Annotated in this window: 50 protein-coding genes (2 of these 50 cut by a window edge); 32 read left to right on the top strand and 18 right to left on the bottom strand. The window is 73.1% G+C overall.

The genetic code is table 11. The annotated features are described in order from the left end of the window. The 4 genes from QFZ71_RS04660 to QFZ71_RS04645 form a co-directional block, all read left to right on the top strand. Nucleotides 1-593: the 3' portion of an NtaA/DmoA family FMN-dependent monooxygenase gene (locus tag QFZ71_RS04660; RefSeq protein WP_307671339.1), read on the top strand. 688 nt of this gene lie to the left of the window's left edge; the window shows 593 of its 1,281 coding nt (coding positions 689-1,281); its start codon lies beyond the left edge, outside the window; it ends in the stop codon at nt 591-593. A 4-nt stretch (nt 594-597) separates the two neighbouring features. Beyond that, nucleotides 598-1,419 (top strand): DUF1684 domain-containing protein, encoded by an 822-nt coding sequence (locus QFZ71_RS04655; RefSeq protein ID WP_307666976.1) that lies wholly within the window; start codon nt 598-600, stop codon nt 1,417-1,419. 230 nt (nt 1,420-1,649) lie between these two features. Further along, complete coding sequence (locus QFZ71_RS04650) at nt 1,650-2,549, top strand: S1 family peptidase (protein ID WP_307666975.1); 900 nt, start codon at nt 1,650-1,652, stop codon at nt 2,547-2,549. Nucleotides 2,550-2,746: 197 nt separating this feature from the next. Further along, nucleotides 2,747-3,226, top strand: a complete 480-nt coding sequence (locus QFZ71_RS04645) for a hypothetical protein (RefSeq protein WP_307666974.1) — start codon at nt 2,747-2,749, stop codon at nt 3,224-3,226. Between the two features lie 50 nt (nt 3,227-3,276). Here the strand turns inward: QFZ71_RS04645 and QFZ71_RS04640 are convergent, their stop codons facing one another. After that, nucleotides 3,277-4,173 carry a DUF4231 domain-containing protein gene (locus QFZ71_RS04640; protein WP_307671338.1) on the bottom strand — a complete coding sequence of 299 codons (897 nt, stop codon included), beginning with the start codon at nt 4,171-4,173 and terminating at the stop codon, nt 3,277-3,279. A 239-nt stretch (nt 4,174-4,412) separates the two neighbouring features. On the opposite strand from QFZ71_RS04640, the gene QFZ71_RS04635 reads away from it, so the two are divergent. The 5 genes from QFZ71_RS04635 (at nt 4,413) to fxsT (ending at nt 13,446) form a co-directional block, all read left to right on the top strand. Next, a complete protein-coding gene (locus QFZ71_RS04635) occupies nt 4,413-5,201 on the top strand; it encodes a hypothetical protein (RefSeq protein WP_307666973.1) in 789 nt (262 codons plus the stop codon). Between the two features lie 367 nt (nt 5,202-5,568). Further along, a complete protein-coding gene (locus QFZ71_RS04630) occupies nt 5,569-5,733 on the top strand; it encodes an FXSXX-COOH protein (RefSeq protein WP_307666972.1) in 165 nt (54 codons plus the stop codon). A gap of 30 nt (nt 5,734-5,763) precedes the next feature. After that, entirely contained in the window at nt 5,764-8,100 is a 2,337-nt protein-coding gene (fxsB, locus tag QFZ71_RS04625; protein WP_307666971.1) for a radical SAM/SPASM protein FxsB, inactivated metallohydrolase extension form, read from the top strand. Between the two features lie 73 nt (nt 8,101-8,173). After that, nucleotides 8,174-9,514 carry an FxsC protein gene (gene fsxC / locus QFZ71_RS04620; RefSeq protein ID WP_307666970.1) on the top strand — a complete coding sequence of 447 codons (1,341 nt, stop codon included), beginning with the start codon at nt 8,174-8,176 and terminating at the stop codon, nt 9,512-9,514. Further along, the gene (gene fxsT / locus QFZ71_RS04615; RefSeq protein ID WP_307666969.1) at nt 9,511-13,446 is read left to right on the top strand and encodes an FxSxx-COOH system tetratricopeptide repeat protein; all 3,936 of its coding nucleotides are present in this window, start codon (nt 9,511-9,513) and stop codon (nt 13,444-13,446) included. Before fsxC ends, fxsT begins: the two co-directional genes overlap by 4 nt. Nucleotides 13,447-13,491: 45 nt before the next feature. Here the strand turns inward: fxsT and QFZ71_RS04610 are convergent, their stop codons facing one another. Next, nucleotides 13,492-14,379, bottom strand: a complete 888-nt coding sequence (locus QFZ71_RS04610) for an alpha/beta fold hydrolase (RefSeq protein ID WP_307666968.1) — start codon at nt 14,377-14,379, stop codon at nt 13,492-13,494. Nucleotides 14,380-14,821: 442 nt separating this feature from the next. On the opposite strand from QFZ71_RS04610, the gene QFZ71_RS04605 reads away from it, so the two are divergent. Continuing rightward, nucleotides 14,822-15,907, top strand: coding sequence for a S1 family peptidase (locus tag QFZ71_RS04605; RefSeq protein WP_307666967.1), 1,086 nt, complete (start codon nt 14,822-14,824; stop codon nt 15,905-15,907). Nucleotides 15,908-16,093: 186 nt separating this feature from the next. Here the strand turns inward: QFZ71_RS04605 and QFZ71_RS04600 are convergent, their stop codons facing one another. After that, nucleotides 16,094-17,173 carry a DUF3533 domain-containing protein gene (locus QFZ71_RS04600; RefSeq protein WP_307666966.1) on the bottom strand — a complete coding sequence of 360 codons (1,080 nt, stop codon included), beginning with the start codon at nt 17,171-17,173 and terminating at the stop codon, nt 16,094-16,096. Nucleotides 17,174-17,462: 289 nt separating this feature from the next. Here QFZ71_RS04600 and QFZ71_RS04595 point away from each other — a divergent pair, with 289 nt between their 5' ends. Beyond that, nucleotides 17,463-18,356 carry a triacylglycerol lipase gene (locus tag QFZ71_RS04595; RefSeq protein ID WP_307666965.1) on the top strand — a complete coding sequence of 298 codons (894 nt, stop codon included), beginning with the start codon at nt 17,463-17,465 and terminating at the stop codon, nt 18,354-18,356. Between the two features lie 131 nt (nt 18,357-18,487). On the opposite strand, the gene QFZ71_RS04590 is transcribed toward QFZ71_RS04595, so the two are convergent. Beyond that, entirely contained in the window at nt 18,488-19,486 is a 999-nt protein-coding gene (locus QFZ71_RS04590) for a lytic polysaccharide monooxygenase (protein ID WP_307666964.1), read from the bottom strand. Nucleotides 19,487-19,668: 182 nt separating this feature from the next. Beyond that, nucleotides 19,669-20,322, bottom strand: a complete 654-nt coding sequence (locus tag QFZ71_RS04585; RefSeq protein ID WP_307671337.1) for a response regulator — start codon at nt 20,320-20,322, stop codon at nt 19,669-19,671. Between the two features lie 148 nt (nt 20,323-20,470). Here QFZ71_RS04585 and QFZ71_RS04580 point away from each other — a divergent pair, with 148 nt between their 5' ends. From QFZ71_RS04580 to QFZ71_RS04565, 4 genes are read left to right on the top strand one after another with little or no spacing between them, the layout of a single operon-like run. Beyond that, nucleotides 20,471-21,454, top strand: coding sequence for a tripartite tricarboxylate transporter substrate binding protein (locus QFZ71_RS04580; RefSeq protein WP_307666963.1), 984 nt, complete (start codon nt 20,471-20,473; stop codon nt 21,452-21,454). Next, nucleotides 21,451-22,008 carry a tripartite tricarboxylate transporter TctB family protein gene (locus QFZ71_RS04575; protein WP_373465079.1) on the top strand — a complete coding sequence of 186 codons (558 nt, stop codon included), beginning with the start codon at nt 21,451-21,453 and terminating at the stop codon, nt 22,006-22,008. Before QFZ71_RS04580 ends, QFZ71_RS04575 begins: the two co-directional genes overlap by 4 nt. Nucleotides 22,009-22,011: 3 nt before the next feature. Then, nucleotides 22,012-23,541, top strand: a complete 1,530-nt coding sequence (locus tag QFZ71_RS04570; protein WP_307666962.1) for a tripartite tricarboxylate transporter permease — start codon at nt 22,012-22,014, stop codon at nt 23,539-23,541. 12 nt (nt 23,542-23,553) lie between these two features. Then, entirely contained in the window at nt 23,554-25,047 is a 1,494-nt protein-coding gene (locus QFZ71_RS04565; protein WP_307666961.1) for a trifunctional class I SAM-dependent methyltransferase/NUDIX hydrolase/VOC family protein, read from the top strand. A gap of 39 nt (nt 25,048-25,086) precedes the next feature. Here QFZ71_RS04565 and QFZ71_RS04560 read toward each other — a convergent pair whose 3' ends face one another. Together QFZ71_RS04560 and QFZ71_RS04555 are read right to left on the bottom strand one after the other, a co-directional pair. Further along, entirely contained in the window at nt 25,087-25,599 is a 513-nt protein-coding gene (locus QFZ71_RS04560; protein WP_307666960.1) for a DUF402 domain-containing protein, read from the bottom strand. Continuing rightward, entirely contained in the window at nt 25,580-26,500 is a 921-nt protein-coding gene (locus QFZ71_RS04555; protein WP_307666959.1) for a GNAT family N-acetyltransferase, read from the bottom strand. Before QFZ71_RS04555 ends, QFZ71_RS04560 begins: the two co-directional genes overlap by 20 nt. A 71-nt stretch (nt 26,501-26,571) precedes the next feature. Here QFZ71_RS04555 and QFZ71_RS04550 point away from each other — a divergent pair, with 71 nt between their 5' ends. From QFZ71_RS04550 to QFZ71_RS04540, 3 genes are all read left to right on the top strand, one after another. Next, nucleotides 26,572-26,946, top strand: coding sequence for a GntR family transcriptional regulator (locus QFZ71_RS04550; RefSeq protein ID WP_307666958.1), 375 nt, complete (start codon nt 26,572-26,574; stop codon nt 26,944-26,946). Between the two features lie 164 nt (nt 26,947-27,110). Beyond that, on the top strand, nt 27,111-27,914 hold the full coding sequence (locus QFZ71_RS04545; protein ID WP_307666957.1) for an SGNH/GDSL hydrolase family protein: 804 nt from the start codon (nt 27,111-27,113) through the stop codon (nt 27,912-27,914). Nucleotides 27,915-28,190: 276 nt separating this feature from the next. Continuing rightward, the gene (locus QFZ71_RS04540) at nt 28,191-28,454 is read left to right on the top strand and encodes a hypothetical protein (RefSeq protein ID WP_307666956.1); all 264 of its coding nucleotides are present in this window, start codon (nt 28,191-28,193) and stop codon (nt 28,452-28,454) included. A 40-nt stretch (nt 28,455-28,494) separates the two neighbouring features. Here the strand turns inward: QFZ71_RS04540 and QFZ71_RS04535 are convergent, their stop codons facing one another. The 4 genes from QFZ71_RS04535 to hmgA all read right to left on the bottom strand — a co-directional run bounded on the left by QFZ71_RS04535 (nt 28,495) and on the right by hmgA (nt 33,434). Continuing rightward, on the bottom strand, nt 28,495-29,691 hold the full coding sequence (locus QFZ71_RS04535; RefSeq protein WP_307666955.1) for a CaiB/BaiF CoA-transferase family protein: 1,197 nt from the start codon (nt 29,689-29,691) through the stop codon (nt 28,495-28,497). 115 nt (nt 29,692-29,806) lie between these two features. Beyond that, the gene (locus QFZ71_RS04530) at nt 29,807-31,099 is read right to left on the bottom strand and encodes a type ISP restriction/modification enzyme (protein ID WP_307666954.1); all 1,293 of its coding nucleotides are present in this window, start codon (nt 31,097-31,099) and stop codon (nt 29,807-29,809) included. A 69-nt stretch (nt 31,100-31,168) separates the two neighbouring features. After that, complete coding sequence (locus tag QFZ71_RS04525) at nt 31,169-32,080, bottom strand: GntR family transcriptional regulator (protein ID WP_373465078.1); 912 nt, start codon at nt 32,078-32,080, stop codon at nt 31,169-31,171. Between the two features lie 34 nt (nt 32,081-32,114). Next, on the bottom strand, nt 32,115-33,434 hold the full coding sequence (gene hmgA / locus QFZ71_RS04520; protein ID WP_307666953.1) for a homogentisate 1,2-dioxygenase: 1,320 nt from the start codon (nt 33,432-33,434) through the stop codon (nt 32,115-32,117). Nucleotides 33,435-33,679: 245 nt separating this feature from the next. Between hmgA and QFZ71_RS04515 the strand changes: the two genes are divergently transcribed. From QFZ71_RS04515 to QFZ71_RS04490, 6 genes are all read left to right on the top strand, one after another. Beyond that, nucleotides 33,680-34,300 carry a TetR/AcrR family transcriptional regulator gene (locus tag QFZ71_RS04515; protein ID WP_307666952.1) on the top strand — a complete coding sequence of 207 codons (621 nt, stop codon included), beginning with the start codon at nt 33,680-33,682 and terminating at the stop codon, nt 34,298-34,300. A gap of 295 nt (nt 34,301-34,595) precedes the next feature. Then, nucleotides 34,596-36,800 carry a molybdopterin oxidoreductase family protein gene (locus QFZ71_RS04510; protein ID WP_307666951.1) on the top strand — a complete coding sequence of 735 codons (2,205 nt, stop codon included), beginning with the start codon at nt 34,596-34,598 and terminating at the stop codon, nt 36,798-36,800. A 139-nt stretch (nt 36,801-36,939) separates the two neighbouring features. Then, nucleotides 36,940-38,376 carry a CitMHS family transporter gene (locus QFZ71_RS04505; RefSeq protein ID WP_307666950.1) on the top strand — a complete coding sequence of 479 codons (1,437 nt, stop codon included), beginning with the start codon at nt 36,940-36,942 and terminating at the stop codon, nt 38,374-38,376. Next, on the top strand, nt 38,376-39,851 hold the full coding sequence (locus tag QFZ71_RS04500) for an MFS transporter (protein ID WP_307666949.1): 1,476 nt from the start codon (nt 38,376-38,378) through the stop codon (nt 39,849-39,851). The genes QFZ71_RS04505 and QFZ71_RS04500 overlap by 1 nt, the downstream gene beginning before the upstream one ends. An 83-nt stretch (nt 39,852-39,934) precedes the next feature. Then, entirely contained in the window at nt 39,935-41,329 is a 1,395-nt protein-coding gene (locus QFZ71_RS04495; protein WP_307666948.1) for an aldehyde dehydrogenase family protein, read from the top strand. Nucleotides 41,330-41,449: 120 nt separating this feature from the next. Continuing rightward, on the top strand, nt 41,450-42,532 hold the full coding sequence (locus QFZ71_RS04490; protein WP_307666947.1) for a zinc-binding dehydrogenase: 1,083 nt from the start codon (nt 41,450-41,452) through the stop codon (nt 42,530-42,532). Between the two features lie 74 nt (nt 42,533-42,606). On the opposite strand, the gene QFZ71_RS04485 is transcribed toward QFZ71_RS04490, so the two are convergent. Then, nucleotides 42,607-43,566: a DMT family transporter gene (locus tag QFZ71_RS04485; RefSeq protein WP_307666946.1), complete on the bottom strand. Its 960-nt coding sequence runs from the start codon at nt 43,564-43,566 to the stop codon at nt 42,607-42,609. Between the two features lie 67 nt (nt 43,567-43,633). Continuing rightward, the gene (locus tag QFZ71_RS04480; protein WP_307666945.1) at nt 43,634-44,374 is read right to left on the bottom strand and encodes a TetR/AcrR family transcriptional regulator; all 741 of its coding nucleotides are present in this window, start codon (nt 44,372-44,374) and stop codon (nt 43,634-43,636) included. 90 nt (nt 44,375-44,464) lie between these two features. On the opposite strand from QFZ71_RS04480, the gene QFZ71_RS04475 reads away from it, so the two are divergent. The 3 genes from QFZ71_RS04475 (at nt 44,465) to QFZ71_RS04465 (ending at nt 46,734) form a co-directional block, all read left to right on the top strand. Next, nucleotides 44,465-45,616: an acyl-CoA dehydrogenase family protein gene (locus QFZ71_RS04475; protein WP_307666944.1), complete on the top strand. Its 1,152-nt coding sequence runs from the start codon at nt 44,465-44,467 to the stop codon at nt 45,614-45,616. 109 nt (nt 45,617-45,725) lie between these two features. Then, nucleotides 45,726-46,016 carry a YiaA/YiaB family inner membrane protein gene (locus tag QFZ71_RS04470; protein WP_307666943.1) on the top strand — a complete coding sequence of 97 codons (291 nt, stop codon included), beginning with the start codon at nt 45,726-45,728 and terminating at the stop codon, nt 46,014-46,016. 85 nt (nt 46,017-46,101) lie between these two features. Further along, a complete protein-coding gene (locus QFZ71_RS04465) occupies nt 46,102-46,734 on the top strand; it encodes a TetR/AcrR family transcriptional regulator (protein WP_307666942.1) in 633 nt (210 codons plus the stop codon). Here QFZ71_RS04465 and QFZ71_RS04460 read toward each other — a convergent pair. Then, nucleotides 46,725-47,186 carry a MaoC family dehydratase gene (locus QFZ71_RS04460; protein WP_307666941.1) on the bottom strand — a complete coding sequence of 154 codons (462 nt, stop codon included), beginning with the start codon at nt 47,184-47,186 and terminating at the stop codon, nt 46,725-46,727. The two genes, QFZ71_RS04465 and QFZ71_RS04460, sit on opposite strands and share 10 nt — an antisense overlap. Nucleotides 47,187-47,300: 114 nt before the next feature. Here QFZ71_RS04460 and soxR point away from each other — a divergent pair, with 114 nt between their 5' ends. Then, nucleotides 47,301-47,777 carry a redox-sensitive transcriptional activator SoxR gene (gene soxR / locus QFZ71_RS04455; protein WP_307666940.1) on the top strand — a complete coding sequence of 159 codons (477 nt, stop codon included), beginning with the start codon at nt 47,301-47,303 and terminating at the stop codon, nt 47,775-47,777. A 54-nt stretch (nt 47,778-47,831) separates the two neighbouring features. On the opposite strand, the gene QFZ71_RS04450 is transcribed toward soxR, so the two are convergent. Beyond that, a complete protein-coding gene (locus tag QFZ71_RS04450) occupies nt 47,832-48,446 on the bottom strand; it encodes a hypothetical protein (RefSeq protein ID WP_307666939.1) in 615 nt (204 codons plus the stop codon). Between the two features lie 302 nt (nt 48,447-48,748). Here QFZ71_RS04450 and QFZ71_RS04445 point away from each other — a divergent pair, with 302 nt between their 5' ends. Next, on the top strand, nt 48,749-49,231 hold the full coding sequence (locus QFZ71_RS04445; RefSeq protein ID WP_307666938.1) for a GNAT family N-acetyltransferase: 483 nt from the start codon (nt 48,749-48,751) through the stop codon (nt 49,229-49,231). A 189-nt stretch (nt 49,232-49,420) separates the two neighbouring features. Here QFZ71_RS04445 and QFZ71_RS04440 read toward each other — a convergent pair whose 3' ends face one another. Next, complete coding sequence (locus QFZ71_RS04440) at nt 49,421-50,701, bottom strand: DUF1343 domain-containing protein (RefSeq protein WP_307666937.1); 1,281 nt, start codon at nt 50,699-50,701, stop codon at nt 49,421-49,423. 324 nt (nt 50,702-51,025) lie between these two features. Between QFZ71_RS04440 and QFZ71_RS04435 the strand changes: the two genes are divergently transcribed. The 3 genes from QFZ71_RS04435 (at nt 51,026) to QFZ71_RS04425 (ending at nt 54,472) form a co-directional block, all read left to right on the top strand. Then, nucleotides 51,026-51,796, top strand: coding sequence for an SDR family oxidoreductase (locus QFZ71_RS04435; protein ID WP_307666936.1), 771 nt, complete (start codon nt 51,026-51,028; stop codon nt 51,794-51,796). Between the two features lie 359 nt (nt 51,797-52,155). Beyond that, the gene (locus QFZ71_RS04430; RefSeq protein WP_030114195.1) at nt 52,156-52,749 is read left to right on the top strand and encodes a TetR/AcrR family transcriptional regulator; all 594 of its coding nucleotides are present in this window, start codon (nt 52,156-52,158) and stop codon (nt 52,747-52,749) included. 385 nt (nt 52,750-53,134) lie between these two features. Next, nucleotides 53,135-54,472, top strand: a complete 1,338-nt coding sequence (locus QFZ71_RS04425; RefSeq protein ID WP_307666935.1) for a M28 family metallopeptidase — start codon at nt 53,135-53,137, stop codon at nt 54,470-54,472. A gap of 106 nt (nt 54,473-54,578) precedes the next feature. Here QFZ71_RS04425 and QFZ71_RS04420 read toward each other — a convergent pair whose 3' ends face one another. Both QFZ71_RS04420 and QFZ71_RS04415 read right to left on the bottom strand, forming a co-directional pair. Then, a complete protein-coding gene (locus QFZ71_RS04420; RefSeq protein ID WP_307666934.1) occupies nt 54,579-55,793 on the bottom strand; it encodes an acyl-CoA dehydrogenase family protein in 1,215 nt (404 codons plus the stop codon). Nucleotides 55,794-55,797: 4 nt separating this feature from the next. Beyond that, nucleotides 55,798-56,488: the 3' portion of a phosphotransferase family protein gene (locus QFZ71_RS04415; RefSeq protein WP_307666933.1), read on the bottom strand. Its footprint extends 332 nt past the window's final position; only the last 691 of its 1,023 coding nucleotides appear in the window; its start codon lies beyond the right edge, outside the window; its stop codon occupies nt 55,798-55,800.

The following is a 56,488-nucleotide window of genomic DNA, read 5'->3' as shown; positions in this document are numbered from 1 at the left end:
CCGACGTCAAGTCCAGACTCGCCGCCTACGGCAGGCAGCCCGACGACCTCAGGATCATGCCCGGCGTCACGGTGGTGACCGGCGACACCGACGCCGAGGCGCAGGAGCTGGCGTACGAGATCCGCCGCCGGCAGGTCTCCCCGCAGAACGCGATCCTCGCCGCCGAACAGGTCTGGGGCACCGACCTCTCCGCGTACGACCCCGAGGGCCCGCTCCCCGACTTCGACCCGGTCCCCGACTCCGGGATCACCCAGGGGCGGGTCCGGCACGGCGACCCCCTGGAGACCGCCGCCCGCTGGCGCGCGCTCGCCGAGGCCAAGGGGCTCTCGCTGCGGGGGACCGTCATCAAGACGACCGCCCGGCAGTCGTTCGTCGGCTCGCCCGCCACCGTCGCCGCCGAGCTGACCGCGTTCGTCGACGGACGGGCCGCCGACGGCTTCATCCTCGTCCCCCATCTCACCCCCGGCGGCCTGGACGACTTCGTCGACCGGGTCGTCCCGATCCTCCAGGAGAGCGGGGCGTTCCGCTCCGCGTACACCGGCTCCACGCTGCGGTCGCACCTCGGCCTTCCGGAGCCGGTGTGGAAAGGTTGACCGCATGAGCACGGACGCACAGCAGCAGGAGCAGGGCGGCGGGCCGACCGCCGCGCAGGACTGGCAGCGGTGGCACGAAGGGCGCATCGTCGCCGTCGCAGCCCCGTACGGCCCGCTCTCCCTGACCGGGACCCACTGGCTCGCCGACTACCCGGAAGGGCGAATTCCGGCCGTACCGGGGCGGTGGCGCGAGGACGGCGACGAGGTGGTCCTCACGGCCACCGCCGAGGACGCCCTCACCGTCGACGGCAAGCCCCTGACCGGCGAGATCCGCCTCGGCGCGGACCGCGGGCCGGTCGACGACTCGCGGGTGGCGGCCGGGGGGCGGCGGCTGGTGCTGCTCCGCCGGGAAGGACTGTGGGCGGTGCGGGACTTCGACCCGGCGTCACCCGCGCGGCGCGCCTTCTCGACCATCGAGGCCACCCCGTACGACCCCCGCTGGGTGCTGCCGGGGACCTTCCGCCCCTACGGCGACGACCGGACCGTACGGGTGGCCAACGCGGACGGGGTCGAGCGCGGTCTCGGCCTCGGCGGCGAGATCGCCTTCGCGGTGGACGGCGAGGAGCACACGCTCCGGGTCGCGGTCGAGCCCGACGGGTCGCTGTGGGCCGTCTTCGCCGACGCGACCAGCGGGAACAGTAGCTACCGCTTCCGCTTCCTGCGGCCCGGCGCGCCCTCCGCCGACGGCCGGGTGACGGTCGATCTCAACCGCGCGCTGCTGCCGCCGTGCGCCTTCGCCGATCACTTCATCTGCCCCTTCCCGCCCCCGGGCAACACGCTCACCGTCGCGGTCCCGGCGGGGGAGCGGAACCGCGTCGACGCCTGACCCGGAAGAGGCCCCTCCGGCCCCGCGGGCCCCTCGGCCCGCGGCGCCGGAGGCGTGAGTGACCGGCGTGGCCGAAAGGCATTCTTGCGTCTCCCGTCCGGCCGCCTCGATACTCCGGTCAGCGATTGTCAGGGGCACGGCAACTCCGGAATCCGGACAGGCCCCCGACTGCGCCTCACGGGCCCACCACCCCACAGGAGGGCCCCCGATTCCCCTCGGAGGAACCCGACGTGAGGATCAAGCGCACCAACAACCGCTCCGCTGCGGCGAGACGCGTCCGCACCACGGCCGTCCTCGCGGGGCTCGCCGCCGTCGCGGCGATGGCCATCCCCACCGCGAACGCCGACACGCCCCGTACGTTCAGCGCCGGCCAGCTGACCGCGGCGAGCGACGCCGTGCTCGGCGCCGACATCGCGGGCACCGCCTGGAACATCGACCCGCAGACCGAGCGCCTCGTCGTGACCGTCGACAGCACCGTCTCGCAGGCCGAGATCAACCGGATCAAGAAGGCGGCGGGCGCCAACGCCGGCGCGCTGCGCGTCGAGCGCACCCCCGGCACGTTCACCAAGCTCATCTCCGGCGGCGACGCCATCTACTCCGGCACCGGACGCTGTTCCCTCGGCTTCAACGTCCGCAGCGGCACCACCTACTACTTCCTCACCGCCGGTCACTGCACCGACGGCGCGACCACCTGGTACGCCAACTCGGCCCGCACCACGGTGCTCGGGACGACCTCCGGATCGAGCTTCCCGAACAACGACTACGGCATCGTGCGCTACACCAACACCACCATCCCCAAGGACGGCACGGTGGGCGGCCAGGACATCACCAGCGCCGCCAACGCCACCGTCGGCATGTCCGTGACCCGCCGAGGCTCCACCACCGGCACCCACAGCGGCTCGGTCACCGGACTCAACGCCACCGTCAACTACGGGGGCGGCGACGTCGTCTACGGCATGATCCGCACCAACGTGTGCGCCGAGCCCGGCGACTCCGGCGGCCCGCTCTACTCCGGCACCCGCGCGATCGGTCTCACCTCCGGCGGCAGCGGCAACTGCTCCTCCGGCGGAACGACCTTCTTCCAGCCGGTCACCGAGGCGCTGAGCGCCTACGGCGTCAGCGTGTACTGACCGGCCCCGCCCCCGCCACGTACGGAGCTGTCCGTACATACGTGCCCCCGTCCGGAATTCCGGACGGGGGCTCCCGCTCGCCGGGGGGCTCTTGAGAGGATGGCGCCACGACGGGTCGTCGCGACGGGGCGACGGAGGGTGCCGGGGCGGGCGAGCTCCGGACCGCCCTCCGCTGGGCATCAGGGGGTAGCAGGTCCGTGTACCGCATCGGAGTGACCGGTCACCGCTCCATCCCCGCCGAGGCCGAGACCCATGTGCTCGCGGGACTGCGCGCCGCGCTCCGCGGCCGCGGAGGGGCGATGCAGGCGCTCTCCAGCCTGGCGGTCGGCGCCGACCAGCTCTTCGCCGACCTCGCCCTCGCCTGCGGCGCCGAACTGACCGCCGTCATCCCCAGCGGCGACTACGAGGCGTGCTTCGAGAACGCCGTCGACCTCGCCCGCTACCGGACGCTCAAGGCGCGCGCGGTCCGGGAGGTGCGGCTCGACTTCCCGCACTCCACCGACGAGGCGTACTACGCCGCCGGCACCTACATCGCCGACCACTGCGACCGGCTGCTCGCGGTCTGGGACGGGCTCCCGGCCCGCGGCCTCGGCGGTACCGGCGACATCGTGACGTACGCCCGCACCCTCGGCCGCCCGGTCACCGTGATCTGGCGCGACGGCGTCCTGCGCGGGTGACCCGGCCGGGCCCGCGCCCGGACCGGTGGCGTACGGCGCGGCTTCCCGGCTCACACGCGGTGCCGCACCAGCCAGTCGGTGTGCTCGGGCGACACGATCCGCTCGGTCTCGAACACCGCCGCCGGCCAGTGCCGCTCGGTGAGGGTGGTCTCCATGGCGGCCTGCATCGACTCCAGGTCCTGCTCCACCAGCGAGTGCGCCGAGATCAGCGGGTGGTGCCGGCGCATCTCGTTCCAGGCGAGACAGGCCGCCGCCGCCGCGGACAGCACCCCCGTCAGGCCGAACGACCGGCCCACCCCGAACGCCTGGAGCGCGCTCAGCGCCAGCGCCGGCAGCGTCAGCGCGACGATGGCGCCCGACCACAGGAGCGCCCCGCGCCGGGAAGCCTGCTGACGCCTGCGGTACCAGCGCCGCTGCTCGATGAGCCGGTCCCGTACGTAGGTCTCCTTGCGGACCGTGTACGCCTTGTTCCGTAACGCGCGCATCGACTCCGTGATGAGCCCGCCGGAATCCGGCAGCTCCTCGCGCGGATCGGCCCACCCGACCTTCCGCAACTCCTGGAGACCGTCCTCCAGGCGGTTGGCGAACAGCGCCTCCGGATGCTCGCTCGCGCTGTCGAACGGCGCGCCGTGCACCGCGTACCGCCAGCAGTTGGACTTGATGAACTCGGCCGCCGAACGGTTCAGCTGCCAGTGCGACTTCGCCTTGCGGTGGGAGGCGAGGAACGTCGTGAAGAGCACGCCCAGATACGCCAGCACCGCCGCGCCGTGCAGGACGCGGGCCGCCGGGCCGTCCCCGGCCGACCACGGCAGCGCCGCGGGCACCGTGCCGGCCACCAGCAGCGCCAGCTGCGCCCGCGTGGTGTTCACGGCCTCACGCTGCCGGGCCACCGCGACCGCGTCCGTGTGGTGGTACAGCGCGGGCAGATCGTCGTTCCTGAAGACCATGGATCTCAGCGGCTCGGGCAGCGCCGTCACGGTCGCCTCCGTCTGCAGTTGTCGTCTGACCCGGCCGGACGTCCCCCCTGCCCGTCCGGGGCCACGAGAGTAGGGGCGGGGGTCGGGTGCGGCAAGAGCGCCCGGGGCCCGCTGCCGGTCACCGCGACGAGGTTCGGCCACGTGCGCGCGGGCGGCCTTCCTCACTCGGCGGCGCTGTGGCAAGGTTGCCCAACCGGGCTGTACAGCAGGTGAGTCGGCGTCTCCTTCAGCAGGCGCGGTCACCTCCGGACGGGGGAGGGGCCATCGAGACGGACCGGCGTGGCGCGGCGGAGGACGACATCCCGCTCCAGGACGCCCAGCGCAGGGTGCGGCGCAGCCCGCTGCTCTTCACCGCTCCGCTGGTGCTGCTCGCGGTCCTGGTCCTGATCCTGCTGTGGGAGGCCGTGCGGGCCAATGTCGCCCCCGGCGTCCGGGCCGACTGGCCGTGGCGGCTGGAACTGCTGGACATGGAGGCGCTGGGGAGCCTGCTGGCCGTGGCGACGGGCGTCGTCCTGGCCAGGGCCCAGTACGCCCGTACCGTGCGGCCCTATCTCGGCTACCGGGGCTCCTGGCGCACGGGGCTGCTCGCCGAGGGGAAGCCGGCGTGGCGGGTGGGGATACTGAACGGCGGCCAGCACATCGCCGTGGTCGACAGCTGGGAGTGCCGCGTGGTGCTGCGCGGCGGGTCCGGCGAGGCGACGGCGCCCTGGACCGCCGTCGCGGACGTCGTGTCCGCCCTGACGGCGGCCGGACTCTCGGTCGGCAAGGACTACCAGCTCATCGCCTTCGGGGCGGGGTTTCCGCTGGTCGGCACCGGGAACTACGAGACCGTGCCGGTGGGCGTCTTCTCGCGGCGGTGCGTCGAGAAGGTCGAGTCGCTCCACATCCGGGTACGGGTCACGGATGTCGTGGGCGACAGCCACGAACGCGTCCTGGACTGCATGCGCGGCGCCCGCGCGGAGTACAACGTCCCCGGCGCGGAACCGGTGAACGAGTGAACCGCCGACGCCGGCGAGGCCCTCCGACGGCTTCGGCCGGGGCGGTGCCGGGCGCGTCACGGTTCGCGCGTCGGGCGCCCGTGCGGACGGCTGCGGAGCCGCCCGCAAGCCCCCCACCTGCGCGAGCCGGCGGGGGACCGGCCGGCTCCCCGGCCCGGCGGTCCCGCCGTCCGCTCCGGGCTCGCCCGAGCGGCCGAACGGAGGGCGTGTCCCGGCATGCGAAACACGGGGACGGCGGTCGCTCCGCCGGCAGGTGGAGGGAGCTCGGCGGTAGTAAAGTGCGCATGCCGGACCGTGTGATGACACGGAATCCGACAGCGTTTGAATGTCCGGAAACAGACCCCCTCAGGATCCCCCTAGGACGGCCGTGAAGACCTACGGAACCACCCCTGCCTTCGCCCCGGCGAAGACCCGCGCGACCCTCGCGGCGACCGACGTCCACAGCGCCGAGACGGCCAGGAAGATCAACCGCGCGATCGGCGCGACTACGGCCCGGTCCACCCGGATCTCCACCTTCAGTTCTGCTCTCTGATCCAGCGTCAGGACTGGCTAGAATGGCGGAATGACAGGACCCCTGGTCCCCTTCCGCGAATTCGTTCTCAAGGTGCACAGCAGGTGTGATCTCGCCTGCGACCACTGTTATGTCTACGAACACGCAGATCAGAGCTGGCTGACCCGACCGAAAGTCATCTCCGACGAGGCGATTTCGTGGACCGCCCGGCGTCTGGCCGAGCATGCGACGACCCATGCGCTCCCCTCCGTCACAGTGATCCTGCACGGTGGGGAACCGCTCCTGGCGGGGCCCGCGCGACTGCGACGGGTCTGCGAGGAGCTCGGCTCGGCCCTGAACGGCATCGCTGAGCTGGACCTCAGGATCCACACCAACGGCGTCCAGCTCAGCCCCCGCTACCTCGACCTCTTCGACGAGTTCCACGTCCGGGTCGGGATCTCCCTCGACGGGGACCGCGCCGCCAACGACCGCCACCGCCGGTACGCCGACGGACGCAGCAGCCACCCGCCGGTCCTGCGCGCGATCGCCCTGCTGCGCGAGGAGCGCTACCGCCACCTCGACCTCGGCCTGCTGTGCACGGTCGACGTCCGCAACGACCCGGTGGCCGTGCACGACGCCCTCGCCGAACTCGAACCCCCGCTCGTCGACTTCCTGCTGCCGCACGCCACCTGGGACGCCCCGCCGCCCCGCCCGGACGGCTCGCCCACCGCGTACGCGGACTGGCTGCTGAGGGTCTTCGACCGCTGGAGCGAACAGGGCCGCCCCATGCCCGTGCGGATGTTCTCCTCGGTGCTCTCCACCCTGAGCGGCGGCCCCAGCCTCACCGAGTCCCTGGGACTGGCCCCCACCGACCTCGTCGTCATCGAGACCGACGGGACGCTGGAGCAGGTCGACTCGCTCAAGAGCGCCTACGAGGGCGCCGCCGCCACCGGGTTCGACGTCTTCCGCAACACCCTGGACGAGGTCGCCGCCCACCCGGGCGTCCGGGCGCGCCAGCTCGGCCTGGCCGGAGTCGGCGACACCTGCCGCCGCTGCCCGCTCGTACGCTCGTGCGGCGGTGGGCTCTACACCCACCGGTACCGCTCCGACGACGGCACCGGCGGGGGCTTCGACAACCCCTCGGTCTACTGCGCCGACCTGACCGCCCTGATCCGCGGCATCGAGGACCGGACGGCCACCGCCACCGAGTCGCCCGCCGTCCGGTCGTCCGGCGAACTGCTCGCCGCCCACCAGGACCTGACCCGCACCCTGCTCGCCGTTCTCCACGACACCCTCGACGGGCGGGGCGGGGCGGTCTGGGACGAGGCGTGGCGGCTCGCGGCCGAGGTCGAGGCGGACGGCGCCGGAGCCGACGCGCTCGACGCGGTCCTCGCCCACCCCTACACCCGCACCTGGCTGATCGGGGCGCTGGAGGACGTCGGCGCCGGACGCGGTCTGCCGGAGGCCGCCGCCGCACGGCTCGCCGCGACCGTGGCCGCCGCCGCCGTCCGCGCCGGCCTCGACCTGCCGGTGCCCGTGGCGTACCGCGACGGAAGCCTTCACCTGCCGACCCTCGGCACCGTGCTCCTCGGCGGCCTCCCGGAGCGGGGCGCGGCGGTCGTGCACCCCGCGGACGGCGGATTCCTCGTCCGGGGGGAACGGGCCGCACCCGGCACGGAGGCGCGGCGCATCGCCCGCGACGAGCCCGAGAGCCCGCACTGGCTGCCCGCCCGCGTCCTGCGCCGGGCACCGGCCCCCGCCCTCCTGCTGGATGATCTCGACCCCCTCCGCGACTGCTTCGACGCCCCCGCGACCGGCCGCCTCACCGCTGAGGAGGCCGAGGCGCGAGCCCACCGGATCGGCGAAGCCTGGGCGCTGCTCGCCGACGCCGTACCCGACCAGGCGGCCGAGGCGGCCCGTACGCTCACCACGCTCACCCCGCTGTCCGCGGGCGAGGCCGGGCCGGGGCGGCACGGGCCCGGCGCGCTCGGCATCGGGCCCACGGAGGACCCGGAAAAGCTGGCACTCGGCCTGCTGAGCGGCGCGCGCCGGGCGAAACTGCGGGCGCTCGGTGAAGTGACGGATCTTTACGCCCTGGACGGTACCTGGGAACATCGGACGCCCTGGGGGAGCGAACACGTGACGTTCTCCCGACTGCTGGCCGAGACATTCGAACGGGCGGGGCTCGGACTGTACGAGCCGCGCTACCTCACGGGTGTTCCGGAAGCGCTCGACATGATCGAGAACGCGGCGGAGGTGACGGTCGACGGCAAACAGCTGATCGCCGCTGTCCGCAAGGAGATCAGCGGAACACGGAGCACCGCCGCGAAGAACCGCGACGCAGAACCCCCGCCCTCCGGCCGTTCGCCGGACATTCCGGTGACTGACCGGAAAGTGATGTGCGAATGACCGAACGGCGAGGGGATGAAAACGGTCCGCTCCGGAATGATGAGTTCGCTTGCACTCCCTTCCTCCTTCCGGGATGCGGGTGCTCACACAGGACGGGGGTCGTGTGCACGCATCGACGCAACAGCGAGCGGTGGGCCATCGGCCGTATTTCTTTCTGAGTTACGCCCACACGCCGGGTTACGGTTCCGGCACGGACCCCGATATGTGGGTCGAACGGCTTTTCCAGGACCTCTGCGGTCATGTGATGGCCATGACCGACTTACCCGCCGGAGCGCGCGCCGGGTTCATGGACCGGGAGATACGTTCCGGCGAGGGCTGGTCCGAACGGCTCGGTGACGTCCTCGCCACCTGCCGGGTCTTCGTCCCCCTGTTCTCGCCGCGCTACTTCGCCAGCGAGATGTGCGGCAAGGAGTGGTACGCCTTCGAGCAGCGGGCCATCCACCACCGGGCCCGCTCCAACGAACCGGCCGAGGCCATCGTCCCGGCACTCTGGGTGCCGGTGCCCCCGAGCCAGCTCCCCGGCCCCGCCGAACGGCTGCAGTTCAACCACCGCGACTTCGGGGAACGCTACGTCAGCGACGGCCTCTACGGTCTGATCAAGCTCCGGCTCTTCGCCGAGGAGTACGAGCGGGCCGTCTACGAACTGGCCAAGCGCATCGTGAGCGTCGCCGACACGGTCCGCATCGACACCGGCCGGCCCGTCGACTACCGCCTGGCCCCCAGCGCCTTCGGTTCCCCCGGCAGCGAGGTCGGCGCCCCCCGGCCGATGCGGATCACCATCGCCGCGCCCACCCGCCACGATCTGCCCGAAGGCCGCAGCGGCGACCACTACGGAGACCAACCCCAGGAGTGGAACCCCTACTACCCGGCCTCCGCCCGCCCGCTGGCCTACGTCACCGGGGAACTCGTCCGCTCGCTCAACTACCAGGCCGTGATCACCTCGTTCGACGAGGACCGGCACGACGCCAAGACCCCTCCCAGCACACCGGAGATCCTCATCGTCGACCGCTGGGCCCTGCGGGACGAGGACCACTGCCGCAGGCTCGCCGCCTTCGACGCCGAGAACCGCCCCTGGGTGACCCTGATCGTGCCGTGGAGCCGCGACGACCACCAGAGCAGGGCGGCCGAGGCGGAACTGGCCCAGCGGCTGGAAGCCACCATGCCGGTCAAGATGGGCCAGGGCCGGGCCCTGTGCCGCGCCGCGGCGAAAGGAGTGCCCACGATGGAGGCGTACGGCCAACTCCTGCCCCAGGTGGTCGAGGTGGCCGCCCAGCAGTACCTCAGGTACGCGAAGGCCTACCCGCCCGGCTCCGGCGGCGGCTCCGGCGAGCGGACCCGGCTCACCGGTCCCATGGGCGCCACGAGCTACATACCCGACCCGCACGACCCTGCGACGGAAGCGGAGGACCTATGAGTGCCGGTCGTGACGGGCGCATCGTCACCTTCTACTCGTACAAGGGCGGTACCGGGCGCACCATGGCCCTCGCCAACACCGCCTGGATCCTCGCGGCCAACGGCAAACGGGTGCTGGCCGTCGACTGGGACCTGGAGGCCCCCGGTCTGCACCGGTTCTTCCACCCCTTCCTCGACCCGGCCACGCTCGGCGCGACCACCGGCGTGATCGACCTGATCACCGAGTACGCCTGGGCCGCGACCAGCCCCGCCCAGCGCCCCGAGGACTGGCACCGCGACTACGCCCGCATCCAGCCGCACGCCGTGTCGCTGACCCCGGAGTCGCTGGGCTGGGAGTTCCCGCAGGGCGGCACGCTCGACTTCGTCTCCGCCGGGCGGCAGAACCGCGAGTACAGCGCCACCGTCTCCACCTTCGACTGGGACAACTTCTACGACCGGTTCGGCGGCGGCCACTTCTTCGACGCGCTGCGCGACGACATGAAGGCCAACTACGACTACGTCCTCATCGACAGCCGGACCGGCCTCAGCGACATCGCCGACATCTGCACCGTCCACCTCCCGGACGTTCTCGTCGACTGCTTCACCCTCAGCGACCAGTCCATCGACGGCGCGGCCTCCGTCGCCCGGCAGATCGCCGAGCGCAACACCGGCCGCCCCATCTCCATCTACCCGGTGCCGATGCGCATCGACGAGGGCGAGAAGGAGAAGGCGGACGCCGGACGGGCGCTGGCCCGGCTCAAGTTCGACCGGCTGCCCCGCAACCTGACCGGCGACGAACTCACCGCCTACTGGGGCGCGGTGGAGATTCCGTACCGCCCGTACTACGCCTACGAGGAGACGCTCGCCACCTTCGGCGACGAGGCCGGGCTCACCAACTCGCTGCTCTCCGCCTTCGAACGGCTCACCGCGGTCGTCACCGACCGGGAGATCACCTCGATGCCCCCCATCGGCGAAGAGGTCCGGCTGCGCATCCGCGACGCCTTCACCCGGCGCAGGCCCGCGCTCCCCGCCGACCTCCACCTCTGCTACGTGGCGGAGAACCGGATGTGGGCCGACTGGCTCGAATCCATCCTCACCCGCGCCGGCTTCCGGGTCGTCCCGCGCGACGTCTCCGCCGAGCGCCCGCCCCGGGAGCAGACGGACACCGCCCCGGAGAACGCCGCCCGCACGCTGGTGCTGCTCTCCAGCGCCTATCTGAAGTCCCAGCGCGCCGTCGAGCTGTGGGAGCGGACCGCCGCCGAGGCCGTGGGCAGCGGCCACCGCCGACTCGTCCCGCTGCGGGTCGGGGACGTACGCCTGAGCTCCCCGTACATCGACCGCAACCCGGTCGACCTCTTCCGGCTGGACGAGGTGCACGCCACCACCGCCGTGATGCGGGCCCTGGACCGGCCGGTGCAGATCACCGACGGCGTCCCGCCCGGACCGCGCTTCCCCGGCACGGTGCCGAGGATCTGGAACGCGCCGCCCCGCAACCCCGGCTTCACCGGCCGCTCGCTCGTCCTGGAGCGGATGCGCGACCAGCTCGGCGGCGGCCTCGCCGTCGTCCTGCCGCAGCCGCAGACCCTGTACGGACTCGGCGGCGTCGGCAAGACCCAGGTGGCCCTGGAGTACGTGCACCGCTTCATGGCCGACTACGACCTGGTGTGGTGGATATCGTCCGAGCAGCCCGACGACGTGGTGGCCTCGCTCGCCGAACTCGCCGTCCGGCTCGGCGCCCAGGGCGGCGACGACATGGCGGCCGCCTCCCAGGAGGCCGTCGACCTGCTGCGGCGGGGGGTGCCGTCGGACCGCTGGCTGCTGGTCTTCGACAACGCGGACGACCCCGAGCAACTGCGCCGCTACTTCCCGCAGGGAGGCTCCGGCCACATCCTGGTGACCTCCCGCAACCAGAGCTGGTCCCAGCACGGCGACGCGCTGCCCGTGGACGTCTTCCTCCGCGAGGAGTCGATCGAGCACCTCCAGCGCCGGGCTCCGGGGCTCAGCGACGAGGACGCCGACCAGGTGGCCACCGCGGTGGGCGACCTGCCGCTCGCCGTGGAGCAGGCGGCCGCCTGGATCGCGGAGACCGCCACCCCCATCGACGCCTACCTCGACCAGCTCGCCCGGCAGGCGCCCCAGGTCCTCGCGCTCAACCAGCCGGCCGGCTACCCCGAACCGGTCGCGGCGACCTGGAACATCTCCATCACCCGGCTCAAGGAGCGTTCGCCCGCCGCCGTCCGGCTGCTCCAGCTCTGCGCCTTCTTCGCACCCGAGCCGATCTCCGCCAACCTCCTCTACAGCAAGGAGATGATCGACGCGCTCAAGCCGTACGACTCCTCGCTCCAGGAGAAGCTGGTGCTGGGCCGGGTCATCCGGGAGATCGGCCGGTTCGCCCTCGCCAAGGTCGACCAGGTCTCCAACTCCGTCCAGGTGCACCGCCTCGTCCAGGCCGTGATCAAGGCGCAGCTCAGCGAGGAGGAGCAGCGCGAGGCACGGCACGTCGTCCACCGCATCCTGGCCGGCGCCCGGCCCGACGACGACGAGCCCATAGACAACCCGGAGACCTGGCCGCGCTTCGCGACGATCTGGCCGCACCTCGGCCCGTCCGACGCCCGCAACTGCAAGGAGCCGGAGACCCGCAGGCTCCTGATCGACCGGGTCCGCTACCTCTGGAAGCGCGGCGACGTCAGGACCGCGTGGGCGCTGGGCGAGGAGCTGCGCGAGATCTGGCGCGAGCAGCTCGGCGAGCGCGACCTGCAGTACCTGTACCTCTGCTTCCACCTCTCCAACATCCTGCGCACCCGCGGGCGTTACGTGGAGGCGAGGGAACTGGACGAGTTCACGCTGGAGCGGCAGCGGGAGGTGCTGGGACCCGAGCACCCGCACACGTACATGACCACCAGCAGCCTCGCCATCGACCTCGGTCTGCTCGGGGAGTACGAGCGGGCCATCGAGATGGCGACCGAGGCCCACGAGGGGTTCGGGCAGATCTTCCACGACTCCCATCCGCGGACCCTGGCCGCCGCCAACAACCTGGCGCTGAACCTCCGCAGCGTCGGCCAGTACGCCCGTGCCCGCGAGATCGACCAGGACGTCTACGACCTGCGCACCCAGGTGCTCGGACCGGCCCACCCCTACAGCCTCTCCTCCGCCATGAACCTGGCGCGCGACCTGCGGGAGGTCGGCCGGTACGAGGACTCGGTGACGCTGCTCAGCACGACGTACAACAGCTTCAAGGAGACGATGGGCCGCACCTTCCCCGCCACCCTGAGCGCGGCGAAGAGCCTCGCGGTGTCGCTGCGCAGGGCGGGCCGGCTGGAGGACGCCCGGCGGCTCACGGTAGCGACCCGTGCCCGGTACCGGGCGAAGTACACCACCGCCAACCCCGAGTCGCTGGCCTGCGACCTCAATCTGGCGGCGGACCTGTTCGCGGCGGGCGAGAGCGTGGAGGCGCGCGACACCGCGCAGGAGGTCGTCGACCAGTACATGAAGGTGCCGGGGGAGAAGCACCCGTACACCCTGGCGGCGCAGAACAACCTCGGCGTCTACCTGTCGGGCGCCGGGGACCCGGAGGCGGCGGAGCGGGTGCTGAAGCTGGTCGTCGCCACCATGCGGGAGACGTTCGGCCACGAGCACCCCAACACCCTCTTCTGCGTGATGAACCTGGCCAGCGCGACCGCCGACCTGGGCGAGCTGGACATCGTGCTGGAGACCGAGCAGCGGCTGGCCGTGCAGGTGCGCGACGCGCTCGGGGCCCATCACCCCGAGACGCTGGCGGTGACCTCGAACATGGCGGTCACGCTCGACGCCATGGGCCGGCAGGACGAGGCGGCGCAGCTGCGGTCGGAGCTCGTCGTCGAGCTGGTGCGTCAGCTCGGCGAGGACCATCCGCTGGTCCGGATCGCCCGGACCCAGGACCGGTTCCGGCGTGAGCTGGAGCCGATGGCGGTGTGATGCCGCGCGCCGGGAGGCGGGTCCTCCCGGCGCGGTCGTCCCGGTTCAGCCGCCGTCCAGGTGCTCCCGCTCGTCCAGCAGCCAGTCCAGGACGCGGGGGAGTACGGACAGCGCGTCGAAGTGCGCAGCCGCCGGTTCCAGTACGGCGGTGGCGCCCGGGATCTGCCCGGCCAGCCAGCGGGAGTGGCCCACGGGCGTGAAGACGTCCTTCTCGCCGTGCCAGAGCATCACCCGGCCGCTGATCCGGGCCGGATCGAACCCCCACGGGCTGCAGAAGGCGATGGCGTCGTCGATCCAGCCGTGCGCCGAGGTGCGCAGTCCCTCGCTGTAGTTGCGCAGCAGCATGGACCGGATGCCCGCATCGTTGACCACCACCCGGTCGGAGTCGGTCAGTTCGCGGCGCAGGTCGTCCAGGAGTCGTACCGGGTTCTGCCGGATCTGGTCGGAGCGGAGGGTGAAGGATTCCGCGAACCCGTCCGGGTCGGCGGCCGCCGTGGAGTACGCGTCCACGTTGGAGGCGGCCATGCCGTGGAACCAGTCGAGGCCGGCCGCGTCGCGGGGCGCGAGCCCGACCAACGCCGCGGTACGGGTGACCCGCTCGGACAGCAGCGCCGCGCAGGCCAGCGCGTGCGGGGCCCCGCCGGAGCGGCCCACGACGGCGAAGCGCGCGAGGCCCAGGGAGTCGGCGATGGCCCGGACGTCCTCGGCGACGTCGCGGACCCGGCGGCCGGCGTGGCGGTCGCTGCCGCCGTACCCCGGCCGGTCGTAGGTGATCAGCTGCGTGTGGCGCTGGTACAGGACCATGGAGCGGGGAGCGGGACCGAGCCTGCTGCCCGGAGTGCCGTGGAGCAGGAAGACCGGTCTTCCCCGTGGGTCCCCCCGGCGCTCCACCATCAGATGCCGCCCGTCCGCCGCGAGCACCCGACTGCGCACCCGTGCCTCCTCCGCTCGGTCACCCGGCCGGCCCGGACACGGTGTGCCCGGCGTGTGTCGCCGCTTCGATGATGACCCATCAGAGGCGTTACGGGGACTGTTCGACCGCCGGGAACTGTGAAGGTCCCGAGGGGCTCCCGGCGGACGATTCCTTCGACATCCGGACGGTTCGCCCCGTCATCCGGACCGGGGAGGCGAATACCGGACAGGACCGGTCCGTGCGCGGGTGCCGTTCTCGGTCGTACCGGGTGTTCGCAAACGGAACCGACGTGGCGTGACCCCCGGTAAGTGAACGCCTCGCGTGCGAAGCGTCGGTGTCGTGTGCACGTCCAGAAGTCGGCCTTGTGCGCGATTCGGTGCCTCGGAATAGTGAGCGGCCCATCCCCTCCGTGCACGGACACCCCACTTGTCCCGTGCACGGCCCCACAGGAGGAGGCCGAAGTTGAAGCACCGACGCATATCCAGGAAGCGCACGATGGCCGCCGGGTCGGCCGTCGCGGCCCTGGTCGCAGCGGGACTCACGTTCCAGACTGCGAACGCCAGTGACGACGTACCGCGGTTCGAGGCCAAGACGCTCAGCGCGGACGCGGCCGGGAAGCTGGCCGCCACCCTCGACCGGGACCTGGGCGCGGACGCGGCCGGGACGTACTACGACACGAAGGCGAAGGCCCTCGTCGTCAACGTCGTGGACGAGGCCGCCGCCGAGCGGGTCCGCCAGGCCGGCGGCAAGGCCAGAATCGTGGAGAACTCCCTCGCGGAGCTGAAGTCGGCCCGGCAGGCCCTCACCGACAGGGCGACGATCCCCGGCACCTCCTGGGCGGTCGACCCGGTGACCAACAAGCTGCGCGTCACCGCCGACAGCACGGTCGACGGCGCCGCCTGGAAGAAGCTCTCGGCGGTCGTCGACGGTCTGGGCGGCAAGGCCGAACTCATGAAGACCACGGGTGAGTTCAAGCCGCTGATCGCGGGGGGCGACGCGATCTGGGGCTCCGGCTCCCGCTGCTCGCTCGGCTTCAACGTGGTGAAGGACGGCCAGCCGTACTTCCTCACCGCCGGCCACTGCACCGAGTCGGTCACCAGCTGGTCGGACACCCAGGGCGGCTCGGAGATCGGGGCGAACGAGGGCTCCAGCTTCCCGGAGAACGACTACGGCCTGGTCAAGTACACCTCGGACACCGCGCACCCGAGCGAGGTGAACCTGTACAACGGCTCCACCCGGGCGATCAGCAGGGCGGGCGACGCCACGGTCGGCCAGGCGGTCACCCGCAGCGGCTCCACCACCCAGCTGCACGACGGTGAGGTCACCGGGCTGGACGCCACGGTCAACTACGGCAACGGCGACGTCGTCAACGGTCTCATCGAGACCACGGTCTGCGCCGAACCGGGCGACAGCGGCGGCGCCCTCTTCGCGGGCGACACCGCACTCGGTCTGACCTCGGGCGGCAGCGGCGACTGCTCCTCGGGCGGCACGACCTTCTTCCAGCCGGTACCGGAGGCGCTGGCCGCCTACGGTGCCGAGATCGGCTGAGACTCCACGCACCGCGGAAGGGCCCCCGGTTCGCCGGGGGCCCTTCCCGCTTCCGCCGGACGTCGGGCTCCGGTGCCGGACGCGCGGTGCTCAGGCGTCCGGTTCTCGGGCGGCCCGGGGGGCAGGTCGCCGGAGCCGGTTCCGGACGGGGCCGCCGGGGGGCGGCCCCCGTCGGGTCTCCGGTGCTCAGGCGGCGGTCGATCCGCCGGTGCTCGGCGCCGGGCCGGTGCCGGCGCCTCCGGCGCCCCGCGCCGGGGTCTCCGCCGGGCCCCGTGGCGTCCGCTTCCGCATCGACATCAGCAGCGTCACCGCCGTGCCGACGACCGCCCACGCGGAGAGCACCAGCAGCGGGCCGGTGACCGCGTTGCCCCGGAAGTACGCGATCGAGCGGGCCACCCAGGTGCCCGCGCCCGGAGGCAGGGCCGGGCCGATCGTCCGCCAGAAGTCCGGGAGCATCGGGAGCGGGAACGCGCCGCCCGCGCTCGGGTTGCCCGCGATGACGATGATCAGGACGGCCAGGCCGATGCCGACGATCCCGGTGAGCGCCTGCAGGGCGAGCGTGATCATGCCGACCGAGAAGACGACCAGGGCGCCCAGGCCGGACAGCCCCCAGAAGCTGCCGGGCAGCGCGCCGAGGATCGGTCCGACGACGATCGCGCCACCGATGCCGCCCACGATCGAGTAGAGCGCCATGGTCCCGGTCCGGATCAGAGCGCGCTGCCGGTTGGCGGGCTTGGCGCCGGCGCTGATCGCCAGGATCGAGGCGCAGAGGTAGCCGCCCACGCACCAGCCGACCACCAGGTAGAAGGACGAGAGCCCGTTGAAGTCCTCGGACGAGGCCCCGGCCACGTCCACGGTCTTCACGGTCCGCTGCTGGGAGTCCTCGACCCGGGTGACGATCCTCTCCAGTGCGCCGGACAGCGCGGTGCCGCCGCCGGAGGCGACCAGCAGGGTGTCGGTCCGGCCCTGCGGGGAGACGATCAGGGCCCCGTCGATGTCGCGGTTCATGATCTGTTCGCGTGCCTCGCCCTCGCTGCTCACCTCGCGGGGGTCCAGCGGCCCGCCGGGAAGCCCGTCCAGCTCGGTGACGAGCTGCCGGGACATCTGCTGCGGGGCCACCACCCCGAAGGCGACGTCCGTCGGCTCGGGCTTGTGCAGCGCTCCGATGTAGGACGCGATGAACAGCAGTTGCAGGGCGAGCACGCCGATGACGAGCAGGGCGGCCCGTGGTGTGACGGCGTTCTTCACCTCGTCGACGAAAGTCATGTCCCCACCGTCCCGGCGGGACGGCTGCCGCGCAGGCGGGGCGGGGCCGAACGGGCGTAGGGCGGGCCGGCCGTCGTGGGCCCGGCCGGGTGCCGCCGGACACGCCCAGGCCCCCGGCCCCGGTCGCGGGGCGGCCTCGCCGGTCTCCCGCCCGGCATTTTTTTACCGACGCGTAACTTCCCTCTGGACCTTACTCGTGCGTAATTTGGCATGAGCACATAAAGCTTGTGGTCCGGGCCACAGGGCGCACCGCCATCGCACCTCCCTTGAGCCGCAAGGAGATCCCACGATGCTGCCCTGGTTCCGTGCTGCGCGCGTTCCCCGTACGCGCAGCCTGCTCGCCGCCCTGCTTCTCGCCCTCACCGTGCTCGTCGCCCCGGCGGCCACGGCGACCGCGGCGGCACCCGCCGCCGAGACGGCCACCTCGCGCGGCTGGAACGACTACTCCTGCAAGCCCTCGGCCGCCCACCCCCGACCCGTCGTCCTGGTCCACGGAACGTTCGGGAACTCCATCGACAACTGGCTGGTCCTCGCCCCCTACCTGGTCAACCGGGGCTACTGCGTCTTCTCCCTCGACTACGGCCAGCTGCCGGGGGTGCCGTTCTTCCACGGACTCGGCCCGATCGACAAGTCCGCCGAACAGCTCGACGCGTTCGTCGACCAGGTGCTCGACGCCACCGGCGCCCCGAAGGCCGACATCGTCGGCCACTCCCAGGGCGGCATGATGCCGAACTACTACCTGAAGTTCCTCGGCGGCGCCGACAAGGTCAACGCGCTCGTCGGCATCGCCCCGGACAACCACGGCACGACGCTGCTCGGCCTCACCAAGCTGCTCCCGCACTTCCCCGGCGTCGAGAAGTTCATCACCGACCAGACCCCCGGCCTCGCCGACCAGGTCGCCGGATCGCCCTTCATCACCAAGCTCACGGCGGGCGGCGACACGGTGCCCGGCGTCCGCTACACCGTCATAGCGACCAGGTACGACCAGGTCGTGACCCCGTACCGCACGCAGTACCTGGACGGGCCGAACGTACGCAACGTCCTGCTCCAGGACCTGTGCCCGGTCGACCTCTCCGAGCACGTGGCGATCGGCACCGTCGACCGCATCGCCTTCCACGAGGTGGCCAACGCCCTCGACCCGGCCCGCGCCACCCCCACCACCTGCGCCTCGGTCATCGGCTGACCGGCGGCGCGCCGAAAGGCCGGGGCCCGACGTCCGACGGAGCGGACGGCGGGCCCCGGCCCGTCAGGTCCTGCCGCGCCCGACGTCCCGGAAGGACGCGGCAGGGGTCCGGGGGAGGGGCGCTGCGCGGCTCAGCGGCCGCGCCGGCCCGTCGTGGTGGCCCGGCGGCGCTGCGAGGCGAACAGCGCGGCCGCCCCGGCGGAGAGCGCCGCCGCGCCGCCGATGGCCAGGTAGGTGCTGCTGCCGGAACCGCCCGTCTCGGCCAGCACCTCTTCCCCGGCCGCCGCGTTCACCGCCGGGGCGTTGCCCCCCGTCGCGGCCCGGTCCTCGCCCGCCGGTGCGGCGGTCGTGGCCTTCGCCCCGGTGTCCGCGTCGTCGTCACCGTGGCCGTCGTGCTCGACCGACGACTTCGCGGCGCCCTCGGCGATCGCGTCCTCGGACGGCGCGGTGGGGGGCTTCGGAGTCCGGGCGCCGACGCCGGCCCCCTTCTCCGACCCGCCGCCGAACATCACGTCGGAGCAGGCGTAGAACGCCTCGGGGGAGTCCGAGCGCTGCCAGATCGTGTAGACGAGGTGGCGTCCGGAGCGCTGGGGGACCGTGCCGTCGAAGACGTACGACCCGTCCTTCAGCGCCGGGTCGGTGGCGGAGGCGAAGGGCTTCGCCTCCAGGTCCGACCAGGCGAGCGGCTGGGAGGCGTCGTAACCGGGCCTGGTCAGGTAGAGCTCGAACGAGCCCTCGTGCGGGGCCGTCGCGCGGAACGCGAAGGTGTGCTTCCCCGCCGACATCGCGGAGGCCGGCCAGTCGGCGCGCGGCAGGTCGAGGCCCCTGAACTTGTCGTTGGCCGCGCTGCACAGCTTGCCGTCCGGGATCAGATCCCGGTGCTTGCCCGCCGCGTCGGCGATGTTCACCCCGTTCCAGTCGTACAGCGCCTGGGTGCCGCCCGCGGCGACGGCGGCCTTGCACGCCGCCGACCGCGGGTTCTCCGGACCCTCCGCGTAACAGGCGGACACCCGGCTCACCGGGTCGGTGAGCGAACCGTGCGCGGCGGCGGGGGCGGCGGCCAGTCCGGCCAGGGCGAGCGGTGCGACACCGAGGGCGAGGATCCGGGCGGCCTTGCGACGAGCGGTCATGGGTGGATCTCCTTCTGAACGGCACGACTACGCCGCTGCCATGGAGGGCGGCGATCAGCAAGCTAGCCGCTCGGAAGGGTGAAAACGCCTGCTGGGAGGGGGTGGAGGCGATCCTTAGGGTGCCGTTAAGGACCGGTTAGGCGGGGGCTGAGACTTCCCGGCCCGCCGGCCCGCGACGCCTCTCAGCCCGTCCAGCGGTAGCGGCGTTCCGGGCGTCCCGTGCCTCCGTAGCGCAGGGTCACCTCGGCGCGGCCCGTGCCGGCGAACCACTCCAGGTAGCGGCGTGCGCTCACCCGCGACAGCGAACCCGCCTCGGCGCACTCGGAGGCCGACAGGCCGCCGGGGTGGTCGCGCAAGGTGCGCTCCACCAGGTCGGCCGTGGGCGCGGCCAGGCCCTTCGGCAGCTCGCGCGAGCCGGGCGGACGGGTGCCGAAGATCTGGTCGACGTCCTCCTGGCGGGCCTCTCCCAGCTCGTCCAGGCGGGCCCGCAGCGAGGCGACATGGCGCAACTGGTCCTGGAGGGCGGACCGGTGGAACGGCTTGATCAGATAGTGCAGGGCCCCCGCGCGCAGCGCCGCCCGGATCACCCCCGCGTCGCGGGCGGCCGTGATGAACAGGGCGTCCGTGCTGGGGCGCGAGGCGTCCCGCTCCTCGGCCGAGCGCAGCGCGCGCAGCACGTCGATCCCGTCCATGTCGGGCAGGTAGATGTCCAGCAGCACCAGATCGGGGCGCAGCCGCTCGGCCGCCCGCAGGGCCTCGGCCCCGTTGTGCGCCGCCCCGACGACGTCGAAGCCGTCCAGGGCGGACACGTAGCGGCTGTGCAGTTTGGCGACCATGAAGTCGTCGTCCACCACCAGCACTCTCGTCACGCCGCCACGCTAGGGCGCGACCTCAATGACCACAACGTCCGTTGATACCGGAAGAGAGACAGGTTCTTAACGCGCGGGCAACATGTGGGCCACTTCACAGCGAAAGGCGGATCCTGTGCGACTGCGCACTCTGCTCGCCCTGTTCGGGGCGGCGTTGCTGGTGGTGGTCGGACCACCCCTGCTCTCCACCGGTGACGGCTCCGACACCGGCACCCGCATTCCCGGACTGCGCTTCATGGTCCCCAACACCCCCGGCGGTGGCTACGACATCACCGCCCGCACCCTGGCCATGAACGCCGAGGACGCCGGACTCACCCATGGCATCGAGGTGTTCAACCTGCCGGGTGCCGGCGGAACGGTCGGGCTGACCCGGCTCGTCGGCGAGCGGGGCAACGGCAAGCTCGCCCTCTCCATGGGCCTCGGTGTGGTCGGAGCCGTCCACACCAACAAGGCTCCGAGCACGCTGGCCGACACCACCCCGATCGCCCGGCTCACCGAGGAGCCGGACATCGTCGTCGTCGCCGAGGACTCTCCGTACCGCACCGTCGCCGACCTGCTCGCCGCCTGGAAGAAGGACCCGGCCGGCGTCCCGGTCGGCGGCGGCTCCTCACCCGGCGGCCCCGACCACCTCGCCCCGATGCTCATGGCGCAGGCCGCCGGGATCGCCCCGAGGACGGTCAACTACGTCCCGTTCGACGGCGGCGGCGAACTCCTCGCCTCGATCCTCGGCAACAAGGTCGGCTTCGGGGTCTCCGGCCTCGGGGAGTACCGCGACCAGATCGAGGCGGGCGAGCTGCGGCTCCTCGCGGTGACCGGCCCGAAGCGGGTGCCGGGCCTCGACGCCCCCACCCTGCGCGAGGCCGGACTCGACACCGAGTTCACCAACTGGCGCGGCATCGTCGCCCCGCCCGGCCTCTCGGACACCGAACGGGACAAGCTCACCGGCCTGGTCCGCGAACTGCACGGCACGAAGGAGTGGAAGGAGTCGATGAAGAAGAACGGCTGGGACGACGCCCTCCTCGTCGGCGAACCCTTCGGCGACTTCCTCGACGAGCAGGACCGGCGCGTCGCCACCGTCCTCAAGGAGCTGGGGCTGTGACCACCGAACCCACCGGACCGGCCCGCCCCGACGGGACCGGCACGGCACCCCGTGCGGCCTCCCGATCCTGGCTGCGCGACCACTCCGAACTCGGCGTCTGCGTCCTGCTGTTCGCGCTCGGCTTGCTCGTGCTCACCGACGCCCTCACCATGAGCGTCGACATCGCCCAGCGCGGCCCCGTCGGCCCCCGGACGGTCCCCTTCGTCATCGGCGGCCTGTTCCTCCTCATCGCCGTCCTGCTCGCCGTCGACGTCCTGCGCGGCGGACGCGGCGAGGCGGAGGGCGGCGAGGACGTCGACCTCGACGCGCCCGCCGACCGGCGCACGGTCCTTCTCCTCACCGGGGTCTTCCTCGCCGCCGCCGCCCTGATCGGCCCCCTGGGCTTCCCGATCTCCGGGGCGCTGCTCTTCTGGGGCTCCGCCTACGTGCTCGGCAGCCGGCACCACGGCCGGGACCCGCTCATCGCGGCCGGCCTCTCCCTCTTCACCTACTTCGTCTTCGACAACCTGCTCGGTGTCCCCCTTCCGGGCGGCCCGCTGATGGGGGTGCTCTGACCGATGGATTCCCTCACCTCCCTCATCGACGGCTTCGGCACCGCGCTCACCCCGATGAACCTGCTGTGGGCCGCCCTCGGCGTCCTGCTCGGCACCGCGATCGGCGTGCTCCCCGGAATCGGCCCGGCGATGGCCGTGGCGCTGCTGCTCCCGGTGACGTACGGACTGGACCCGACCGGCGCGTTCATCATGTTCGCCGGGATCTACTACGGCGCGATGTTCGGCGGCTCCACCACCTCGATCCTCCTCAACACCCCCGGCGAGAGCGCCGCCGTGGTCGCCGCGATCGAGGGCAACCCGATGGCCAAGGGCGGACGCGGGGCGCAGGCGCTCGCCGCCGCAGCGATCGGGCACTTCGCGGGCGGCATGATCGGCACGATCCTGCTGGTCGTCCTCGCCCCGACCGTGGCCTCCCTGGCCATCGGCATCGGTGCCCCCGACTACTTCGCCATCATGGTGCTGGCCTTCATCGCCGTCACCTCCGTCCTCGGCGCCTCCCGCCTCCGGGGCATCGCCTCGCTGCTCATCGGCCTCACCATCGGCCTCGTCGGACTCGACCAGATGACCGGTCAGCAGCGCCTGACCTTCGGCTCGCTCCATCTCGCCGACGGCGTCGACGTGGTCATCGTCGCGGTCGGACTGTTCGCGATCGGCGAGGCCCTCTGGGTCGCCGCCCATCTGCGCCGCTCACCCGGCAGCCCGATCCCTGTCGGCCGCCCCTGGCTCGGCCGGGTCGACCTGAAGCGCACCTGGAAGCCCTGGCTGCGCGGCCCCGTCATCGGCTTTCCGTTCGGGGCGATCCCCGCGGGCGGCGCGGAGATCCCCACCTTCCTCAGCTACGTCACCGAGAAGCGGCTCTCCAAGCACCGCGACCAGTTCGGCAAGGGGGCCATCGAGGGCGTCGCCGGACCGGAGGCCGCCGCCTCCGCCTCGGCCGCCGGGACCCTCGTCTCGATGCTCACCCTCGGACTGCCCACCACCGCCGTCGCCGCCGTGATGCTGGCCGCCTTCCAGCAGTACGGAATCCAGCCGGGCCCCCTGCTGTTCGAACGCGAACCGGAGCTGGTCTGGGGCCTCATCGCCTCGCTCTTCGTCGGTATGGTGCTGCTGCTCGCCCTCAACCTGCCGCTCGCCCCTCTCTGGGCGAAGCTCCTGCGCATCCCGCGCCCCTATCTGTACGCGGGCATCCTCTTCTTCGCCGCCGTCGGCGCGTACGCGGTCGGCGGGGAGTCCCTCGATCTGGTGATCCTCCTGGTCATCGGTCTGATCGGGTTCGGGATGCGGCGCTACGGGCTGCCGGTGCTGCCCGCCGTCATCGGGGTGATCCTCGGCCCGGCCGCCGAGCAGCAGCTGCGGCGCGCGCTCCAGATCAGCGACGGCAGCGTGTCCGGCCTGGTCAACACCCCGTTCTCCGTCACGGTGTACGCGATCGTGGTGCTGATCGCGGCCTGGCCGCTGATCGGGCGGCTGGTCCGGCGGCTGCGCGGCGACCGGCACGGGACGGAGGGCACCCGCCCTGTCAGTGGCGGCTGAGAACATCGGACCATGACCACGATCGACTGGGACGAGGCCGCCCGCACCTTCGACCGGGAGCCCGACCACGGGCTCCTGGACCCGGTGGTGCGCGACGCCTGGGCCGGGCGGCTGGAGAGCTGGCTGCCCGCCACCCGGAGCGACGTGCTGGACCTCGGGTGCGGTACGGGGAGCCTCTCCCTGCTCGCCGCGGGCCAGGGCCACCGCGTCACGGCCGTCGACCGCTCGCCCCGCATGGCCGAGCTGGCCCGCGCCAAGCTCGCCGGGACCGGGGCGGAGGTCCTCGTCGGGGACGCCGCCCGGCCCCCGGTCGGTGAGCGGTCGTTCGACGTCGTGCTCGCCCGGCACGTCGTCTGGCTGCTGCCCGACCCCGCGGCAGTCCTCACGCACTGGTTCGGCCTGCTCAAGCCGGGCGGGCGGCTCATCCTGATCGAAGGGGTGTGGGGCGGCGACGGCCTCTGTGCCACCGAACTGACCGCCCTGCTCTCCGCCCACACCGAGCGGATCCACCACGAGGACCTGGCCCCCGACGCCCGGCTGTGGGGCAGGGAGGTCGCCGACGAGCGCTATGCGCTGATCGCCCGCGCGATGCCCCCGCACCGGCACACCGAGGTCGTCGACGTCCATCTGATCCTCCGCCGGGGCCCGGACGTCCTGCTCGCCCGCCGCGCGAACACGGGCTACGCGGACGGGCTGCTCCATCTGCCCTCCGGCCACGCGGAGGACGGCGAGGACGTCCGCGAGGCGATGATCCGGGAGGCCGCGGAGGAGCTCGGCCTCCGCCTGGATCCCGAGGAGCTGCGGGTGGCCCTGGTGATGCAGCACCGGGGCCCGGGCGGCGGGGCGCGCATGGGCTGGTTCTTCGTCGCGGAGCACGACCCGGCCCGCCCGCCGCGCAACGCGGAGCCGGAGAAGTGCTCCGAGCTGGACTGGTTCCCGCTGGCCGCGCTGCCGGACGACATGGTCGCGTACTGCCGCGCGGGCCTGGACGGCTACCGGTCGGGCGAGCGCTTCCTGCTCCACCGGCACCGGGACGGGGAGCCGATCGCGTACGTTCCCGGCAGTGCCGGACGGGCCGTTCCGCTGCCCGCCGCCGACGACGCCGCCGGCCGGGTGCACCACATCGAGCTGTGGGTGCCCGATCTGGCGGAGGCGGAGCGCGGCTGGGGCTGGCTGCTGGTCCGGCTCGGCCATGTCCCGTACCAGCACTGGGCCCACGGCCGCAGCTGGCGGCGCGGCGACGCGTACGTCGTGCTGGAGCAGTCGCCGGACCTGGCGCCGGGCGGCCACGACCGCCGCCGCCCCGGCCTCAACCACCTGGCGTTCCACGTCGGCGACCGGGCCGCCCTCGACGCCCTGACGGCCGAGGCCCCGGCGTACGGCTGGCGGCTGCTGTTCCCCGACCGCCACCCGTATGCGGGCGGCGCGGGGCACTGTGCCGTCTATCTGGAGGACCCGGCGGGGTACGAGGTCGAGCTGGTCGCGGACTCCCCGCGGGGGCCCTGAGCCGGGAGGCCGCCGGGGGAGTCGTGCGGCCGGGGGCCGTCAGACCAGCAGCGTGGCCAGTCCCTCCGTGCGGGCCAGGCGTTCCAGCTCGTCCAGGGCCGCGACCGCCGCCCCGGCCGCCGCCGGATCACGCCCGGCCAGGCCGCTCTCCTCGAACTCGTCCTCGTCCAGCCGCAGGACCGACGCCCCGTCGGCCGAGACCCACAGATCCAGGTCCAGGTCCTCGACCGTCAGCACCCCGCCCGCCAGCACGGCGGGCCGGGTGATGTCGCAGTACCAGCCCTTGAGCACACCGTGCCCGTCCCGGACCTCCTTCACGGCGAACCACCGGTCCCGCCAGTAGTGCTCGGTGAGGACGTCGCCCGGCTCGAAGCGGACGAACCCGAAGTCCCGCACCCCGGACGCCGCCCACGGCGCGCGGACCGTGACGCGGACCCCGTCGTCCCGGACCGCCTCGGCCGGATACCTGATCTTGACGCGGCCCGCCTTGGTCAGGACGACGACCAGCTCCTGGCCGCCGGCGGCCAGGAGATCAGGAGAGGGTCCGGACATGGCGGACCTCCGTCGCGCAGACCTGGTAGCCGAACCACCGGTTGATGGCCAGCATCGGCTCGTTGCCGCTGTCGTTGGAGGTGTAGGCGTCCGTGTAACCGGCGGCCCGCGCCCGGTGCAGCGAATCGTTCTTCGCCAGCTTCGCCAGGCCCCGCCCCCGGAACTCCCGCAGGGTGCCGGTCATTCCGCTCAGATAGGTCCGCGCGCCGTCGGTGGTGGCCGCGCTGAACGCCGCCACCTTCCCGTCGACCAGCGCCACCGAGGTGAGCTCCTGGTCGAAGGCCGGGTGCCGCCAGGTGTTCGTCAGCCAGTCCTCGTAGTCCTCCAGCTCGGAGGTGATGTCGCCCGGCTCGTCCGCCGTCACCTCGGCGTCCGCCTCGAACAGCGGCCGGGGGTCGTCGGCGAAGGCGGATCCGGGCCGCAGCTCGACGCCGGCCGGGACCGCGTCGCGCGGCGGCAGGGCCCCGTCCGCGAGGCCGAGACGCTGGAAGTGGGCGGAACGGCGGGGCTCGTAGCCCCGGTTGCGGGCGAACGCCAGGCTCTCCGGATCGTCCAGGGCCCACACGTACAGGACCGTGGCCCCGGCCTCGGCCAGGTGCTCCTCCGCCGTGCGCAGCAGCAGCGAGCCGGCCCCGCGCCCGGTGCGGCCGGGAAGCGTGTGCGGGGTGAAGTACCCCTGCCCCGGCTCCGGGCTCTCGTGGGCGATGCCGGCCTGGGCGGTGGCGATGATCTCGCCGTCCTCCTCGGCGACCAGCAGCCGGTAGTGCCGGTCGGGATGGGCGTGGGCCCGGTCGTGGAGGATCTGGTCGGGGGTGGCCACCATCCAGGGGACCGAGGCCCGGCGGACCCGGGTCCACTCGTCGGCGTCGGAAGGCCGGAAGTCGCGCACGATCACAGTCATGGGGTGGACCGTATGCGCGGCGGCGGCCCGGACGCCTCCTCTTTTTCCGGCGGTGGGGGAGAATCGGGGCCGTGACCTACACGATCGTCCTCGACCCGGACTCGGGCATCGCCCCGTACGAGCAACTCCGCGCGCAGTTGGCCGAACTGGCCCTGTCCGGCGCGCTGCCGGTCGGCCACCGGCTTCCGACCGTACGCGGCTTCGCCGAGGAGCTGGGCCTCGCCGCCAACACTGTTGCGAAGACCTACCGCGCCCTGGAGGCGGACGGGGTGATCGAGACCCGCGGGCGCAACGGCACCTTCATCGCGGCCGCCGGTGGAGCGGCCGAACAGCGGGCGGCGGCCGCGGCGCAGTTGTACGCGGAGACCGCCGAACGGCTGGGCCTCACCCGGCAGCAGGCCCTGTCCCTGGCCGAGGACGCGGTCCGGGCGGCGTACGGGGACTGACCCCTCCCGCGGTGCCGTCGGGAGCCGGGGAGCTCCGGGCGAACGGCCGGGGGCGGACGGAAGCATGCCGCGCATATTTTTGGCATGAACACTTCCGGAGTGACGGGTGCGCTGCTACTACGGAGTAGGCAGAAACCCCCTGCCCAAGGAGTCCAAGGAGTTTCATGAAAATGTCCAGACTCGTGGCGTTCTCGTCTTCCCTCCTGCTCGGCGCCGCCCTCGCCCTCACCGGTGCCGGGGTCGCGAACGCCGATTCCTCCGCCGCGGCCGTCGACTACGTGGCCCTCGGTGACTCGTACTCCTCCGGCGTCGGAGCCGGCAGCTACGACGGCTCCAGCTGCAAGCGCAGCAGCCGCGCGTACCCGGCCCTCTGGGCTGCCGCCAACTCCCCCTCCTCGTTCGACTTCGCCGCCTGCTCCGGCGCCCGGACCGGAGATGTCACGGGTGGCCAGCTCGGCAAGCTGGCCGCCTCGACCGACCTCGTCTCCATCTCCATCGGAGGCAACGACGCCGGGTTCGCCGACGTGATGACGACCTGCGTCCTGCAGTCCGAGGCCACCTGCCTCAACCGGATCGCCACCGCCCGCTCCTACGTCGACACCACCCTGCCGGGCCGGCTCGACTCCGTGTACACGGCCATCCGCTCCAAGGCCCCCTCCGCGCGCGTCGTGGTCCTCGGCTACCCCCGCTTCTACCAGTTGGGCGGCGGCTGCATCGCCGGTCTGAGCGAGAAGGAGCGCTCCGCCATCAACGCGGCCTCCGACCACCTCAACACGGCCACCGCCAAGCGGGCCGCGGACCACGGCTTCACCTTCGGCGACGTGCGGACGACGTTCACCGGGCACGAGATCTGCTCCAGCAACTCCTGGCTGCACAGCGTGAACTGGCTGAACATCGGCGAGTCCTACCACCCCACCGCCGCCGGACAGTCGGGCGGCTATCTTCCGGTGTTCAAGTCCGCGCTCTGACAAGCGCGTTCCTCCCGCATTCGTGACCGGACGGGAGGCCTCGCCGGGCGAGGTCTCCCGCTCCACGGGGCCGGGGGGAGGACGCGAAAGCCGCCGACCTGCTGAGCAAACCAGGCGAACTGTCCCAAGTCGCCCTGGAATCGCGCGCATTCGGTAACGGCCCGTCAACCTCCGTATATGTGTGCGCACTCCCGTGGCCGGGATACACGGGTGTCCCCGGAGGGCGATAGGGTTAACCTGCCCGGACCGGGTGCCCTCGTACGGGTGGGGAGTGACATGGAACAGATAACGGTGCGGAGCAGGCCGCGTGTGCCTGCCATCACATGCGGGAGCGGTGCGACCAGTACGCGCCTCGACCGCCATCTCGCGGTGCTCGGCGGCCCCGTCGTCCCGCAGCGCGAAGCGGCCGAAGCGACGCTGCTGATGCGTGAGCTGACCTCGCGCGACGCCGCGCGCAGCCGTCGGAGCAGGAGTGCGCGCGTGTCGCTCTTCGCGCCGCTGCGGCGACTGCGGCGCTCCCTCTTCGGCAGCCGCCGCTGACCCACCGCACGGCATCGCCCGGCCCTCCGCTCGGGAAGGCTCAGGCGATCACCCCGTCCCGGCGCAGCACCGATGTCTGCTCGTCCGTCATCCCCAGGGCTCGCAGCAGTGCATCGGTGTGTTCACCCAGCGCCGGTACGGCGCCCATCCGCGCCTCCTCGCTCCCCGGCAGCGTGATCGGCGGCAACAGAGCCCGCAGCGGCCCCACCGGCGAACCCACCTCCCGCCACCGGTCCCGTGCCGCCAGCTGCGGATGCGCCGCCACGTCGGCGACCGTGTTCAGCCGGGCGCAGGCGATGCCCGCCGCCTCCAGCCCGGCCAGTGCCTCATCGCCCGTCAGGGCCGCCACCGCCCGGCCCACCGCCTCGTCGGTCCGTTCCCGGTTCGCGGTCCGCGCCGCGTTCGTCGCGAAGTCCGGATCATCGGCCAACTCGGGCCGCCCGAGCACCTGTCCGGCCAGCCGCCGCCACTCCCGGTCGTTCTGCACGGAGAGCAGTACCTGTTCGCCGTCCGCCGTCGCGTAGGCGTCGTACGGGGCGATCACCGAATGCGCGAGACCGGTGCGCGCCGGGGGAGCGGCGCCGTGCATGCCCTGGTGCAGCGGGTGGCCCATCCACTCGGCGAGCGCGTCCAGCATGGAGACCTCCACCGGGCCGCCGCGCCCGGTGGTCGCCCGGCGCAGGAGTGCGGCGAGCACCCCGGAGAACGCGTACATGGCCGCCGCGATGTCCGCCGCCGGAACGCCCGCCTTCACGGGCCGCTCCGGCGTTCCCGTGACCGAGACCAGACCGGCCTCGCACTGCACCAGCATGTCGTAGGCCCGCTTGTGCGCGTACGGCCCGGCCGCCCCGTACCCGGAGATGTCCACCGCCACCAGGCGCGGGTGGGCGGCGCAGAGCGAGGCGGCGTCGAGCCCGAGCCGCGCCGCCGCCCCCTGTGCCAGATTCTGTACGAACACATCGGCCCCGGCGATGAGTTCACGGACGATCGTGAGGCCGCGCGGGTCCTTCAGATCGACGGCCAGGGACTCCTTGCCGCGGTTGCACCAGACGAAGTGCGAGGCGAGCCCGCGCGCCGCCGTGTCGTAGCCGCGCGCGAAGTCGCCGCCGTCCGGGCGCTCCACCTTGAGGACCCTGGCGCCGAGATCGGCGAGCTGCCGGGTGGCGAAGGGGGCGGCGACCGCCTGCTCGACGGCCACCACGGTGATGCCGTCGAGCGGAAGAGGAGATGTGTTCATCCCCCGTGCATACCCTCCGACCGGCCCGTGCGTCATCCCTCCCCGGCCCGTGCGCCATTTCTCCCCGGCCCGGTGGGCGGAACGGGCCCGCCCGGACCGCGGACGGGCCGGGGCGCTACAGCAGCGCGAACTGCCCCTCCGGGCCCTCCTCCTGGTGCCCGAGCACCGACGCGGGACGCCGGGCCGAGGCCGGGACCGGCAGGACCCCCGCCGCCCGCAGTTCGGCGGGCCCGATCAGCGGCCCGGCGTCCAGCCGGGCAGCCAGCTCCTTCCGGGGCCCCGCCGCGCCGTCCACCAGGGCGAGCACGGTGATCAGTTCGAGCAGCTCCGACGTCCACGCGCGGGGCCAGTCGCGCGCGCCGACCGCGTCGAGACCGTCCGGAACCTCCCCGTCCGTGCGCAGCCCCGCCGCCGCGGCGGCCCGGAGCCCGAACCACCGCTCCAGCACCCGCACGCCGCCCACCGTGAACTCCCAGGCCGCCGCGGGCACCGGCGCGATCCGGCCGCCGCCGACGATCAGCGCCTCGTCCCCGGCGTCGTAGGACAGCTCCGCGGGGCGCGCCGGGAGCGCCGCCCGCACATAGGGTCTGCGCCCGCCCGGCAACCTCGGCCGCTCGCCGCCCCGCGCCCCGCGCGTCTGGAGCCGCGTCAGCTCGCGGCCGAGCGCCACCCCGGCCGACCACACCTCGGCCTCGGCCGGCAGCGGGACGCGGGGCCCGGCGGGGGAGGGCCGGGCGGCGGCCAGGACCCAGGCCAGCACCGCTTCCGGGGCGAACGCCTCCGGCTCCGCCCCGCCGCCGAGCCGCCCACGCAGCAGCTCCCCGAGCCCCGGCGCGAGGTTGGGCTCCGTGCCGCCGGGCCTGCGGAACAGCGGCCTGATCCGCCCTGGCCGCCCGGCGGGGGAGTACCCGTCGGGCAGCAGCGCGGTCACCGACAGGGCGGGCCCGGAGTCCTCGGGGGCCGTGCCGTGCTCGACCGCGAAGAGCTGCTGCCCGTCGGCGACCCGCCACAGCTCCGGACGGGCCGCGTCGATCAGCCGGTGGTCGGGGAGCAGCCACTGCTCGTCGTAGGGGCCGTGCAGGATGCGTACGGGGTCGGGGCAGGGGCCCGGCGACCGGGCGAAGCGGGCCGTTCCGGTGGACTGGCCGGGCAGGGCGGCGACCGAGGTGCGCGGCGTACGGGAACGAGTGGACGCGAACAGCCGCTCCTGCTCGGCGGGTTCAGCGGAAGCCAGCCGCTCCCAGCGGGCCCGGAGCGCCGCCGGATCGGGGCCGCTCACCCAGGCGCGGCCGGTCCTCAACGGCCTCGACGACCACGGCATCAGCTCGTCGAGCGGCGCGAACGTGTCGAGCGGCGAGGAGTCCGTGCCCCCTCCGGACGCTGCTGCCGCCGTCCTGCGCGCTGCCACCGAGCCGTCCTCCCCTGTCCGCCGTGACCTCCCGCATCGTAACGGCGGGCGGCGCCCCCGCGGGCGGGGTCAGTGGGCCTCCACCGTCACCGAGAAGGCGAACCGGTCGCCCCGGTAGCGGATCCGGGCGACGTCCACCACACGCCCCTCCTCGTCGTACGTCACGCCCGTGTAGTGCAGGATCGGGCTGAGCAGCGGGACCCGGAGCAGGTCGGCGGTGACGGGGTCGGCGAGACGGGCCTCCACCGTGTCGGTGATCCGGGAGATCTTCACCCCGACGACGTCGCGCAGGACCTTGGTCATCGGCCACCGTTCGAGGTCGGCCACATCGATCCGGGCGGCGATGTCGGGGAGCACCGCGTTCTCCGCCCAGTTGGTGGGTTCCTCGCTCCGGCCGTCGCGGCGCAGCCGCCGGTAGCAGGTCACCTCGGCGCAGCCGGGGAAGAACTCCGCGAGATCACCCGGTACCGGGGTGGGGCCGTGGCCGAGAACCGTCGTCGCCTCCCCGGACTGCTGGGCCACGATCGCGTCCACCGAACCCAGCAGCCGGACCGGGGAGACCCGCCGGGCACGCGGCTCGATGAACGTGCCGCGCCGCCGGTGCCGGCTGATCAGCCCCTCCGTCTCCAGCTCCTTGAGGGCCTGCCGCATGGTGAGCACGCTGACCCCGTAGTGCGCGGCGAGCTGCTCCTCGGTGGGCAGCCGGGCGGGGGAGCCCTGCGGGCGGCCGAGTATGGAGGCGCGCAGCGACTGGGAGACCTGGTACCAGAGGGGCAGCTTCCGGTTCAGGACGAGGGAGTCGGGGGCGAACGCGGGCGGGCCGGAGGCGGGCGGGCCCGGCACGGGGGCCGTCGCGGGCGCCGGGCCGGGGCCGGCGTCCGGGCCCGCCGCCCGGGCCACCGCGCCGGGGCCGGGAGCCGTGGCGGCGGCTCCCTCGGCCTCCCGGCCGCCCGCCCCGGCCTGTCCGTGGCTCTCTGTCACGTCGTCCCCGTCCCGTCCTTGGGCCTTCGGCCGTCTACGGCCGGAAGTTGCGGCTCAGACCCTGCCACACGTCGTCGTAGCCACGCTGCAGATGGCCGGCGGCGGCCGCCTGCGCGGTCGCCGTCACCGGCCAGCGGGTCTCGAACATGAAGGCGAGGCCGTCGTCGATCTTCTGCGGTGTCAGCTCCGCCGCGCTCGCCCGGTCGAACGTCTCCCGGTCCGGGCCGTGCGCCGACATCATGTTGTGCAGCGAGCCGCCGCCGGGGACGAACCCGTCCGCCTTCGCGTCGTACGCCCCGTCGATCAGGCCCATGTACTCGCTCATCACGTTGCGGTGGAAGTACGGCGGCCGGAAGGTGTCCTCGCCGACCAGCCAGCGCGGCGCGAAGACGACGAAGTCCACCCCGGCCAGCCCCGGTGTGTCGGACGGCGAGGTCAGCACGGTGAAGATCGACGGGTCGGGGTGGTCGTAGCTGATCGTGCCGATCACGTTGAACCGGCGCAGGTCGTAGACGTACGGGGTGTGGTTGCCGTGCCAGGCCACCACGTCGAGCGGCGAGTGGTCGTACGTCGCCGTCCAGAGGTTGCCGCAGAACTTGTTGACCACCTCCACCGGGCCCTCACGGTCCTCGTACGCGGCGACAGGGGCGAGGAAGTCGCGGGCGTTGGCGAGGCCGTTGGCGCCGATCGGGCCGAGGCCGGGCAGCGCGAACGGGCGGCCGTAGTTCTCGCAGACGTAACCCCGCGCGGTCTCCTCCAGCAGCTCCACCCGGAAGCGGACCCCGCGCGGGATCAGCGCGACATGGCCCGGCTCGGCGCGCAGGAGGCCCAGCTCGGTACGGAGCAGCAGTCCGCCGCGCTCCGGGACGATCAGCAGCTCGCCGTCCGAGTCGCTGAACACCCGGTCCGTCATCGAGGAGTCGGCGTGGTAGAGGTGGATCGCCATCCCGGCGCGCTGGGTGACGTCGCCGTTGCCTCCCAGCGTCCACAGGCCGCTCAGGAAGTCCGTGCCGGGCGCGGGGTCGGGCAGCGGGTTCCAGCGGAGCCGGTTCGGGTCCGGCACGGTCTCGGTGAACGGAGCGGAGCGCAGCCCCCCGTTGTCGGTGCGGGTGAACGCCGGGTGGGCGGCCGAGGGGCGGATGCGGTAGAGCCAGGAACGGCGGTTGTCCGCGCGCGGCTCGGTGAAGGCGGAGCCGCTCAGCTGCTCCGCGTACAGTCCGAGCGGGGCGCGCTGAGGGGAGTTGCGGCCGTGCGGCAGAGCCCCGGGAACCGCCTCCGAGCTGTGCTCGTTGCCGAAGCCCGAGGAGTACGCCAGCCCCTCGGCCGTCTTCCTCGCCTGGTCGATCGCGCTCATCCCGCACTCCCGGTGTGCCCAAGAAGCCCTCGGACCCGTCGGACGACAAATCCTATGCACCACCGTAGGAATGAGAACGGGGCGCGTCAACGGCATACATCGCGCCATTCGTGGTGCGTGCCGCGCCATGCGTGGTGCGCGCCGCTCCGTTCGGGGCGGGTCTCGCGCGTACGTACGCACACGGGCGGGCCCCTTGGCCGGGTGGCCGGGCGCTGCCGTCCGCCCGGCGGGGCGGACACGGCATCATGGGGCCCGTGCCCCACGTCAACCCGAACCTCCGCCGCGCTCCGGTGCAGCAGCGCAGCGCCGACCGGCTGGCCCGGATACTCGACTCCTGCGCCACACTGCTCGACGAGACCGGATACGAGCTGCTCACCACCCGTGCCGTCGCCGAACGCGCCGAGGTGCCCATCGGCTCCGTCTACCGGTTCTTCTCCAACAAACGCGCCCTCGTCGAGGCCCTCGCCCTGCGCAACCTGGACGTCTACGCCGAACGCGTCACCGCCCGGCTCGCGGAGCTCCCCGGCGTCGACTGGCGGGCCGCCATCGACGCGGTGCTCGACGAGTACCTGGCGATGAAGCGCGGCGTCCCCGGCTTCGCGCTCGTCGATTTCGGACCGCCGTTTCCGGCCGAGGGGGCGGCGGACGACGCCAACCGGCGGCTCGCGGACCGGCTCGCCGTCCTGCTCGCCGCCCACCTCGGGCGACGGGCCGACGAGGGGCTGTCGCGGGCGGTCCTGGTGAGCGTCGAGGCCGCCGACGCGCTGCTCCAACTCGCCTTCCGCACGCACCCGTCGGGGGACGCGGACATCGTCGCCGAGACCCGCACCCTGGTCCGGTCCTACCTCGCCCACACGCTCGACTGAGGCCCTCGCGCCGACGATCGGGCGGGGAACCCGCTCCACGCTCGGCCGAGACCCTCGCCCGCACGCTCGGCCGGGGCCCTGGCCGGCACGCCCGTCCGGCGCCTCGTCCGCCCCTCTCGGACGGGGGGACGCAGAGACGTCCGGGCGGGCCGGGCCCCTTCACCCGGCCCGGCGGCGGCAGACACCTCCCCACCGTTCGTACCGGTCGGTATGCTCGGCCGGGCCGGAAAACGGGCGCCCCCGCCCGCCCGGCCCATGTCCGCGTGCCGTCGCCGCAGCCGCCCGGGGAGGGCCCATGTCCCACGACTCCCGCACCGCACCCCGTATCTGCCCCCTCTGCGAGGCCACCTGCGGTCTCACCCTCACCATCGAGGGGACCACCGTCACCGGCGCGCGCGGTGACCGCGACGACGTCTTCAGCCGGGGCTTCATCTGCCCCAAGGGGGCCGCCTTCGGGGCGCTCGACGCCGACCCCGACCGGCTGCGCACCCCCCTCGTACGCGGCGGCGACGGGGAGCTGCACGAGGCGTCCTGGGGTGAGGCGTTCGACCTGATCGCCGCCCGGATACCGGCCCTGACGGCGGCGCACGGGCCGAACGCGGTCGGCGTGGTCCTCGGCAACCCGAACGTGCACACCATGGCGGGCTCCCTCTATCCGCCCCTGCTGCTCGGGGCCCTGCGCACCCGCAATCTCTTCACCGCGAGCACCCTGGACCAGATGCCCAAGCACGTCTCCAGCGGCCTGCTCTTCGGGGACGCCCACGCCATCCCCGTACCGGACCTCGACCGCACCGACCATCTGCTCCTGATCGGCGCCAACCCGCTGGAGTCCAACGGCAGCCTCTGCACCGCCCCGGACTTCCCCGGCCGGCTCAAGGCCCTGCGCCGGCGCGGCGGCACCCTCACCGTCATCGACCCGCGCCGCACCCGCACCGCCCGCCTCGCCGACCGTCACGTGGCGATCCGGCCCGGCGCGGACGCCCTGCTGCTGGCCGCGGTCGCGCACACCCTGCTCGACGAGAAGCTCGCGGCCCCCGGAGCGCTCGCCGCCCACCTGGACGGTATGGACGAACTCACCGCCGCCCTGGCCGACTTCACCCCCGATGCCGTCGCCGCCGCCTGCGACGTGGACGCGGACACCATCACCGCCATCGCCCGCGAGCTCGCCGCCGCCCCCACCGCCGCCGTCTACGGGCGCATCGGCAGCTGCACCGTCGAGCACGGCACCCTCGCCAGCTGGCTGGTGGACGTCCTCAACATCCTCACCGGCAACCTCGACCGGCCCGGCGGCGCGCTGTTCCCGCTCTCCGCGACCGCCCGCGCCCCGCGCACCGCCGGACCCGGAACCCGTAACGCCGTACCCGGCAAGGGGTTCGCGCTCGGCCGCTGGTCGAGCCGGGTCTCCGGGCGTCCCGAGGCCAAGGGTGAACTGCCCATCGCCGCCCTCGCCGAGGAGATCGACACGCCGGGCGACGGCCGCATCCGCGCCCTGCTGGTCCTCGCCGCCAACCCCGTCCTCTCCGCACCCGACGGCGACCGCCTCGACGCGGCCCTCGCCGGGGGACTCGACTTCATGGTGAGCGTCGACCCGTACCTCAACGAGACCTCCCGCCACGCCGACGTGGTCCTGCCCCCGCCGCCGCCCTCGCAGAGCGCCCACTTCGACTTCGCGTTCAACGGCTTCGCCGTCCGCAACCAGGTCCGCTACACCCGCGCCGCCGTCCCCCTGGAGGACGGGCGGATGGACGAGAGCGAGATCCACGCCCGGCTGATCCTCGCGGTGAGCGGCCTGCACGGCGCGCCGCCCTCCGCCGTCGACGACCTGGCCGTCGACACGGCGATCGCCAAGGCCGGGGCCCCGAAGGAGCTGGCCGCCGCCCTCACCGGCATGAGCGGCCCCGAACGGCGACTGGACCTGATGCTGCGCCTCGGCCCGTACGGGCTGACGCTGGAGCGGCTCCTCGCCCACCCGCACGGCATCGACCTCGGCCCGCTGGAACCCCGCCTCCCCGACGTCCTGCGCACCCGCTCCGGCCGCGTCGAGCTGCTCCCGGAGCCGATCGCCGCCGATCTCCCCCGCCTGCGCCGGGCGTCGGGGGGCCGGCCCGCCCCGCTCGTCCTCGTCGGCCGCCGGCACCTGCGCTCCAACAACAGCTGGATGCACAACGTCCCCTCGCTCACCGGCGGCTCCAACGTCTGCACCCTCCAGATCCACCCCGACGACGCCGCCCGCATCGGGCTCGTGGACGGGGCCCTCGCCCGGATCGAGTCCTCCGGCGGCGGCGTCGAGGCCCCCGTCGAGATCACCGACACCGTGCGCGGCGGGGTGGTGAGCCTGCCGCACGGCTGGGGCCACGGCCGTCCCGGCACCCGGATGACGGTCGCCGCCGCCCGCCCCGGCGTGAACGTGAACCAGCTGCTCGACGGCACCCTCCTGGACCCGCTGTCCGGCACCGCCGTCCTCAACGCCATCCCGGTCTCCGTCACCCCGGTTCCCTAGCACCACCGTGTTGACCTGGGGTTTTGCTCGTATTGCTCACAGGTCAACGTCTTGTTAACGCTGGGAGGCGGCCCCTAACGTCGTCCGGACCGACCGCCGAGACCGGTGGGAGTTCAAGGATGAACGTTAGGTATCCCCCATGCTGACAATCCTCGGCTTCGCCATGATCGCGACCTTCCTGGTCCTGATCATGACGAAGAAGATGTCGCCGATCGCGGCGCTGGTACTGATCCCCGCACTGTTCTGCGTCGCCGTCGGACAGGGCGCGCACCTCGGTGACTACGTCATCGAGGGCGTCGGCAACCTCGCCCCCACCGCCGCCATGCTGATGTTCGCCATCGTCTACTTCGGCGTGATGATCGACGTCGGCCTGTTCGACCCGGTCGTCCGGGGCATCCTGCGGTTCTGCAAGGCCGATCCGATGCGGATCGTCGTCGGTACGGCCGTCCTGGCCGCGATCGTCTCGCTGGACGGCGACGGCTCCACCACCTTCATGATCACCGTCTCGGCGATGTACCCGCTCTACAAGCGGCTGAAGATGAGCCTGGTCGTGATGACCGGGGTGGCGGCCACCGCCAACGGCGTCATGAACACCCTCCCCTGGGGCGGCCCCACCGCCCGCGCCGCCACCGCGCTCAAGCTGGACGCCTCCGAGATCTTCGTGCCGATGATCCCGGCGCTGGCCATGGGGCTGCTCGCCGTGTTCGCGCTGGCGTACGTACTCGGCCGCCGGGAGCGGAAGCGGCTGGGGATGCTCACCCTCGACGAGGCACTGGTACGGGACACCGAGCCGGAGACCGTGACGGTCGGTGCCGGAGGGGCGGGCGGCGGTACGGACCGCCTCCGCGAGGGCGCGGCCGGTCCCGCTCCGGGCTCCGCCTCCACGGGCGGCGACGGCGCGGCGGGCGCGAGCGACGCGGAGGACGACGAGGAGTTCCAGGGCCTCGACCCCGACCGCCCCACGCTCCGCCCGAAGCTCTACTGGTTCAACGCCGGGCTGACCGCCGCCCTCCTGACGGCGATGATCATGGAACTGATGCCGATCCCGGTGCTCTTCCTCCTCGGAGCCGCGCTCGCGCTCACGGTCAACTTCCCCCACATGCCCGACCAGCGCGCCCGGATCGCCGCCCACGCCGACAACGTCCTCAACGTCTCCGGCATGGTCTTCGCCGCCGCCGTCTTCACCGGGGTCCTCACCGGCACCGGCATGGTCGAGCACATGGCCGACTGGGTCGTCGGCGCGATCCCCGACGCGATGGGCCCGCACATGGCCATCGTCACCGGCCTGCTGAGCCTGCCGCTCACGTACTTCATGTCCAACGACGGCTTCTACTTCGGCGTCCTCCCGGTCCTCGCCGAGGCGGGCGCGGCCCACGGGGTCTCGCCGCTGGAGATCGCCCGCGCCTCCCTGGCCGGCCAGGCCCTGCACATGTCATCGCCGCTCGTGCCCGCCGTGTACGTCCTCGTCGGCATGGCGAAGGTCGAGTTCGGCGACCACACCCGCTTCACCGTCAAGTGGGCCGTGCTCACCTCGCTGGTGGTGCTCGCCGCAGGCGTCCTCTTCGGCATCATGTGATGGCGTCGGCACCGCGAACCGGGCCCGGCAGGGGCTGGCTGCTGCGCCTCGTCATCGCCTTCGCCTTCGCGCAGGGGGCGGTCTCGATGGCGCGGCCCGCCGTCTCCTACCGGGCCCTCGCGCTGGGAGCGGACGAGACGGCGGTCGGCGTCATCGCCGGGGCCTACGCCCTCCTCCCGCTGTTCACCGCGGTGCCGCTCGGCCGCCGCACCGACCACGGCCGGTGCGCGCCCCTGCTGCCGCTCGGCATCCTGCTGATCTCCGGCGGCTGCGCGCTCAGCGGCCTCGCCTCCTCGCTGCCCGCGATGGCCGCCTGGAGCGGGGTGATGGGCCTCGGCCACCTGTGCTTCGTGATCGGCGCGCAGTCGATCGTGGCCCGGCAGTCCGCTCCCGCCGAACAGGACCGCGACTTCGGGCACTTCACCATCGGCGCCTCGCTCGGCCAGCTCGTCGGGCCGGTCGCCGCGGGCGCGCTCATCTCCGGGCAGGGCGGCGCCCTCGGCCGTACGAGCGCACGGGCGCTCCTCGTCTCCGCCGGGGTCTGCGCGCTCGCCCTCACCTCCCTCCGGAGCGTCGAGCACCGCCGGGAGGGCGGTGCCCGGCCGCAGGCCGCCGGAAAGGTCCCGGTCCGGACCATCCTGGGCGCACGCGGCGTCCCCGCGGGCATCCTCATCAGCATGGCGGTGCTCTCGGCCACCGACATCCTCACGGCCTATCTGCCCGTCGTCGGCGAGCACCGCTCGATCGCGCCCGCCACCGTGGGGCTGCTGCTGAGCCTGCGAGCCGCCGCCACGATCGCCTGCCGGCTGGTGATGACGCCGCTGCTGCGGCTGTTGGGCCGCCGGGCCCTGCTGACCACCAGCTGCTTGCTCGCCGGGGTGCTGTGCGCGGGCGTCGCGCTGCCCGTCTCGGTACCCGTCCTCGCCGTCATGCTGGCCGTGCTCGGCTTCTGCCTCGGCGTCGGCCAGCCGCTGTCCATGACCACGGTCGTGCGGGCCGCCCCGGACGGGGCGCGCTCCACCGCGCTGGCCCTCCGGCTGACCGGCAACCGGCTCGGCCAGGTCGCCGCCCCCGCCGCGGCGGGCCTGATCGCGGGAGCGGTGGGGACGGCGGCCCCGTTCGTCCTGCTGGGGGCGGGGCTGCTCGGCGCGGCGGGACTCGGCCTGCGCGGCGACGGGCGCACCGAGCCGCCGCCGGGGGACGCGCCCGCCCGCCCGGAAGCGGGAACCGTGCCCGGACCGCCGGCGGCCCGGACCGTACCCGCGGAGGCGAGAACCGTGCCCGTACCGCCGGAGACCGGGACCGTGCCGCCCGATGCGGGGGGCGGGGCGGTCCTGCCGTTCCGGCCAGGACCCCCGGAGGGGGGGCCGACCCCGGAGCGCGGATGGCCGAGCCGGGAAGCGGGTAGAGGCTCCGAGACGTACGCGCCCGGCGTGACCGGCGTCTCGAAGGGCTCCCTGGCGCCGGAAAACTAACGGCGCTAGTTTGGGCGCGTGCGACGTGCGCCCGCGCCGCACGGCTTCGGCGCTCCGCACAGCACGTCCGGGAGGAAACAGCCATGAAGGCCCACGACCAGATGTACATCGACGGCGCGTGGCGGCCCGCCGCCGGGCAGGACACGATCGCGGTCGTGAACCCGGCCGACGAACGGGTCATCGCCCATGTGCCGGCGGGCACGGCCGAGGACGTGGACGCGGCGGTACGGGCCGCCCGCGCCGCCTTTCCCGCGTGGGCCTCGACCCCGCCCGCCGAGCGCGCCGCCCGGCTCTCCGCGCTGGCCGACGCGCTGGCCGCCCGCAAGGACACGCTGGCCGAGACGATCACGGCCGAGCTGGGCTCGCCGCTGCCGCTGTCGCAGGCGGTCCACGCGGGCGTCCCCGTGCTGGTCGCCGCCTCGTACGCCGAACTGGCCGCCCGGCACGCCTTCGAGGAGCGGATCGGCAACTCCACCGTGCTCCTGGAACCGGTCGGCGTGGTCGGTGCGATCACCCCCTGGAACTACCCGCTCCACCAGATCGTCGCCAAGGTCGCTCCCGCGCTCGCCGCCGGCTGCACCGTGGTCCTCAAGCCCGCCGAGGACACCCCGCTCACGGCCCAGCTCTTCGCCGAGGCCACCGAGGCCGCCGGTCTCCCGCCCGGCGTCTTCAATCTGGTCACCGGCCTCGGACCGGTCGCCGGCCAGGCGCTCGCCGAGCACGAGGGCGTCGACATGGTCTCGTTCACCGGCTCCACCGCCGTCGGCAAGCAGATCGGCGCCACCGCCGGGGCCGCCGTCAAGCGCGTCGCCCTCGAACTGGGCGGCAAGTCCGCCAACGTGATCCTGCCCGGCGCGGACCTCGCCAAGGCGGTCAACGTCGGCATCGCCAACGTGATGACCAACTCCGGCCAGACGTGCAGCGCCTGGACCCGGATGCTGGTGGACGCCGAGCGGTACGACGAGGCCGTGGAACTGGCGGCGAACGCCGTCACGAAGTACGTGGCCGGGGAGCGGGTCGGCCCGCTCGTCAACGCCGCGCAGCAGGCGCGGGTGCGCGGCTACATCGCCCGCGGCGTCGAGGAGGGCGCCCGGCTGATCGCGGGCGGCCCGGACGCGCCCCTGGCGACCGGCTTCTACGTCACCCCGACCGTCTTCGCCGACGTCACCCCGGACATGACGATCGCCCGGGAGGAGATCTTCGGCCCGGTGGTCTCGATCCTGCGGTACGAGGACGTGGACGACGCCCTGCGGATCGCCAACGACACCGTGTACGGGCTGGCCGGGGCCGTGTGGGCCGCGACCGGCGAGGAGGCGGTGGCCTTCGCCCGCCGGATGGACACCGGACAGGTCGACATCAACGGCGGGCGGTTCAACCCGCTCGCGCCGTTCGGCGGTTACAAGCAGTCGGGAGTGGGCCGCGAACTGGGGCCGCACGGTCTGGCGGAGTACCTCCAGACCAAGTCGCTCCAGTTCTGAGCCTGTCCGCCTCCGCTCCCTTCGGTCCGCCTCCGTACCCTTCGGTCCGCCTCCGTACCCTTCGGTCCGTCCCGCACCTCCGCCCGATCCAGCCGTTCGAAGAGCCCTGGGAGTCTGTTCGTGGTCCGCGCCGCCGTACTGCCCGCCGTCGGAGCTCCGTTGGAGATCACCGACATCGTCCTGCCGGAGCCCGGCCCCGGCCAGGTGCGCGTCGCGCTCGCCGCCGCCGGTGTCTGCCACTCCGACCTGTCCCTGTCCAACGGCACCATGCGCGTCCCGGTGCCCGCCGTCCTCGGCCACGAGGGGGCCGGTTCGGTCCTGGCCGTCGGCGAGGGCGTCACCCATGTCGCGCCCGGCGACGGCGTGGTCCTCAACTGGGCCCCCTCCTGCGGGGCCTGCTTCCACTGCGGGATCGGGGAGGTGTGGCTCTGCGCCGACGCCCTCAAGGGCGCCGCCAACCTCCACGCCCGTACGGCGGACGGCACCGTCCTCCACCCCGGACTGAACGTCGCGGCCTTCGCGGAGGAGACCGTCGTCGCCGCGAACTGCGTGCTCCCCGCCCCCGACGGCATCCCGCTCACCGACGCCGCCCTCCTCGGCTGCGCGGTCCTCACCGGCTACGGGGCCGTCCACCACAGCGCCCGGCTCCGGCAGGGTGAGAGCGTCGTCGTCTTCGGGGTCGGCGGCGTCGGCCTCGCCGTGCTCCAGGCCGCCCGGATCGCCGGCGCGTCCCGGATCATCGCGGTCGACGTCTCGCCGGCCAAGGAGGAACTGGCCCGGCAGGCCGGGGCGACCGACTACCTGGTCGCCTCCGCCACCACTCCGCGCGAGGTCCGGAAGCTCACCGGGGGCCAGGGCACGGACGTCGCCGTCGAGTGCGTCGGCCGCCCCGCGACCATCCGGGCCGCCTGGGAGTCCACCCGGCGCGGCGGCCGCACGACCGTCGTCGGCATCGGCGGCAAGGACCAGGAGGTCACCTTCAACGCCCTGGAGATCTTCCACTGGGGCCGGTCCCTCACGGGCTGCGTCTACGGCAACAGCGATCCCGCGCGCGATCTGCCCGCTCTCGCCGACCACATCCGGGCGGGTCGCTTCGACCTGTCGATGATGGTCACCGAGCACATCGCGCTGGACGGCATCCCCGCCGCCTTCGACACCATGATCGCGGGCAAGGGCGGCCGGGCGCTGGTCGTCTTCCCGTAGGGATCGGCCGACCGGCGCCCCGGCGACCTGAGCCGGAGGTCCGCCGCCCACCGCGGGCGGACCTCCGGCTCAGGTCACCGGGACGCGTCCGGGCGCGCGGCCGCCGGGGCAGGGGTCTCCTGCGCGGCCACGGTCCGCCCACGGCTCCGGGAGACCGCCACCCCGGCCAGGCAGAGCGCGCCGCCCAGGACGCCGAGCAGGGTCGGCACCTCGTCCAGCAGCACCCACGCCATCAGGACGACGATCGCCGGGACCGCGTACGTGGTCGCGCCCATCCGGCCCGCGGTGGTCCGGGCCAGGGCGTAGCCCCAGGTGGTGAAGGCCAGGGCGGTCGGGAAGACGCCCAGATAGACCATGTTCAGGGTGGCGGACAGGGGCGCCTCGGCGGCCTCGGAGACCAGCACCCCGGTGAACGGCAGGCAGGCCACGGCTCCGATCAGGCAGCCGAACGTGTTGATCTGGAGCGAGGAGCCGTGCTCCAGGGCCGGCTTCTGGCTCACCACGCCCGCCGCGTAGGCGACCGCGGCCAGGACGCAGAGCGCCACGCCCAGCACGGACGAGGAGCCGTGCCCGGACATCCCGAACCCGACCACCACCGCGCCCGCGAACGAGATGCCCATACCGGCCAGCAGCCGGCGCGGCAGCCCCTCGCCGAGCATCCGGGCCCCCAGCAGCGCCATCAGGATCGGCCCGATGTTCACCAGCATCGCGGCCGTCCCCGCGTCGACCTCCTGCTCGCCCCAGTTCAGGGCCACCATGTACAGCCCGAACCACAGCACCCCCGAGGTGATGATCCCCGGCCAGGCGCCCCGCCGGGGCAGCCCCTCCCGGCGCACGAGCAGGATCGCCCCGAGCACCAGCGCGCCCGTCGCCAGCCGCCCGAGGGCCAGCGCGCCGGGGGAGTACGCCTCGCCCGCGCTGCGGATGGAGACGAAGGCGGAGGCCCACAGCACGACGGTGGTGCAGGCGGCGGCCACGGCGCGGCGGCGCCCGGAGGGCGGCGAGACGGGAAGGGGTGTCGGGGTCGTCGTCATGCCCACGACCGTAGAGCTGGAACGCCTCGGGTCCCACCGAATTGTCGAACAGCGTCCATCGACGCCCTCATGGAGGGCCGGGCCCGTCCTCCGTACCGCTCGCCGTCGGCCTGCGTCGGGCCCCACCGGCGACGCCGGGCCGGGGCTCACCGGCTCCCCCGGCCGCCGGGGCGCCGTACTGCTCGTACTGGAGCGCCAGCCCGTCCAGCAGCGCCCGCAACCCTGTCTCGAAGGCCCCCTCGTCCACCTGGCGGCGGTGGTCCGCCAGCAGGTGGGCCTGGCCGAGATGCGGGTAGTCGGCGGGGTCGTAGGCGGTCTCGTCGTCCACGAAGCCCCCGGCGAAGGAGCCCAGCGCCGAACCGGTGATGAAGTACCGCATCAGCGCCCCGATCCGGGTGGCCTGTGCGGGCGGCCAGCCCGCGCCGGTCATCGCCCCGAACACCGCGTCCGCCACCCGCAGCCCCGCCGGGCGGCGGCCGGGGCCCCGCGCCAGCACGGGGACGATGTGCGGGTGTGCCGCGAGGGCGGCCCGGTACGACAGCGCCCAGTCGTGCAGCGCCTCGCGCCAGCCCCGCGGGTCCGACGCCTCGAACATCGACAGATCGACCTGGGCGGACACCGCGTCGGCGACCGCGTCGAGGATCTCCTCCTTGTTGCGGAAGTGGTTGTAGAGCGAGGGGCCGCTGACCCCCAGGACGGCCGCCAGGCGGCGCGTGGAGACGGCGTCGAGGCCCTCGGAGTCCACGAGCGCGCTCGCCGCCCCGACGATGCGGTCTCTGCTGAGGAGGGGCTTGCGCGGTCGGGCCATGCGGCTCATAGTAGGGCCTGCGAACCAGAAACTAGCAGTGCTAATTAACGTGCCGGGCGGCGTCCGGGGAGAGGCAGTGGGTGGCGCACGATGGACCTGACGCTCGACGAGGAACAGGAAGCCGTCCGGAAGCTGGCCGAGGACTTCGTCGCCCGCGAGGTCGCCCCGCACGTCGTCGCGTGGGACCGGGCCGAGAATGTCGACAGGTCGATCGTGAGGAAGCTCGGCGACGTCGGCTTCCTCGGCCTGACGATCCCCGAGGAGTACGGCGGCTCCGGCGGGGACCACCTGTCCTACTGCCTGGTCACCGAGGAGCTGGGGCGCGGCGACTCCTCGGTGCGCGGCATCGTCTCGGTGTCCCTCGGGCTGGTCGCCAAGACCGTCGCGGCCTGGGGGAGCGAGGAGCAGAAGCGGTCGTGGCTGCCCGCGCTGACGGCCGGCGAGGCGATCGGCTGCTTCGGCCTCACCGAGCCCGGCACCGGTTCGGACGCCGGGAACCTCGCCACCAGGGCCGTCCGCGACGGCGGTGACTACGTGGTCAACGGCACCAAGACGTTCATCACCAACGGCACCTGGGCCGATGTCGTCCTGCTCTTCGCGCGTACGGGGGACGCCCCCGGCCACCGGGGCGTCTCCGCCTTCCTCGTCCCCGCCGACACCCCCGGCCTCACCCGCCGCACCATCCACGGCAAGCTCGGCCTGCGCGGCCAGGCCACCGCCGAACTGGTCCTCCAGGACGTCCGGATACCCGCGTCCGCCCTCCTGGGCCCCGAGGGGAAGGGCTTCTCCGTCGCCATGTCCGCCCTCGCCAAGGGGCGGATGTCGGTCGCGGCGGGCTGCGTGGGCATCGCGCAGGCGGCCCTGGACGCGGCCGTGCGGTACGCCGGTGAGCGCGAGCAGTTCGGCAAGTCCATCGCCGCCCACCAGCTCGTCCAGGAACTGCTCAGCGACATCGCCGTGGACGTGGACGCCGCCCGGCTGCTGACCTGGCGGGTCGCCGATCTGATCGACCGGGGCCAGGAGTTCGCCACGGCCGCCTCCAAGGCCAAGCTGTACGCCTCCGAGGCCGCCGTCCGCTGCGCCAACAACGCCCTCCAGGTCTTCGGCGGCTACGGCTACATCGACGAGTACCCGGTCGGCAAGCTGCTGCGGGACGCCCGCGTGATGACGCTCTACGAGGGCACCAGTCAGATCCAGAAGCTGATCATCGGCCGCGCGCTGACCGGCGTCTCGGCCTTCTGATCTCCGTCTCCCGGCCCGGGCCGGACTCCGGCTCGTACGGGTGTCTGAGTAGCCGGTCTGAGTAGGGGTGCGGATGTGGCGTGCGCCACGTCGGCGGGATGCTCGGTCCATGAGCGACACGACATCCGTCAAGCAGCAGAGCACCGCCGCCTTCTACGGCCAGGCCGTCGCCTCCTTCATGGTGGCGAGCGGCGCGGTGGCCCTCGGTATCTTCTTCCTCGACGCCGACGCCTGGGTGCGCGGCTTCCTCGCCATCGGCGTGCTCTATCTGGTCACGTCCTGCTTCACGCTCGCCAAGGTGATCAGGGACCGCCAGGAGGCCGGGCAGCTCGTCAACCGGGTCGACCAGGCCCGGCTGGAGAAGATCCTCGCCGACCACGACCCCTTCCAGAAGCTCTGAGCCGCAGGAGCGCGGACCGACCCTAAGCGCTTGCTCAGGTTCGGGGTATGGTGTTCGTCCTGTTGACGGAGAGGGGTCCCGGGCGATGTGTGCGGCGGAGGAGACGAACGGTGAGGACGCGCCGTGGGGCGAGGTCACTCCCGAGGCGGCCAGGCGGCTCCTCGTCGCCGCCGTGGACGCCTTCGCCGAGCGCGGGTACCACGCCACCACCACCCGTGACATCGCCGGCCGGGCCGGGATGAGCCCCGCCGCCCTCTACATCCACTACAAGACGAAGGAAGAGCTGCTCCACCGGATCAGCAAGCTCGGCCACGAGCGGGCGCTGTCCCTCCTGGAGGCCGAGGCGGACCGGGAGGGCACGGCCGCCGAGCGGCTCGCCGGGACCGTCCGATCCTTCGTCCGCTGGCACGCGGAGCGGCACACCACCGCGCGGGTGGTCCAGTACGAGCTCGACGCGCTGGGCGAGGAGCACCGCACCGAGATCGTCGCCCTGCGGCGCAGGAGCGACGCCGTGGTCCGGCGGATCATCGGCGAAGGCGTGCGGGACGGGGAGTTCGACGTCCCCGACGTGCCGGGCACCACGCTCGCGGTGCTGTCCCTCTGCATCGACGTCGCCCGCTGGTTCAACGGCCAGGGCAGCCGTACGCCCGACGAGGTCGGCGAACTCTACGCCGGCCTCGTCCTGCGGATGGTCGGGGCCCGGACGGTTCAGAAGTAGTAGCGGGACACCGACTCGGCGACGCAGGCGGGCTTCTCGCCGCCCTCGCGCTCGACGGTGACGACCGCCGTGACCTGCACGCCGCCGCCCGTCTCCGCGACCTCGCGGAGCACCGCCGTGGCCCGCAGCCGGGAGCCGACCGGCACGGTCGAGGGGAAACGGACCTTGTTGGTCCCGTAGTTGATGCCCATCTTCACGCCCTCGACCCGCATCACCTGCGGGACCAGCGCGGGCAGCAGCGAGAGGGTCAGATAGCCGTGCGCGATGGTCGTGCCGAACGGACCGTCCTTCGCCCGCTCCGGGTCCACGTGGATCCACTGGTGGTCGCCGGTCGCCTCGGCGAAGCCGTCGATCCTCTCCTGCCCGATCTCCAGCCAGTCGCTGTACCCCAACTGCTCGCCCACCCCGTCCCGCAGCTCCTGCGCGGACGTGAAGATCCTCGGTTCTGCCATGTTCCCGGTTCCTGCCTTCCGGCTCGGCGCACCATCCGGCGCGATGTCTAAGCGCTTGCTCAGCATCGTCGTGCGGCGCGTTCCTTGTCAACGACGAGGCAGTAGGTTTGCGGCGTGCCACAGATCCCGCAGTCACTCCATGAACTCTCGGTCGGCCAGCTCGCGGCGCGCAGCGGCGCCGCCGTCTCCGCCCTGCACTTCTACGAGTCCAAGGGCCTGATCAGCTCCACCCGCACCAGCGGCAACCAGCGCCGTTACTCGCGTGACGCACTGCGCCGGGTCGCCTTCGTCCGGGCGGCCCAGCGCGTCGGCATTCCGCTGGCCACGATCCGCGAAGCGCTCGCCGAACTGCCCGAGGAACGCACGCCCAACCGTGAGGACTGGGCCCGCCTCTCCGCGGTCTGGCGCGGTGAACTGGACGAGCGGATCACGCAGTTGCACCGGCTGCGCGACCATCTGACCGACTGCATCGGCTGCGGCTGCCTGTCGCTGGAGACCTGCGTGCTCTCCAACCCCGACGACATCAACGGCGAGAAGATCACCGGCTCCCGGCTGATGCCCGAGCCCAAGCGACCGCCCGAGCTGCCGTAACTCCCCGGACGGCTCCCCGTGCGGTTCCCCGGACGGAGACGGCGCCGCGGCGACTCACGCCGCCGCGGCCGCCTGCCTCCGGTGCCGGGGCAGCCGGGCCCTGGCCAGCGTGCGGTCGGTCAGGGCGGGCCGTGGCACCGCGATCCCGCAGCCCGTGCACACCGGGCCCGCCCACGGGTCCTCGCCGCGCTCCTGCCGCCACTCGATGCCGGTCCCCGCGCAGACGGGGCAGGCGGAGCCGGGGTCCGTACCGAGGGCCGCGATCAGCCGGCGCAGGACCTCGCCGAGCGGTTCGGTGGGATGGACCTCCGGGTCGGTGCAGCGGGCCACCCCGTGGCCGCCCCGGGTGCGGCGGTGCCAGTCGTCGAACGCGCCGGGCCGTCGCCGCCCCGCGTGCTTCTCGCGCCGCCGCCGCTCGGCGAAACGCGCCTCGTACGCGAGCCAGACGGCCCGTGCCTCCTCCAGTTCGTCCAGTGCGCGCATCAGGCGCGCCGGATCGGGGGCCCGGTCCTCGGGATCGATCCCGTGCCGGGCGCACAGATGGTCCCAGGTCGCCCGGTGCCCGTACGGGGCGAACCTCTCCAAACACTTGCGCAGCGAGTACCGCCGCAGGGCCAGGTCGCCCAGCGGATCGCGGACCTGTCTCGCAAGACTCCGGAAACCGGCCATGACACCGCCACCTCCGTCGCTCGTCCCTTGGACGTCAAGGAATGGACGTACGCCTGCCCGTTTCGGCTCCATCGAAAGATGAAATCCGTCCATTGGCCGAGACTCCCCATGGGAGACGGCCCATGGGGGACGAAGTGCCACGGGCGGAAGCGGAACGGCGCACGACGGGGGCGCGAGGCGTGCGCCGCGTCGCCCGCCGCCGGTTCTCCGCGTGGGCTCCGGAGCGGCCCGGCCGGTCGTGTCTGCCCGCCGACCAGGGAATTCGGTGGAGAAATCGCCGGTCGATGAGGTTGTGTGACCCCATGGCACCCGCATCCCTCCGCCTCGAAGCCCTCACTCCCGACACCGTGCTCGAAGCCTGTCGGCTGGAAGTGGCGCCCGAGCAGCGGAAGTTCGTCGCGCCGGTCGCCCAGTCGCTGGCCGAGGCATATGTGCATCCCGACACCGCCTGGCCCCGGCTGATCCGTGACGGCGACCGTGTCGTGGGCTTCGTGATGGCCTTCTTCGGCGTGCGGTTCGACTTCGACGCGGGGGTGCCGGACGCCCCGCCCCGCTCCGGGCTGTGGCGGCTCGCCGTCGCCGCCGGGGAGCAGGGCCGGGGGTACGGCCGGTTCGCGGTGGGTGCGGTGAACGAGGAGATCCGGCGGCGCGGGGCAACGGTCTCGACCGTGACCTGGCACCTCGGCGAGGGCGGCCCGGAGGAGTTCTACCTCCGGCTCGGCTACCGCAAGCGCGGCCTCACCGACGACGGCGAAGCCCTCGGCGACCTGGACCTGACCGGCTGACCGGCTGCGGGGCCGACCGGCCGCCCCGGCCCGGAGGGGCGAGTGGCCGACCGCTCGCACGGTGAGCGGCGCGACGGGCGGGGTGCGGGCCGTCCCCGGCCCCGCCCGAGGTCCGTCCCCGGCCCCGCCCCGGCGGACGGCCCTGCCCCACACCCACGCGTCGGCCCCGCCCCGCCCACGGACCCCGCGCTACCCCCCGTACCGCAGGTACGTCCGCCGCTTCGCCCGGAACGCGGACAGGTCACGCTGCCACGCCCGTACCACCGCGTCGGTGTCCGCGCCCGCGTCGATCATCGTGCGGACGCGGGCGTTGCCCGTCAGCTTGTCGATCCAGTTGTCCGGCCGCCAGGCGAAGCCGCTCCACGTCTGCTTCGCCGTGACCAGCAGGGCGATGCCCGTGCGGACCGGGTCGAAGACCTCCCGGTCCTGGACGTGCACCTGTACCCCGCCCACCGTCTTCCCCGCGAACTTGGAGAAGGTCGGCGCGAAGTACGCCTCCCGGAAGACCACCCCCGGCAGCTTCAGCGCGTTCGCCGCGGCCGCCCACCGGTGGTCGACGCCCACCGCGCCCAGCAGCTCGAAGGGGCGCGTGGTGCCCCGGCCCTCGGAGAGGTTCGTGCCCTCGAAGAGGCAGGTGCCGGAGTAGACGAGGGCGGTCTCCGGCGTCGGCATGTTCGGGCTCGGCGGCACCCACGGCAGCCCGGTCCCGTCGAAGAAGTCCGAGCGCCGCCACCCCGACATCGTCACCACCTCCAGCCGCGCCGGATTCGCGTGCAGGAACTCCGCGTTGAAGAACAGCGCCAGCTCCGCCACCGTCATCCCGTGCGCCTGGGCGATCTCCCGGCGGCCGACGAACGTGCCGAACGCCGGGTCCAGCACCGGCCCCAGCGCCTCGCGCCCGGTCACCGGATTCGGCCGGTCCAGCACGACGAGGCGCTTGCCCGCGAGCGCCGCCGCCTCCATGCAGTCGTAGAGCGTCCAGATGTACGTGTAGAAGCGCGCGCCGACGTCCTGGATGTCGAAGAGAACCGTGTCCACGCCCGACGCGGTGAAGACGTCCGCGAGGTCCTGGCCGCTCTTGAGGTACGTGTCGTAGACGGGCAGCCCGGTCGCCGGGTCGTCGTGGCGCCCCTCGGAACCACCCGCCTGCGCGGTGCCCCGGAAGCCGTGCTCGGGACCGAACACGGCGGTCAGGTCCACCCGCGCGTCGGGGTGCATGACGTCCACGACGTGCCGGACGTCGGCGGTGACCCCGGTCGGGTTGGTGACGATCCCCACCTTCTGGCCCCGCAGCATCCGGTAGCCGTCGGCCGCCAGTCGGTCGAAGCCGGTACGCACCCGGCCGCGCCCGTGCCCGGACCCGCTGCCGCGGCCGGGCGAGGCCAGGGCGGGACCGGTGCCGGCCGCCGTCGCCGCGAGCGCTCCCACCGCGCCACCCGCGGCCAGCACACCACGTCGGGACAGACTCATTCCGCTACCTCCATGATCGCGCCGACTGTCATGGCCCCGCACGCTAGCGCGGGCCGGGGCCGCGCGGAACGACCCGGACCGCACGGATTGCCCACGGAGGCCCGTGTGCGGCGGCGCCCGACGGCACGCGCCCTCGACACGGACGGCGTACGCCCCCCTGTCACGGGACACCTCACGGCTCCGGCGCCGGGACACGCCCGCCCTTCCGTTCCGGGACGCGCCGTGCCTTCCGGAACGGGCCGCTCCTCCCGTGGCCGCACGAACCCTTCCCGGATCACATACCGACTGGTTAGTCTGCCGGTGCAGTCGGACGGGAGAGGCGGGATGGCGATGGGTACGGTGCAGGGCGCCGGCGTGGTGGTCACAGGGGCCGGGGGCGGCATCGGGGCCGCGCTGGCGCGCAGGTTCGCCGCCGGGGGAGCGCGGGTCGTCGTCAACGACCTGGACCCCGCGCGGATCGAGCCGCTCGCGCGGGAGATCGGCGGTTTCGCCGTGGCCGGGGACGCCTCGGGCATCCTGGACGCGGCCCGTGAGGCGCTGGACGGCACGGTGGACGTCTACTGTGCCAACGCGGGTCTGGCCTCGCCCGGCGACGTGTTCGCGGACGAGGAGGTCTGGGCCGCGGCCTGGGACGTCAACGTGATGGCCCACGTCCGCGCGGCCAGGGCCCTCCTGCCGGACTGGCTGGAGCGCGGCGGCGGCCGGTTCGTCACCACCGCCTCCGCCGCCGGGCTGCTGACGATGATCGGCGCGGCCCCGTACAGCGTCACCAAGCACGGTGCGGTGGCCTTCGCGGAATGGCTCTCGCTCACCTACCGTCACCGGGGGATCAAGGTCCACGCGATCTGTCCGCAGGGCGTGCGCACCGACATGCTCACCGCCGCCGGCTCGGCGGGCGAGCTGGTCCTCGCCCCCGGCGCGATCGAGCCGGAGGCGGTCGCCGACGCCCTGTTCGACGCGATGGACGCGGAGCGCTTCCTGGTCCTGCCGCACCCCGAGGTGGCCGGCTACTACCAGGCGCGCGCCGCCGATCCCGACCGGTGGATGGGCAACATGAACAAGCTCCAGCAGAAGTGGGAGGCGAGCGGCGCATGAGCGGCCCGCTCTCCTGAGCCCGACCCACCGGCCCACCGGCCCACCGACCCCGGACCGGGCCGTCCCTCCCGCCACCGCCACCGCCACCGCCACCGCCACCGCCACCGCCACCGGCCCCGGACCGGGGCCGGTGCCGTCCCTCCCGTGGGCCCGCCGCCGGGCTCGTCCGCGGGAGCCCGGTGAGCCGGGCGCGTACGGCCGGGAACGGCTCACCGGGTACGGGTACGCGCGCGAGGTGGAGATCCTGGCCGAGCTGTTGAGGGCGGCGAGTGGGAAGATCCTCAGGCGGGAACTGCGTTGCCCCCGTGAGAACAGCGTCGAAACCGCGCACGCACGGTACGAAAGGAAGGTGGCGGCTCATGTCCAAGGCGACGGACCAGAACGGCACTCCCGTCCCTCAGAGACTGCTGGCCGCCGCCACCCGGCTCTTCGCCGAGCGCGGGTACGACCGCACCTCCGTCCAGGAGATCGTCGAGGCGGCGGGCGTCACCAAGGGGGCGCTCTACCACTACTTCGGCTCCAAGGAGGACCTGCTCCAGGAGGTCTACGCGCGGGTGCTGCGGCTCCAGCAGGAGCGCCTGGACGCCTTCGCGAACGCCGAGGCCCCCGTCGAGGAGCGGCTGCGGGACGCGGCGGCCGACGTGGTGGTCACGACCATCGACAACCTGGACGACGCGTCGATCTTCTTCCGCTCCATGCACCACCTGAGCCCCGAGAAGAACAAGCAGGTGCGGGTCGAGCGCCGTCGCTACCACGAGCGCTTCCGGGCCCTGATCGAGGAGGGCCAGCGCAGCGGGGTGTTCTCCTCGGCCACCCCCGCCGACCTGGTCGTCGACTACCACTTCGGCTCGGTCCACCACCTCTCCACCTGGTACCGCCCGGACGGCCCGCTCAGCCGCCAGGAGGTCGCCGACCACCTCGCGGACCTGCTGCTGCGGGCCCTGCGCCCGTAACCGCACACCGGTACGGGGCCGGGGCCGTCCGTTGGCCCGCCCCGCCCGTCGGGGTGAGTCTGGAGGTATGACGTATGTCCAGCCTCCCGGCGAGGCGCCGGGGCGCACGGGCGTGAACCCTTCCGTACGCACGGGACCGTCGCCGTCCGCCGCCATGGGCGTGAAGCCTTCTGTCGTCATGAGTTCGACCCTGTTCGTTAATAGAACGGTTCTGTCCGGTTTCCGCTCTTGACGGAGTACGGTCATTTCCTTGAGCATCGGTCACGCATTGCGCACCTCCGGGCCCGCTTCTCCGGGCCCACGCTCCAGGACCCGGCCGGATCACCACGCGGCCGGGGACCCCCCGCACGTTCCGTCAGTCCCTAACGGAATCCGGAGCCCGTGAATGAGACCGAACCGTTTCACCCTGCGCAGATCCCCGGCGGCCCTCGCGGCCGTGGTCCTCTCCGTCGCCCTCGGAGCCGGGGCGCCCGCCGCCCTGGCCGCCGGTGAGGCGGCTCCGGCGAAGGCCGCCGTCGCCGCCCCCGACATCCCCGTGGCCAACGTCAAGGCCCACCTGTCGCAGTTCTCGACGATCGCCGCGAACAACGGCGGCAACCGCGCCCACGGCCGCCCCGGCTACAAGGCGTCCGTGGACTACGTGAAGGCCAAGCTCGACGCGGCCGGATACACCACCACGCTCCAGCAGTTCACCTCCGGCGGAGCCACCGGCTACAACCTGATAGCCGACTGGCCGGGCGGCGACCCGAACAAGGTCCTGATGGCCGGGGCCCACCTCGACTCGGTCTCCTCCGGCGCCGGTATCAACGACAACGGCTCCGGCTCGGCCGCCGTGCTGGAGACCGCCCTCGCCGTCTCCCGCGCCCAGTACCAGCCCGACAAGCACCTGCGGTTCGCCTGGTGGGGCGCGGAGGAGCTGGGCCTGATCGGCTCGAAGTACTACGTCAACAACCTGCCGTCCACCGAGCGTTCCAAGCTCGCCGGCTACCTCAACTTCGACATGATCGGCTCGCCCAACCCCGGTTACTTCGTCTACGACGACGACCCGGTCATCGAGAAGACCTTCAAGGACTACTTCGCGGGCATCTCGGTCCCCACCGAGATCGAGACCGAGGGTGACGGCCGCTCCGACCACGCCCCGTTCAAGAACGTCGGCGTTCCCGTCGGCGGGCTCTTCACCGGGGCCGGCTACACCAAGTCCGCCGCCCAGGCGCAGAAGTGGGGCGGGACGGCCGGGCAGGCCTTCGACCGCTGCTACCACTCGTCCTGCGACAACCTGAGCAACATCAACGACACCGCGCTGGACCGCAACAGCGACGCCGCCGCCCACGCGATCTGGACCCTGTCCGCCGGCTCCACCGGCGAACCGCCCACCGGCACCGTCTTCTCCAACGACGCCGACGTCGCCGTCCCCGACGCCGGGGCGGCCGTGACCTCGTCGATCGCGGTCACCGGCCGGACGGGCAACGCCCCGGCCGCGCTCAAGGTCGACGTCGACATCAGGCACACCTACCGGGGCGACCTGGTCGTCGACCTGCTCGCACCGGACGGCACCGCTTACCGGCTGAAGAACTCCAGCAGCGGGGACTCGGCCGACAACGTCATCGCGGCGTACACGGTCGACGCCGCCGCCGAGGCGGCCAACGGAACCTGGAAGCTCCGCGTCCAGGACATCGCCCGCCAGGACACCGGTTACATCAACGGCTGGAAGCTCACCTTCTGACCGCCGGGCCCACCGGCCGGTCCGTGAGGCGACCGGCGCACTCCGAGCCCACCGGCCGCGGCCCCTTCCCGAGGAGCACCTCGGGAAGGGGCCGCACCGCGGTCCGTCACAGGTACCGCTTGATCTCCCGCCGGGCCAGCGATCGCTGGTGCACCTCGTCGGGGCCGTCCGCCAGCCGCAGCGTCCGCGCCGAGGCCCACAGCTCCGCCAGCGGGAAGTCCTGGCTGACCCCGCCCGCGCCGTACAGCTGCACCGCCGAGTCCAGGATGTCCACCACCGCGCGCGGGGTGGCGATCTTGATGGCCTGGATCTCCGTGTGCGCGCCCTTGTTGCCCACGGTGTCCATCAGCCAGGCCGTCTTCAGCACCAGCAGCCGCAGCTGCTCCACCGTGACCCGCGCGTCCGCGATCCAGTTCTGCACGACGCCCTGCCGGGCCAGCGGTTTGCCGAACGCCGTACGTTCCACGGCCCGCCGGCACATCAGCTCGATGGCCCGCTCCGCCATCCCGATCAGCCGCATGCAGTGGTGGATGCGGCCCGGCCCCAGCCGCGCCTGCGCGATGGCGAAACCGCCGCCCTCCTCGCCGACCAGATGGGCCGCGGGCACCCGCACGTCGTGGAAGACGACCTCGGCGTGACCGCCGTGGGAGTGGTCCTCGTACCCGTACACCCGCATCGCCCGCCGCACCTCGACGCCCGGAGTGTCGCGGGGGACCAGGATCATCGACTGCTGGCGGCGGATGTCGTCGCCGTCCGGGTCGGTCTTGCCCATCACGATGAAGACCGCGCACTCCGGGTTCATCGCCCCGGAGATGTACCACTTCCGCCCGTTGACGACATAGTCCTCGCCGTCCCGGATCATCCGCGTCTCGATGTTCGTCGCGTCCGAGGACGCCACGTCCGGCTCCGTCATGGCGAACGCGGAGCGGATCTCCCCGGCGAGCAGCGGCTCCAGCCACCGCTTCTTCTGCTCCTCGGTGCCGAACTGGGACAGCACCTCCATGTTCCCGGTGTCCGGTGCCGCGCAGTTCGTCGCGGTCGGCGCGAGGTGCGGGGAGCGTCCGGTGATCTCCGCGAGCGGGGCGTACTGGAGGTTCGTCAGCCCCGCCCCGTACTCCGCGTCCGGCAGGAAGAGGTTCCACAGGCCCTGGCGGCGTGCCTCGGCCTTCAGCTCCCCGACGATCGCGGGCGTGTCCCACGGCGAGGGGAGCAGCGCCCGCTGCTCCTCGGCGACCGGCTCGGCCGGATACACGTGCTCGTCCATGAACGCGAGCAGCCTGCCCCGCAGTTCCTCGGTACGGGCGTCGAATGCGAAGTCCATGGGGTCAGCCTTCCTGGAGGGTGGTGCGGCCGTGTTCGATGAAGACGGGGACGAGGTCGCCGATCCGGTCGAAGCCCGCGCCGACGGTCCGGCCGAGGGTGTAGCGGTAGTGGATGCCCTCCAGGATCACGGCGAGCTTGAACCACGCGAACGCGGTGTACCAGGAGAGGGCGGAGGTGTCACGGCCGGACCGGGCCGCGTAGCGCTCGATCAGCTCGGCGGGGGAGGGGTGGCCGGGGGCCCCGCTGGTGGTGGAGACGGGCGACTCCGGGAGGCCGAGCTCGGAGCTGTACATCACGAGCAGGCCGAGGTCGGTCAGCGGGTCGCCGAGCGTGGACATCTCCCAGTCGAGGACGGCCCTGATCCGGTCGTCGGGGCCGAGCAGCACGTTGTCCAGCCGGTAGTCGCCGTGGACGACGGTGGGCGCGGGGGAGGCGGGCAGCGCGCGGCCGAGGGCGGCGTGCAGCTCGTCGATGCCCGCCAGCTCGCGGTTGCGGGAGGCGTCCAGCTGCTTGCCCCACCGCCGCACCTGCCGGTCCAGGAAGCCCTCCGGCCGCCCGAAGTCCCCGAGTCCGACCGCGTCCGGTTCCACGGCGTGCAGGTCGACCAGGGTGTCGACGAGGCCGAGGACCGCCGCCCGGGTGCGCTCGGGGCCCAGGGGGGCGAGCTGGTCGGCGGTGCGGTACGGGGTGCCC

The sequence above is a fragment of the Streptomyces sp. V2I9 genome, assembly GCF_030817475.1.
Lineage (GTDB): Bacteria > Actinomycetota > Actinomycetes > Streptomycetales > Streptomycetaceae > Streptomyces.
This window is presented reverse-complemented; position numbering and strand designations above follow the sequence as displayed.

What these genes read in the sequence shown, in the direction of transcription:
- QFZ71_RS04655 (WP_307666976.1), top strand. Translation starts at nt 598, where the DNA reads ATGAGCACGGACGCACAGCAGCAGGAGCAGGGCGGCGGGCCGACCGCC.
- QFZ71_RS04640 (WP_307671338.1), bottom strand. Translation starts at nt 4,173, where the DNA reads ATGGTCTTCAGGAACGACGATCTGCCCGCGCTGTACCACCACACGGAC.
- fxsB (WP_307666971.1), top strand. Translation starts at nt 5,764, where the DNA reads ATGACAGGACCCCTGGTCCCCTTCCGCGAATTCGTTCTCAAGGTGCAC.
- fsxC (WP_307666970.1), top strand. Translation starts at nt 8,174, where the DNA reads ATGCGGGTGCTCACACAGGACGGGGGTCGTGTGCACGCATCGACGCAA.
- fxsT (WP_307666969.1), top strand. Translation starts at nt 9,511, where the DNA reads ATGAGTGCCGGTCGTGACGGGCGCATCGTCACCTTCTACTCGTACAAG.
- QFZ71_RS04600 (WP_307666966.1), bottom strand. Translation starts at nt 17,173, where the DNA reads ATGACTTTCGTCGACGAGGTGAAGAACGCCGTCACACCACGGGCCGCC.
- QFZ71_RS04595 (WP_307666965.1), top strand. Translation starts at nt 17,463, where the DNA reads ATGCTGCCCTGGTTCCGTGCTGCGCGCGTTCCCCGTACGCGCAGCCTG.
- QFZ71_RS04590 (WP_307666964.1), bottom strand. Translation starts at nt 19,486, where the DNA reads ATGACCGCTCGTCGCAAGGCCGCCCGGATCCTCGCCCTCGGTGTCGCA.
- QFZ71_RS04585 (WP_307671337.1), bottom strand. Translation starts at nt 20,322, where the DNA reads ATGGTCGCCAAACTGCACAGCCGCTACGTGTCCGCCCTGGACGGCTTC.
- QFZ71_RS04570 (WP_307666962.1), top strand. Translation starts at nt 22,012, where the DNA reads ATGGATTCCCTCACCTCCCTCATCGACGGCTTCGGCACCGCGCTCACC.
- QFZ71_RS04565 (WP_307666961.1), top strand. Translation starts at nt 23,554, where the DNA reads ATGACCACGATCGACTGGGACGAGGCCGCCCGCACCTTCGACCGGGAG.
- QFZ71_RS04560 (WP_307666960.1), bottom strand. Translation starts at nt 25,599, where the DNA reads ATGTCCGGACCCTCTCCTGATCTCCTGGCCGCCGGCGGCCAGGAGCTG.
- QFZ71_RS04555 (WP_307666959.1), bottom strand. Translation starts at nt 26,500, where the DNA reads ATGACTGTGATCGTGCGCGACTTCCGGCCTTCCGACGCCGACGAGTGG.
- QFZ71_RS04545 (WP_307666957.1), top strand. Translation starts at nt 27,111, where the DNA reads ATGAAAATGTCCAGACTCGTGGCGTTCTCGTCTTCCCTCCTGCTCGGC.
- QFZ71_RS04540 (WP_307666956.1), top strand. Translation starts at nt 28,191, where the DNA reads ATGGAACAGATAACGGTGCGGAGCAGGCCGCGTGTGCCTGCCATCACA.
- QFZ71_RS04535 (WP_307666955.1), bottom strand. Translation starts at nt 29,691, where the DNA reads ATGAACACATCTCCTCTTCCGCTCGACGGCATCACCGTGGTGGCCGTC.
- hmgA (WP_307666953.1), bottom strand. Translation starts at nt 33,434, where the DNA reads ATGAGCGCGATCGACCAGGCGAGGAAGACGGCCGAGGGGCTGGCGTAC.
- QFZ71_RS04515 (WP_307666952.1), top strand. Translation starts at nt 33,680, where the DNA reads ATGGGGCCCGTGCCCCACGTCAACCCGAACCTCCGCCGCGCTCCGGTG.
- QFZ71_RS04510 (WP_307666951.1), top strand. Translation starts at nt 34,596, where the DNA reads ATGTCCCACGACTCCCGCACCGCACCCCGTATCTGCCCCCTCTGCGAG.
- QFZ71_RS04505 (WP_307666950.1), top strand. Translation starts at nt 36,940, where the DNA reads ATGCTGACAATCCTCGGCTTCGCCATGATCGCGACCTTCCTGGTCCTG.
- QFZ71_RS04500 (WP_307666949.1), top strand. Translation starts at nt 38,376, where the DNA reads ATGGCGTCGGCACCGCGAACCGGGCCCGGCAGGGGCTGGCTGCTGCGC.
- QFZ71_RS04495 (WP_307666948.1), top strand. Translation starts at nt 39,935, where the DNA reads ATGAAGGCCCACGACCAGATGTACATCGACGGCGCGTGGCGGCCCGCC.
- QFZ71_RS04485 (WP_307666946.1), bottom strand. Translation starts at nt 43,566, where the DNA reads ATGACGACGACCCCGACACCCCTTCCCGTCTCGCCGCCCTCCGGGCGC.
- QFZ71_RS04480 (WP_307666945.1), bottom strand. Translation starts at nt 44,374, where the DNA reads ATGGCCCGACCGCGCAAGCCCCTCCTCAGCAGAGACCGCATCGTCGGG.
- QFZ71_RS04475 (WP_307666944.1), top strand. Translation starts at nt 44,465, where the DNA reads ATGGACCTGACGCTCGACGAGGAACAGGAAGCCGTCCGGAAGCTGGCC.
- QFZ71_RS04470 (WP_307666943.1), top strand. Translation starts at nt 45,726, where the DNA reads ATGAGCGACACGACATCCGTCAAGCAGCAGAGCACCGCCGCCTTCTAC.
- QFZ71_RS04465 (WP_307666942.1), top strand. Translation starts at nt 46,102, where the DNA reads ATGTGTGCGGCGGAGGAGACGAACGGTGAGGACGCGCCGTGGGGCGAG.
- QFZ71_RS04460 (WP_307666941.1), bottom strand. Translation starts at nt 47,186, where the DNA reads ATGGCAGAACCGAGGATCTTCACGTCCGCGCAGGAGCTGCGGGACGGG.
- QFZ71_RS04450 (WP_307666939.1), bottom strand. Translation starts at nt 48,446, where the DNA reads ATGGCCGGTTTCCGGAGTCTTGCGAGACAGGTCCGCGATCCGCTGGGC.
- QFZ71_RS04445 (WP_307666938.1), top strand. Translation starts at nt 48,749, where the DNA reads ATGGCACCCGCATCCCTCCGCCTCGAAGCCCTCACTCCCGACACCGTG.
- QFZ71_RS04440 (WP_307666937.1), bottom strand. Translation starts at nt 50,701, where the DNA reads ATGAGTCTGTCCCGACGTGGTGTGCTGGCCGCGGGTGGCGCGGTGGGA.
- QFZ71_RS04435 (WP_307666936.1), top strand. Translation starts at nt 51,026, where the DNA reads ATGGCGATGGGTACGGTGCAGGGCGCCGGCGTGGTGGTCACAGGGGCC.
- QFZ71_RS04430 (WP_030114195.1), top strand. Translation starts at nt 52,156, where the DNA reads ATGTCCAAGGCGACGGACCAGAACGGCACTCCCGTCCCTCAGAGACTG.
- QFZ71_RS04425 (WP_307666935.1), top strand. Translation starts at nt 53,135, where the DNA reads ATGAGACCGAACCGTTTCACCCTGCGCAGATCCCCGGCGGCCCTCGCG.
- QFZ71_RS04420 (WP_307666934.1), bottom strand. Translation starts at nt 55,793, where the DNA reads ATGGACTTCGCATTCGACGCCCGTACCGAGGAACTGCGGGGCAGGCTG.